The organism is Hydrogenophaga sp. (assembly GCF_030651625.1).
Lineage (GTDB): Bacteria > Pseudomonadota > Gammaproteobacteria > Burkholderiales > Burkholderiaceae_C > Hydrogenophaga.
Genome location: NZ_JAUSCF010000007.1, coordinates 1 through 50,536 on the forward strand (window position 1 = coordinate 1; position 50,536 = coordinate 50,536).

Below are 50,536 nucleotides of genomic sequence, written 5' to 3' on the forward strand. Positions count from 1 at the left end.
TGTGCTATCGCGAGGATTTGCAACGCGGCCATGGGTGTGAAGGCGCGGTTTCATATGCAAGTTATTTGCGGGACAGGACACTAGACGCCTTTGCCTGGGTCGGTCACGGGCGAGCCATCAAGCCTGCGTACAAATCAACGCGGCGGTTTTGCAGTTGAGATGCCAAACCTGTTTCTTCCCTGACCGAGCGTTGCAGTGCGCCGAACAACAAGTCGGCTCCGCGCCCGCCCCGGGTCAGCACATCGCCCCGAGGCGACGCGAGCGTGCTCAGTCCACCATAGACCAGGCCCGACTCTTCACCGCACGCATTGGCATAGGCCACATACATCCGGTTTTCGCAGGCCCTTGCCGGCACCAGCAATTGCGGTACTTCATCAAAGGCGAGCATGTTGGCGGTGGGCACCAGCGCGGCGTCGGCGCCTTGCAGGGCCAGCAGCCGCATGGTTTCGGGGAACTCCACGTCGTAGCAGATCAGCAGGCCGAGGCGCCAGCCGCGCCAGTTGAACACGGCGGGCGGCAGATCGCCCGCACTGAACTGGGTCCGGTCGGTGTGACCGTACAGGTGCGTCTTGCGGTAGTGCGCGAGAGCACGTCCGTCCGGGGCCATGGTCTGCACCGAGTTGAAGGGTTGTTGATTGCCGTTGCGTTCGGGGTAGCCATAGACGATCGTCAGGCCATGGCGCTGGGCGATCTGCCCCACCGCCTGCGCCAGCGGACCATTCGGCGGTTCGGCCAGCGCCCGCACCTTCGCGGGTCCAATGCCGTAGCCCGTGAGCGACATTTCCGGGCAAAGCAGCAGGTCGGCGCCCTGAGCCTGGGCTTCTGCTGCGATCGCGTCCAGCTGCAGCAAGGCTCCAGCAGTGTCGGCCGCATAGGCGCATTGCCAGAGGGCCAGGGTGAGGGTGTCTGTGGGCTCGGCCATCGGGTCAGTCGGGCAGTGCCACAGGGCCGATGTCGTTGAACACGTCGCCCGGCCCGGGGTTGTCGGGGTGGGTACGACCGCCCAGGTGGTGCACGATTCCCCAGACTGCGTTCAGCGCGGTCTGCACCGCACCTTCGACCCAGGCTGGGGTGAACGACACGTCGTCTCCGGCAATGAAGATGCCGCGCTCCGCTTCTGGAAAACCGGCCTGCATGAAATGGCTGTACATGCGGTAGTTGTAACGGTAGTGGCCAGGCAGTGCGCCTTTGAATGCACCCAGAAAATGCGGGTCGGCCTCCCAGGAGATGCTGATCGGATCGCCAATGATGTGGCTGGCGATATCCACGTCGGGGTAGATTTTGCGCAGCGAAGCCAGCGCCAGTTGCACCCGTTTCTCGGTGTCGTAGGGCAGCATCTTGAGCGCATCGCCCATCCACGCGTAGCTCAGGCAGATGACACCGGGCTGGTCGGGGCCGTTGTCGAACAGGTAGGTGCCGCGCGTGAGGCGATCGGTCAATGTCATGCCCATCTGGGGCCAGCCGTTGGCCCTCAGGTCGTTCCAGAACGGCCGGTCCACCATCACGAAGGTCTTGCTTGACTGCATGTAACGCGTGCGGTCCAGCGCCATCCAGTGTCTGTGCGAAAAAAGCGATTCTTCCACTGCGATCTGCGTGGTCAGCAGCCAGCTCTGGCACGTGGTGAGCACGGCGGCGTAAGTGCGTGTGTTGCCCCAGGAGTCGGTGACGGCCAGTTGGCCTTCGGCGGCACGCGAGATCGCCTTGACACCGGCACGGGGCGCGCCAGCGTTCAGCCAGGCCAGCGTGGTGCCGGCTGGCCAATGCCGCAGCCCGTGCTCGGCGGGTGCGTGCCGCCAGAGCCCGAGCGGCACCTGTTGCACACCGCCCACGATGAGGTGCTGGTTGTCGTCGCAGGCCGTCAGCACCACGCGCAGGATCTCCAGCATGGAGTTGGGGAAATCCGAGTCCCAGCCGCCGGTGCCAAAACCCACCTGGCCAAACACCTCCCGATGCCGGAAAGAAAGCGCTGCAAATGCCTCGGACTGCGCCACAAAGTCGTAGAAGGTTCGGTCGTCCCACAAAGGCACCAGCCGATCCCACAAGGCTTTGAGGCGCGGCACATTCCGCTCCCGCAAAGCCTGCTGCAAGCCGCTGAAGCCTGCGCCCTTCTCCAGCGCCTGCGCCCAGGCTTCGGCCACTTCGCGGAAAAGCGGCGGCAGGTCGTCCAGGTGGCGCGCCCAGTGGGTCTGGCCCTCAAGGTCGATCACGGTACAGCCCGCGGCATGCGTCAGCGGGTTGGGAAAGGGGCGTGTCTGAAGGCCCAGTTGCCTCACGTAGTGGAAGAACGCGGTGCCCGATGCCGGGAAGCGCATGCCGCCCAATTCGGCCACCACGCCGCGCCCACCTTCAAAGGCCTGCGAACGCAGGCGCCCACCCATCTGGGAAGCTTCATAGACCACCGGGCGAAGACCCAGTTTCATCAATTCGTAGGCGGCCACCAGACCGGCCATGCCCGCACCCACGATGGCCACCTCGGTGCCCAGCCTCTCGGCCGGCAAATCACCCAAGCCTTTCGGGTGGGTCAACCAGTCGTCAAACGCGAACGGGAAATCCGGTCCGAAAACGGTGACGGGCGCATCAGGGGTGCGAAGGGTGTTCATGGAGGGTGGGACGGAAGGCGACCGTGTTTTTGTTGTCTGCCGGTTGTTCAATGGGTCGATTTGCGCTGCGGCCGCCCTGCAGCTGCCGCGCGAACACCGTATTCAGAACAGGCTCACCATCAGGGCAATGGCGGTGCCCCACATCATGAGCGCAACCATGCCGTCCAGCGCGCGCCACACGTGCAGCGAGTTCAGTCTGCGGCCCAGCCAGAAGGCGGCCGCACCAAGTGCCAGGAACCACACCACCGAGCCGGCGGCAGCGCCCATGCCGAACACCGTGCTGCCCTGTCCATAGGCGAGCGACGCGGTACCGATGAGCACGGCGGTATCGAGCCAGGCGTGCGGGTTCAGCCAGGAAAACGCGAATGCCGACATGAGGGCATGACGGCGCGTCACCGGGGTTGCCGCAGGCTGGCCAGAGGCGGATGTGCCGTCGTCGGCCACGATGGCCAAAACCCTGGGGTGCAGAAAACGCTGGAACGCCTGCCATCCGTACACCGCGAGAAACAGCATGCCAGCTCCCACCAGCGCGCCATGCAGCTTGTCCGACAGGCCACCGAGTTGCGCCAGCCCCAGTACGCCCAGGCCAATGAGCACGATGTCCGCCACCGCGCACACCGCCACGGTGAGCCACAGGTGCTGGCGTTGCAGGCCCATGCGCAGCACGTGTGCATTCTGCGGGCCGATGGCCATGATGAGGGAAATGCTGAGCACCATGCCGGCGGTGAAGGCGGGCGAGAAAAGTGCGGGCAAGGTCAGGGCGGGGAAGGCAGACATGGTGTTTCTCAAGGAGCAGCGCCCGGTGGATTCCGGGCGTCGATGAGATGAGAGTGTGCGCGTCGTTGGAAACTAATTAAATGAAATCAATTTAAAGTAACTTCACTCAAGTAATATTCAAGCAATTTCGCCTGCACGCCACAATCCTGCTTCCCCATGCTCGACGCCCGCCAACTTGAAGCCCTGGCCGCTGTGGTCGAACATGGCGGTTTCGGACCTGCCGCCAAGGCCTTGTCGGTCACGCTGGCGGCGGTGTCGCTGCGAATCAAGTCGCTGGAAGACACGCTGGGCCAGCGCCTGCTGGTTCGTGGCAAGCAGGTGCGGGCCACGCCCGCTGGCCAGGCGCTGCTGGGCCATGTGAAGCAGGTGCGCCTGATGGAGTCGGACCTGCTGGCCGACCTGCAGGGCGGCTCACCCGCGTCAGCAGGTCGTGGGCCGCGCTGGCAGAGCCTGTCGGTGGCCATCAACGCCGATTCGGTGGCCAGCTGGTTCCTGCCGGGCGTGGCGGCGCTGTTGCAGCGCCACCGCCTGCTGCTGGAGATCGTGATCGACGACCAGGACCACACCCACGACGCCCTCAAGAGCGGCGACGTGATGGGCTGCGTGACCACCCTGGCCACCGCCATGCGCGGCTGTGTGGCTGAGCCGTTGGGCGTGATGCGCTACCGCTGTGTGGCCGCACCCGAGGTGGTGCAGCGCTGCCGCACCCCCAGCGGTGCGGTGTCACCGCACAAGCTGCTGTCGCATCCGGCCGTGATCTTCAACCGCAAGGACGCCTTGCAGGACGATTTTCTGGAGCAGCATTTTGGTCTGCACCGACCCAACTACCCCCGGCACTTCGCCCCGGCAGTGGAAGCGTTCGAGACCGCCATCGAGCTGGGCCTTGGCTGGGGCATGGTGCCCGAACAGCACCTCCTTCACCAACCCCTGCTGGAAGAACTGCTGCCCGGGGCTACCGTGGACGTGGTGCTGTACTGGCAGCACTGGGCGCACGAGCCACCCTCGGCCCAGCGGTTGACCGCGGCGGTGAAGGCGGCAGCGCGTCAGCAGCTGCGCCCTCTTGCATGAACCTGGGCGCCTGATGGGCCTGGTGGTTTACCCATGCATGCCTGTCTGGTGTTGCCGTGCGCAGAATGAGGAAAGCCCCCGCGAAGCCGGCTCAAAGGAGCGCTTGCAAAATGACACTTTCGCCGCTTGCATTTGTGACCGCAGAGTGTGACCATTCAAATCACTGTACTTTTTCTCGGGGGGCAGTGATGAACCCTCAAGCGCTCGACCAAAAGCGAGCCCAGAACCCGCGATCCGAACATCCGAACCTTCATGTCCCAGCCGAAAAAACCTGCTCTCTCATCACTCCATCGAAGACGAGGGGCTTTGGCCGTCGGGCTCGTGGCGATTGGTGGTGCCATCGGCGCAGGCGTGTACTGGCGCCGGCAGAGCGATCACGCGGTGTCTGCGTCCGAACCGATGTCGCCCGACATGCAGACCGCCGAGTTGCGTGCCGACATGTGCACATCGGCCAATGCGGTGGGTGTGGGTTTGCGCGGGGAATACTTCCCTGGCGAGATAGGCAAGGGCACACCGCTCCTCGTGAGGATCGACTCCCCCGTGCTTTTCGATGACTCCCTGAACTGGCCGGACAACCTCGGGAAGCGGCCTCGGTCGGTTCGATGGAGCGGCTGGATCAAGGCCCCGTTGACGGGCACTTACCGGTTTCATGCCGATGCCAAGGGCCTGAGCGTCAGCATTGCGCAGCGAGTGGTGGCGGGCGCTGGCGTTTCTCCACCGGTTCCCGTTGACATGTCCGTCGGGCGTTTCTATCCGATCTTGCTTGAACTGAGTGAGGTCGGCCCAGACATGGGAGAAATCCGGCTTGAGTGGACAGCGCCGCATGGTGCTCGCTATCTCGTGCCGCGAAGCTTGCTCTTTCTTCCTTCGGATACCGTCGCGGAAGTGCCTCGCACCCAGTGAGCGCCTGCGCACGTTGCGCGGTTCAGGCTGGACCAGCTCGCCGTTGGCAATCTGCGGACTTGCATACAAAAAAGCTGCTCCTGAAACCAGGAGCAGCTTTTTTGGATTGACGGCCACTGGGGGGTGGCCATTGCATAGGGTTGGCCAGGTCAGTAAATGGCGCGTCCGTCACCCAGCAGATGCGACTTGCAGTCCAGGGCCTGGTTGTTGCAGGTGCGAACGAAGGCTTCCATGGCGTTCTGATCCCAGCCGTTCCACCAGTCGCCGTGTGCCGAGTAACCCGCAGGGCCCGAGTACGTGTCGGACGAGAGCCTCCAGTAGCTGGCCTGGTTCGTAGACGTGACGCGGTAGTGGATGTTGAACGTGATCTCAGGCAGTGCCACCGGATGGGAAGACGGGCAGCCCGGCCGGCTGGGGTTGGAGTAGGCCATGTGGCTCATGTGATCCGGACTGTCAAGATTCACACCGTCCCAGCACTGAGGAAACTGGATCTGCAACACCATTTCATCGCCCACACCGCAGTTCGGGATGCTGGACCCGACACCGTTGCCGGCGTTGTGGCAGTGGTAGCTCCACGCCGATTGCGCGTACTGTGGCGCTGGCTTGGTGTTTTTCGCGTCGCCAGCGATCATGCGCAGGCCTGCAGGGAATGGACGAATATCTGCGGGCCGGACCCCGAGGTAGCCGGTCTTGTAGTAGAAGTTCGAAGCGATGGGCATGACCGCCACGTTGGTGCGCGTGTCCACCATGGCCGGTACCCAGTAGGCCGACCGGTTGAGCGTGCCACCGCGGCAGGATGAGTTGCCTGAGTTGCGAATGCTGTCGGCCGTGGAATTGCCCGTCACACCCGCGTTGCCGAAGAAGGTGTGCAGGTGGGACCTGCCTGGCTGGCCGGGGTAGACGATGGGGTCGTCGTAGGCCATGTGAGTGGGTTCGCACACGGTCCGGAAAGCGCCCACGCCGTCACCCGAACGCTGAGCCACTTCGGAAGTCGGTTGAACACGGGGTGTGGCGCTGCCAAGGGCAAAGCCGGAGGTCAGCGGAACGCCGATACCAGAGACCGTTCCTGGTGCCGGAGCCGGTGCTGGAGCTGGAGCCGGAGCCGGAGCCGGAGCTGGAGCCGGAGCTGGAGCTGGAGCTGGAGCTGGAGCTGGAGCTGGAGCTGGAGCTGGAGCTGGAGCTGGAGCTGGAGCTGGTGCCGGTGCGGAAGTCGACGTGGCCACGAAGCACGACTTGGCGGTGTTGGGTATGGGGTCACCAAAGACGTTGTTGTTGCAGCCGGTCGACGAACTGAAGGTCCGGAGGTTGAACTTGCCGGCGGCGCCATAAGCCACCTCCCGCTGTCCCGAGAAGCTGCAGGTGCCACCTTCCCGTGCGCAGGCGCTGCTGCTGAAGGTTTTGCCATTGATCAACTGGGTTCCCGGAGCTGGAGCTGGAGCTGGAGCTGGAGCTGGAGCTGGAGCTGGAGCTGGAGCTGGAGCTGGAGCTGGAGCTGGAGCTGGAGCCGGAGCTGGAGCTGGAGCCGAGGTGGCCAGGTAGCATGCCTTGACCACACCCATGATGGGGTCGCCGAAGACGTTGTTGTTGCAGCTCGCTGGTCCGGTCAATGTGCGAACGTTGAACTTGCCGGCGGCGCCGTAAGCGACGGAACGCGAACCGGTGAACGAGCAGGTTCTACCCTCTGTGGCGCAAGCTTTGGAGCTGTAGGTGACGCCGCCGATGGTTTGCTGGGCCTGAGCTTCGGTCGCGTACAGGGAAGCGACCAGTACCGATGCCAGCACCAATCCGCTGGCATGCAGCGATTTGGGTTCGAAATGATTGAAGTAGGTCATTGGGTCTCTGTGCTTAAACAATAGTCAAATAAAGTGCAATCAATTGCGTCGAAACATTTCCTGAGTTGCAAACCTTGAGCAGGACTTACACCTATCAATTCCAGAACAAATCAATCCCTTGCAAGATCTGTAGATCTCGCAAAAAAAGTGAAACCGATTCGTGGGGATGTGCCTACGAGCCAGAAGGCGTCACAACCTGATCAGCCTTCGCAGAGCCGTGGAGCCTTGAAGCAAGCGCCGGACCACTGGGGTCGACACCTGCCTGGCAAACCGCACCACCGTTGTCTCCTGGTGTGCCAGCGGCCTCCGAAACCTTCCCACATCCTTGTGATCTTCTGATGGTCTTTGGACGCCACCATCAGCGAATCCACAACTGCAATGTATTCAGCGCATGTCGGGAGTTGGGTTCTTTGCCGCTGAACGGATTATCCGGAAGCATGAGCGGAGCGTGCTGTAAGAGGACGTAAAAAACAGGCTCCGGGCGGCTTGTGAAACCGCAATTGGGATGGCCATTGGAATTGAAACCCAAAGTGTCGTTTTCGCCGGAATGCTTTCGGGAATGCACCACTTCGGGGGGCCGGGAAGGTCGCGCGGTATTCACACAGCCTGAGGCGAATGTGTATCAGCGCACAAAGGGCGCCCGGTCTTTTCCGACCAAAGGTCTGACCTGTGCCGTTCCGAAAGGTCGGCCTGTGTGCCGGGCCAGCACTGGTGGTTGCCCGGACGAACACTGGCTTGCCGGCCACTCGCTGTGCGCCTGGGGCCTGTGTCGGCTCGGCGCCCTAGAATCTCGCCCTATGCTCAAGATCAAACAAGACCTGCTGGCGGGACTGGCAGCCGCACTGGAACAGCGTTCTCCGGGCGCCGGTGAAAAAGCCTCGTTCGAGTCGCCGAAGGTGGCCGCCCATGGCGATTTCGCCTGCACGGCCGCCATGCAACTGGCCAAGCCGCTGAAGCTCAATCCGCGCCAGTTTGCAGAGGTTCTGCGGGCTGACTTGCTCGCACAACCGGTTTACGCACAATGGGTGTCCGATATCGACATCGCGGGTCCCGGCTTCATCAACATCCGGCTCAAGCCCGAAGCCAAGCAGCAGGTCGTGCATGAAGTGCTGGCTGCTGCCGGGCGCTTTGGCGTTGTCGAGCCCAATGGGCAGCGTCTGATGGTCGAGTTTGTGTCTGCCAACCCGACCGGCCCTCTTCACGTTGGCCATGGCCGGCAGGCCGCGTTGGGCGACGCCATCTGCAGCCTTTATGAAACCCAGGGCTGGGACGTGCACCGCGAGTTCTATTACAACGACGCGGGGGTCCAGATCGGCACTTTGGCTGCCTCCACCCAGCTTCGTGCACAAGGTTTCAAGCCGGGCGACCCGAACTGGCCCGAGGCGGCCTACAACGGTGACTACATCGCCGACATCGCTTCAGACTTTCTCGCGAAGAAGACGGTGAAAGCCGACGACCGCGAGTTCACCGCCAGCGGCGACATCGGTGATCTCGATGGCATGCGCCAGTTCGCGGTGGCCTACCTGCGCCACGAGCAGGACCTCGATCTGCAAGCCTTTGCCGTCAAGTTCGACCACTACTACCTCGAATCCAGCCTTTACACCAGCGGCCGCGTCGAGGCCACGGTGCAGAAGCTCATCGACGCCGGCAAGACCTACGAGCAGGACGGCGCGCTGTGGCTCAGGTCCACCGACTACGGCGACGACAAGGACCGCGTGATGCGCAAGTCCGACGGCTCGTTCACCTACTTCGTGCCCGACGTGGCCTACCACATCAGCAAGTGGGAGCGCGGCTTCACCAAGGTCATCAACATCCAGGGCACCGATCATCACGGCACCATTGCCCGTGTTCGCGCCGGCCTGCAGGCGGCCAACGTGGGCATTCCTGCCGGCTATCCCGACTACGTGCTGCACACCATGGTGCGCGTGGTGCGTGGTGGCGAAGAGGTCAAGATCAGCAAACGCGCCGGCAGCTACGTGACGCTGCGCGACCTCATCGAATGGACCAGCAAGGACGCGGTGCGCTTCTTTCTGCTCAGCCGCAAGCCCGACACCGAGTACACGTTTGATGTGGATCTGGCTGTACAGAAGAACAACGACAACCCGGTCTACTACGTCCAGTACGCGCATGCGCGCATCTGTTCGGTGCTGGCCAGTTGGGGCGGCGAGGTGGCCACGCTGAAGCAGGCCAACCTGTCGGCGCTCGACAGCGCACCTGCGCAGGCCCTGATGCTGTTGCTGGCCAAGTACCCGGGCATGTTGAGTGATGCTGCGCGCGACTTCGCGCCGCACGACGTCACTTTCTACCTTCGTGAGCTGGCTGCGAGCTACCACAGCTACTACGACGCCGAACGCATTCTGGTGGACGACGAATCGGTCAAGACCGCCCGACTGGCCCTGGTCGCTGCCACGGCACAGGTGTTGCACAATGGCCTGCATGTGTTGGGTGTGAGTGCACCCCAGAAGATGTGAATTGAATTCAGGCCTATGAAACCCCCATGTAAAACCCTGCGCCTGGAGCAAGGCGGCACCCTGATCGGCTTTGTCGTGGGGCTGCTGGTTGGACTTGGCGCTGCGCTGGCTGTTGCTGTGTACGTCACCAAGGTGCCAATTCCATTTGTGGATCGGGGTGTGTCGCGCAATGCGAACCAGGACCTGATCGAGGCCGAGCGCAACCGGGGCTGGAACCCCAATGCCACGCTCGGTGGCCGAGCCGGTACCCAGCCGGTGGCGCCTGTGGAGGTGCCCCCGGCCGATCCTGCCGGTGCCATCGTGGTGCCGCCTGCCGACGGCCGGGCCCTCCCACCTGCCGGCACGTTGCCTTCGACGGCAAGCGACCCGCTGGGGGATCTGGTCCAATCGCGCCTCGGCCAGCCGACCACAGCGGCACCTTCCGAAACCGCCCCTGCCGGTACCGCAGGCGGCTCAGCCTACTTCGTGCAGGCCGGCGCCTTTCGCAATCCCGACGACGCGCAGGCGCAGCGCGCCCGCCTGGCCATGCTGGGGATCGACTCTGCCGTGACCGAACGCGAACAGTCCGGACGCACGGTCTACCGCGTGCGCGTCGGACCCTTTGCGGATCGTGCGCTGGCGGAGGTCACCCGTGAACAGCTCACGGTCAACGGTGTGGAGGCGGCGCTGGTTCGCATTGATCGCTGAACAGTGGCAACGGGAACTATCGGCCCGGCAAAAAACCCAAGTGCGGTAACCCTCAGGAGTCTGAACATATGCAACGTCGAAACTTTTCCCGGGTCTTGTTGGCCGGTGGTGGATTGGCTGCGGTCGGTACATTGAGCTGGGGCACCGCCCAGGCCCAGATCGCCGGTCTGAAGGAAGGCACCGACTACATGCGCCTTCCACGCCCGGCACCTGTGGACAGCGCCGCTGGCCAGGTGGAGGTTGTTGAATTCTTTGCCTACACCTGCATCCACTGCTACAACTTTGAACCCCATATCACCGAGTGGCTCAAGCAGAAACCGGCCCATGTCACGCTGCGCCGCGTACCGGTGGCGTTCAGCGATGCTTTTCTGCCGTTGCAGCGCCTGTATTTCGCACTCGAAGCCATGGGTCAGGTCGACGCCCTGCATGAAAAGGTGTTCAAGGCCATCCATGTCGACAAGCAGAGACTGACCACGCCCGATGCCATCGCCGCCTGGATTGAGAAACAGGGGGTTGACAAGGGCAAGTTCACCGAGTTTTACAACTCCTTCGCAGTGGCCGGCAAAGCGAGCCGTGCCACCCAGTTGCAGGACGCCTACAAGGTGGAAGGCACGCCGGCACTGGGCGTGGCAGGCCGCTTCTACATTCCCGGGCAGGGGCCGCGCACGCTGGCCGTGGCCAATGCCCTCATTGCAGAGGTGCGCAAGGGCTGAAACTGTCGCCCGCCGGGCATTGCGGCCGGGCGTCAGTACACGCTTCAACCGACCCCGCACAGCGGGGTTTTCTGTTTCTGCGGAGAGCGGGAATCAAGAGTGAAAGTGCCACAGGATTCCCGATTCACGCCGTTACAATGAATGCAAGTTTCGTGCCCCAATACGCCATGCCCTCACCTATGCCGACCCAATCCCTGACCCGATTTGTTTCCGTGCTGGCCGCTGGCCTCTTCTGCGTGGGTGCGGCCCAGGCAGAGGCGGCTGACCGGGACAAGCCCATGAACATCGAAGCGGATGCCCTGCGCTACGACGACGCCAAGCAGACCAGCGTTTTCACCGGCAATGTGGTGCTGACCAAGGGCACCATCATCATGCGCGGCAAACAGATCGAGGTGCAGCAGGACGCACAGGGCAATCAGGTCGGAATACTCACCGGCACCCCTGCGATCCCCGGCTTTTTTCGGCAGAAGCGTGAGGGGCTGGATGAATGGATCGAAGGAGAAGGGGTTCGCATCGATTACGACAGCAAATCGGAGATCGTCCGCTTCACAGGCAATGCGGTGCTGCGACGGTACCGAGGCACCCAGATCAATGACGAAGCGCGGGGAAACCTGATTGTTTACAACAGCGCCACTGAGGTCTTTACCGTCAGGGGCAACGAACCGGGCAATGATGCGGCCAATCCATCGGGCCGGGTGCGTGCCATGCTCACGCCGATCCCGGCAGAAGGCACGGCCGCGCCCGCCCCCACGCCTGCAGCGCCTGCCAACCTGCGCCCGAGCGGCCAAATCAAAGAGAAAAGCCAGTGACGACGGACGCGGCCACCCGGCCGCCAGGGTCGGCTGACCGCAGCACGCTGGAGGCTCGGGGCCTGAAGAAGGCGTACGGCAGCCGCAAGGTGGTCAAAGATGTCTCGCTGGCGGTGAACAAAGGCGAAGTGGTGGGGCTGCTTGGGCCGAACGGTGCTGGCAAGACCACCTCCTTCTACATGATCGTGGGCCTGCTGCGCGTCGATGGCGGGCAGATCCTGCTCGACGGGCAATCCATCGAGCGCATGCCAATACACCGCCGCGCGCGCCTGGGGCTGGGCTACCTGCCGCAGGAAGCGTCGATTTTCCGCAAGCTCAACGTGGCCGACAACGTGCGCGCCGTGCTGGAGCTGCAAACCGACGACGCAGGCAAACCGCTTGCGCAAGCGGAGGTCAGCAGCCGGCTCGATGCCCTTTTGAAAGAGCTGCACGTGGACCATCTGCGGGATTCGCCCGCCCCGGCGCTCTCTGGCGGGGAACGCCGCCGTGTGGAGATCGCGCGGGCGCTGGCCACCAACCCGCGATTCATCCTGCTGGATGAGCCGTTCGCCGGTATCGACCCCATCGCGGTGATCGAGATTCAGCGCATCATCGGCTTCCTCAAGGGGCGTGGTATCGGTGTGCTGATCACCGACCACAACGTGCGCGAAACCCTGGGCATCTGTGATCGCGCTTACATCATCAATGATGGCAACGTGCTGACCAGCGGTACGCCCGCCGAGATCGTGGAAAACGCCGACGTGCGCCGGGTGTACCTCGGTGAGCACTTCAGGATGTGATGTCCAGCATGTTGAACACGTCATGGCGGCCGATTGAAGCCCCTCAGTCCAGGGCGCGCGCAGCGCCTTGGGTGGAGGGCACTTCATGAAGCAAGGCCTTTCCCTGCGTGTTTCACAGCACCTGGCACTCACGCCCCAGTTGCAGCAGTCGATCCGCCTGCTGCAACTCTCCACGCTGGAAATGGCCCAGGAAGTCGAGCAGATGCTCGATGAAAACCCCTTTCTGGAGCGCACCGAAGAAACCGCCGAACGCGAGGCGTTCGGCCTGGACCAGACCGACACGCCGGTCAGCGCGGGCGAGCAGATTGTCGAGGCCTCTCAGCCGGGCGACATGCCCGCAGCGACGGGCCCGACCGAGCCCGAACGCGCCTCCCTCGACCGCGAGAGTGCGCCAAGTGGCGACACCGCCCAGGGTGACGAGGTCGAGAGCCGGATCGACGGCGCTGCTCCGCTTGAAGAAAGCTGGGAAGGTGATGGCTCGGTGGAGATCGCCCCCGATGATGGCGAATGGGGCGGCGAGGCGCCCGCGCGCAACAGCGGGGCATCGGACGGCGACGAGACTGCATCGGCCGCCGATCTGGCGCGCGCCAATGTCAGCCTGCAGGACCACCTGCACGACCAGGCGCGCTGCCTGCGATTGAACGAAGAAGACCGCGCTGCGCTGTATTTTTTGATCGAATCGCTCAGCGACGACGGCTACCTCGAAGAGAGCATTTCCGACCTGGCTGGGGCCTGGCTGCGCATGAGCGTGATTGACGGCGCAGGCGGCGCGACCGGCACCGAGGCGCCGGTCAGCCTGGAAGACCGCGAAGCACTGGAGCAGCGCCTGACCACGGCCTTGCACTGGCTTCAGAACATGGAGCCAGCGGGTGTCGGTGCACGCGACCTGGGCGAATGCCTTCGGTTGCAGATCCTGGAATTGCGCAACACGCCCGAAGCGCGCGCTGCGCTGGCCATCTGCAACCAGCCCCTGGAACTGATCGCCAAGCGCGATGTGAAACGCCTGTGCAGCCTGTGTGGTCTGGATGAAGAAACCGTTCGTGCAGGTATGGCGCTCATTGCCAGGCTGGAACCCAAACCGGGCCGCCAGTTTGTCGACCTGGAACGCAATCTGGTGGTGCCCGATGTGATCGTGACGCGCGCCGGCCGGGGTTTCAAGGTGATCTTGAATCCCGAGGTGATGCCGCGCCTGCGCGTGCACGACGTGTACGCCAACGCCATGCGCCAGAACCGGGGTGGGCGTGACAGCGGTGGCGAAGCCGGCCATGCGGCCATGCAGCAAAGGCTGCAGGAAGCACGCTGGTTCATCAAGAACATCCAGCAGCGCTTCGACACCATCCTGCGGGTCTCGAGCGCCATCGTCGAGCGCCAGCGCAACTTCTTCATGCACGGCGAACTGGCCATGCGCCCGCTGGTGCTGCGCGAAATCGCGGACGAGCTCGGACTGCACGAATCCACCATCAGCCGGGTGACCACCGCCAAGTACATGGCCACGCCTTTTGGCACCTTCGAGCTCAAGTACTTTTTTGGTTCCTCGCTCGGTACAGAAACCGGCGGCAACGCATCGAGCACGGCGGTGCGGGCCCTGCTCAAGCAGTTCATTGCGTCCGAGACGCCTGCCAAACCGCTGTCCGACAACCAGCTGTCCGACCTGCTGCGCGAACAGGGCATTGAATGTGCCCGCCGCACCGTGGCCAAATACCGCGAAGCCTTGCGGATCGCGCCGGCCAACCTGCGCAAGCGCTGATGGCACGCTGTTCCATCGCCTCGCGTTGAGCGCGCGGCGAATAGCCCACTTCTTCACACTTTTCCCTTTCTGCCCTACGCTTTCAATGCAGCGTTAGAAATTGCCATGAACCAGCTCCAGCTCTTCCTCCCCTGTGCCGCCGGCGTGGAGGACATGCTCAGCGCCGAGGTGCAGCGCATCACCGGTGAGGCTGTTCAGCACAAGGCGCGCGGTGGTGTGGGGGTGCAGGCGTCCTGGCGCGATGCCATGCGGCTGAACCTGCACAGCCGGCTCACCCAGCGCGTGCTGGTGCAGCTCTGGCATGGCGAATATCGCAGCGAGCAAGACCTCTACAACGCGGCTGGCGATGTGGCCTGGGAGATCTGGTTCACGCCGGCCCAGACCATCAAGGTCGAGATCACGGCCCAGCACAGCCCGCTGACCAGCCTGAACTTTGCTGCGCTCAAGATCAAGGATGCGATTTGCGACCGTTTTCGCCACAAACGCGGCGAACGCCCCAGCGTGGACACCACCTGGCCAGATGTGCGCATCTACGCCCACCTCACCACCGACGCTCTCTCGCTTTACATCGACACCTCGGGCGAGCCGCTGTTCAAGCGTGGCTGGCGCGAAGACAAAGGCGACGCGCCACTGAAGGAGACGCTGGCCGCCGCCATGATTGCCGCCACTGGCTGGGACGCCTGCGCTGGTCAGCCACTGGACGATGTCGTACCGCTGTACGACCCTTGCTGCGGCAGTGGCACGGTGGTGATCGAGGCCGCGCAGATTGCGCTGCGCATAGCACCCGGACTGCGCCGCCGATTTGCGTTCGAGAAGATGCTGCCGTTTCAGCCTCATGTCTGGCAGGCGATCAAGGACGATGCGGTGCGCGAAGAGCGCGAGTGGCCGGCCGGTCATGCGCCCATCGTGTTCGGCAGCGATGTGTCCTTCCGCATGGTCGACTTTGCCCATCGCAATGCGGAGCGCGCCGGCGTGGCGCACGCTGTGGAGCTGCGCGGCGGCGACGCCTTGCAGCGCCAGCCGCCGACGACCAGACCAGGGGTGCTGCTGCTCAATCCGCCCTATGGCGAACGCATCGCGGCCGCAGGCGTGGCTGGGCAGCGTTCGGAAGACCGCGCCAGTGCCCGGCCCCAGCGCATGGCCCCGCGCGCGCCACGTACGTTCGCCGTGGATCAGGCGCCACCGCCCGCGCCGGGTCTGGGCCGCGAGAACGCTCAGATGGCAGACGGTGGCGATGGGAGCGAGTTTTTCCAGCAACTTGCCTCGCACTGGAAGTCGCATTACGCCGGCTGGAGCGCCTGGCTGCTCACGCCCGACCTGAAGCTGCCAGGCAAGATGCGATTCAAGGAATCGCGACGTGTGCCTTTGTGGAACGGGCCGATCGAATGCCGGTTGTTCCGGTTTGATCTCATGGCAAGACGGTCATGAGCTCCCCCCGCGCCGCCTTCGGCGTCACCCCCCTCCGAGAGGGAGGCACACCCTTGGACCGGCGAATCAGTGAGACTCCCCCCGCGCCGCCTTCGGCGTCACCCCCCTCCGAGAGGGGGGCACACCCTAGGACCGCCAGAGCCGGATCTTCGGGTGTCCTGGACTGGGGACATCTCGCTCCGGAGAGAGCGTCTGACATGAGCGCGGTTGTGATCGACACCAACATCACGCTCGACCTATTTGTTTTTCAGGATCCGGCCATTGCGCCGTTGCGCGAAGCGCTGGAGATCGAATCGCTCGACTGGCTGGCCACGGACGCCATGCGCGAAGAGCTGGTGCGCGTGCTGGGCTATCCGCAGATTGTGCGCAAACTGTTCGCCGTGGCCTTGTCGAAAAGCGACGTTCTTGACGCCTTCGACCGGCATGTGCACCTCGTGCCATCCGCAGCCAAGGCACCCTTCACCTGCAAGGACCCGGACGATCAGAAGTTCATTGATCTGGCAGCTGCCCATGGCGCTTCGCTGGTCAGCAAGGACGCGGCGGTGCTGTGCATGGCACGCAGGCTCGAACGGGTGGGGCTTCGGGTGTGTCGCACCTGGCCGTCGGAATCGGTGCTTGCGGCTTCCCCACTCTGAAGACTGGTCATGCGCTTGTCTGCTCGCATCGCACGCCACATCGCTCTGACGATGGTGTTGCTGGCGGCGAGCACGACTGTCCGCGCCTTACCCCAATGTGAGCTCAGTGGCGAAGCGGTCGATCCCGCCGATGGGCACGGCATGGCTGGCAAGAGTGGTGTGATGCGGTGCACGGATGACACAGGTGCACTGCGTTTGCGTGAGCAGACGGTGCGTGAGGGTCGCTTTGAAGGTCCGGTGCTGCTGGAATTGCACGACGGCACCCGCAAGCAGTACAGCGTCAACGAACGCGGCCACCGCCATGGTGTGGCCCGAGAGTTCGATGCCCGCGGCACCTTGCGCCGGGAAGAACAGTTGGTCGACGGACAGTTGGTGGGCGAGCAGAAACAGTTCGCCGAAGCCGGGTACCTGCAGCGGCTGGACTTTTATGTCGATCGGCGCGCTGCGGTGAGCCTGGTGTTGCTGGCCGACGGATCGCTAAACGAACTGCGTTGTGCCGAACGATCTCTCGTTCCCCATGACCGCACCCCGTGCGGTCATGCGGGACAGGTCAGCGACGTCACGCTGTACCGCGCCCCAGGCAACGCCAGTGGGCGGGTGCGCTACCTGGCGGGCCAGCTGCTGTACAACGCCGTGCTCGACGAACGCGGCCAGCCTGTGCGCACGGAAGAAGTGAAGGAGGGTCGGCGCATCAAGCGCGTCTACTACCGATCTGGTCCATTGCGATCGGAAGCCGACTTCATCGAGCGAGATCCCTCGGATGGTCAGGGGCGCGAAGGTGTGGCGCGGGATTGGGCAGAGAGTGGTCAGCTCACACAGGAAACGTTGTGGGCACGCGGACATGAGCAGACCATCCGGCAGTGGTACCTCAACGGACAGCTGAAGCTGCGGCAAGAGATTCAGCGCGACGGACGCCACCAGCAGCGCCTCACCGAAAGTTACTGGGACAACGGCCAGCCTGCGGCCATCAACGCGGATCGCAATGGCCGTTTGATGGGCTGGCAGAAGTACTTTGACGAAGCGGGCGTGTTGCGGCGCGAAGAGGAACACGGCGATCGCGGCGTGCTGTTGCGACGCAAGCGTTACAGCGCTCAGGGTTCGCTCGAGAACGATGAGCACTTTCTGGCAGGCGGTTCTCGCGTCTGAGGATGAGGCCGGGCTGCCCGAAGTGAAACACAGCGAGCGCCCCATGATCCACCGTCTCGCTGCCGAGCTGGTGCTGCTGATTCATTTCGTTTTTGTGCTGCTCGCGGTGCTGGGCGCGCTGGGCATTCTGATCGCGCCCGGCTGGGTCTGGGTTCACCTGCCCATCGTGATCTGGTCGGCGGTGGTCAATCTGGCCGGGTGGACCTGTCCGCTCACCCCCCTGGAAAACCGGCTCCGGGCCACATCGGGAGGCGTTGCCTACGCTGGGGGGTGCGTCCAACACTACCTGGGTCCGCTGGTGTACCCGATGGGCATGCCCCGGCGCATGGAGCGGATCGCCGGTGTCTCGATCCTGCTGTGGAACGGCTTGCTCTATGGAGGCATGTTCTGGTGGCGCCACCTGGGCACCGCCGGCGCTTGAACCCGAATCCCAGCGCCGCGCAGTTCATTCCAGTCCGAAATGCCCGGCGCTGGATTTGTCCCAGTAGGTGGTGAACACCGCCTGTTGTCCTTCGGCCCCCAGCAGCAGCGAACCCGAAGGCACCTCGGGCAGCAGGTTGGCCAGCAGGCGCACCTCGTTCTGGTTCACGCGGCGCACGATGTGATGGGCGCTGATCTCGCTCGGGTGGTGAAGGCCAGCGGCCTGAACCAGTTCCTTGAGCGCCTCCAGGGTCTGCTGGTGGAAGTTGAAGACGCGGGTGGTCTTGTCGGGCACCACCAGCGCCTGCTGGCGCACCGGGTCCTGGGTCGATACCCCGGTGGGACAGTTGCCGGTGTGGCAGGTCTGGGCCTGGATGCAGCCGAGCGCGAACATGAAGCCGCGTGCGCTGTTGCACCAGTCTGCGCCCACCGCCATGGCTCTGGCGATGTCGAAAGCGCTGACGATCTTGCCGGACGCGCCGATCTTGATGCGGTCGCGCAGGTTCACCCCCACCAGCGTGTTGTGCACCAGCCGCAACCCTTCCTGCAGCGGCGCGCCCACGTGGTCGGTGAATTCCAGCGGCGCGGCGCCGGTGCCACCCTCGGCGCCGTCGACCACGATGAAATCCGGTGTGATGCCGGTTTCCAGCATGGCTTTGACGATGGCGAACCACTCCCAGGGGTGGCCGATGCAGAGTTTGAACCCGGTCGGTTTGCCGCCCGAGAGTTCGCGCAGACGGGCGATGAATTGCAGCAGTTCGATCGGGCTGGCGAAGGCGCTGTGGGCAGCAGGTGACTCACAGTCCTTGCCCACAGCCACGCCGCGTGCGGCAGCAATTTCCAGTGTGACCTTGGGCCCGGGCAGCAGACCGCCATGACCCGGTTTGGCGCCCTGGCTGAGCTTGAGCTCGATCATCCTGACTTGCGGGTCTTGCGCATTGGCCCTGAAGCGGTCTTCGCTGAATCGCCCTTCGTCATCGCGGCAGCCGAAATAGCCCGAGCCGATTTCCCAGATCAGGTCGCCGCCGTGCAGGCGATGCCAGGCAGAGATCGATCCCTCACCCGTGTCGTGGGCGAAGCCGCCGCGCCGCGCACCTGCGTTGAGGGCCTGGATGGCGTTGGCCGAAAGGGCGCCAAAGCTCATGGCGGAGACGTTGAACACGCTGGCGTCGTAAGGTTGGGTGCAGGCCGGTCCGCCCACCAGTGTGCGGAAATCGTGTGAAGGCAGGTGGCTGGGTGCCAGCGAATGGTTGAGCCATTCGTGGCCGTTGGCGGTCTGGTCAACCTGGGTGCCGAAGGGGCGCTTGTCGGTCTCGCCCTTCGCGCGGGCATAGGCCAGACTGCGCTGGCTGCGCGAAAAAGGTGTGGCCTCGTTGTCGGCCTCCAGAAAGTACTGCCGCATTTCGGGCCGGATTTTCTCGAGCATGAAGCGCAGATGACCGATCAGCGGGTAGTTGCGCAGCACCGAACTTCTGGTCTGCCTCAGGTCGCGCAAGCCCAGGATGGAGAGCGGGAGGAGCACCAGCAGATACGCTCCACCCACGCCAAACCCCACCCACGCGAACAGGCTGAGCAATGCACCCACCACACACAGGGCCAGTGCGGTGTAACGAACGGGGTACAGGGCATTCAGACGGTCGAGCATGCGGGCTTTCAGAAAGAGAGAGGGCTACACTGGCGGGCATCATAGAACCCTGCTCCCTGTATCGAGATGAACATCCCTCCCACGCCCGCCGATCTGAACGCGCCCTTGACATCCGACGACTTCGAAGCCCTCGAAGACATACTGGACGATCTGCGCACACGTGGCGAAGATGTGCCGCAATGGGAGTTCTGCGAGGGCGCGATCGCGGCCCTGCTGTGCACGCGGCGGCTGATCATGCCCAGCGAGTACTTCCCCGTGCTGCTGGGTACGGGCGACGATGGCGACAACCAGTTTCAGGACGAAGAACAGTTCACCCGATTCGTGACGCTGTGGACGCGTCGCTGGAACGAAGTGGCACAGGCGCTGGGGTCCGATGTGGAGACGCTGGAAGACGAGCGCACCTACGAACCCGAGGTGATGGACGTGCGCGGCGCGGTGGCCAGCCTGCCCGACGACGCTAGGGCCGAGATCGGAGATCAGGAACTGCCGGCTTTTGCGCAGGTGTGGGCGCTGGGCTTCATGTTCGTGGTGGAGAACTGGCCCGAGGAATGGGCACCTCCGCGAGACAAGGAAGCCGCCACCGTGCTCAACGAGGCGCTTGGCAGCATCGTGTCGCTGACCGAAGACGACACAGCGCCTCCCACGGTTTCCATGCACACCGAAGATGGACCCCCGAGCGTGAGCGATGCGCGACTCAACGACTTTGGCGCCGCCATCTGGGCGGTGTACGACCTGCGCGAGCTGTGGCAGAGCATCGGGCCGCGCGTGGAGACCGTGCGCAAGGCCGAAACACCCGGACGCAACGATCCGTGCTGGTGTGGTAGCGGGAAGAAGTACAAGAAGTGTCACGGTCTGAACTGACCGCGCAACAGTTCGTTGGCATGCGCCATGTGCCGCGCGCCGGCCGGTTTCTTAGCCGCGCTGCAACGTGCGCAGGGTTTCCAGTACGCGGATCCGGCTGCGTTCGAAGTCGGTGTTGAGCAGCGTGCTGGCCAGGTCCATGCGGCCACTGCGTGCATGCAGCAAAGCCTGGCTTGCCAGTTCGTGCAGACGTTCGTGCTCGCGTCGAAGCTCTGCAAACATGTCGTGGTGACCAATGATTTGTTCAGCGGCGCGTGCCAGCCACTGACCCAGGCCGCTTTCATGCGCGTCGGGCAGATGGGCCTCGGTTTCGGTGAGCAGGCTGTTGGCGCGGTGCAGGCGCTCATTGAACACCACACACCATTCCAGATGGTGCACCAGGGCACGCTGAATGTCGAGCTTCGCGATGTCTTGCGCCAGCAGTTCTTCGGGGTCCTGTGCCGACAGCGACGAAGAACGGTCCTGCTCCGAATGGCGCGAGGAGGCCGCACCACTCTGGCCATCGGCGCTGAGACGGTTCGACTTCGGCCTGAGCAGGCGTTTGAACAAGTTCTGGATCTTCATCTCGACAAAGTCCCTGCAGGGGGGCTGCCAAGCGCAGCAGAGCGTTGCAATGCATGGCGCATGACCAATGCGGGTGAGCGTAACAAAAGGAGGTGGCTCTGGAGCCAGCGTTGAGCCAGGGATGGCTCGCGCGTGACCCTGTGCACGCGGGTGACTCCCCCAAATGGGGTAAGAGCCGGCATGGGTTGGTGACAAGCGACAGGTCGGACCGCCTGGACTCACAATGCGAAGGGGCCGCCTTTATCGATGGCGCGCTGGTAGGCCGGGCGGCCATGGATGCGCTTGAGCCACTCCATCAGGCAAGGTCGACTGGTATCCAGGCCTGCCCGTGCGGCGGCGGCTTCGACCGGAAAGCTCATCTGCACGTCGGCCGCGCTGAACCGGTCGCCAGCAAACCAGGGCGATGTTTTCAGTTCACCTTCCAGGAAATTCAGATGCTGTGTGAGGTTGGGCGTGATGAAAGTGCGCTTGACCGTGGCCGAGATCGCCTTGGCCACCGGGCGCACGATCAATGGCGCCTTTTCCACCTTGTCGAACACCAGCTTTAACAGCAGCGGTGGCATGAGTGAGCCTTCGGCGTAGTGCATCCAGTAGCGGTATCGCAGGTGCTCGGGCGTGCCGGGCGCGGGCGAGTAGCGGCCTTCGCCGTAGCGTTCGACCAGGTACTCGAGGATGGCACCCGACTCGGCCAGCGTGGCGATTCCATCGGTCAACACTGGCGACTTGCCCAGGGGATGCACTTTGCGCAGCTCAGCCGGCGCCAGCATGGTTTTGGGGTCCCGCTCGTAGCGCTGGATTTCGTAGGGCACCCCCAGTTCTTCGAGCATCCAGAGCACGCGCTGTGAACGGGAGTTGTTGAGGTGGTGAACGGTGAGCATGGTGACTTTCAGTGGCAGAAAAAACAGACAGGAACAACGAGCAGAAGCGTATTCACCCCAGTTGTTCCAACGCGCAGCGCGCGACCCAAGACGCATGAAACGGTCCCATCCAGAGGCACCGCCGGGACGCCCTTCGACAAGCCCAGGCCGGACGGCCCGTGCCGCCCTCTTGAGGGGGTGACGCGAAGCGGAGCGGGGGTGTTTCGGGTTTCATTGCATGAACGCACGCAGCGCATCGGCGGTGGCCTCTGGCAATTCCTCCGGAATGAAATGACCGGCGGGCAGCGCATGTCCGGTCACGAGAGCGCTGCAGCGAGCCCGCCACAAGGCCAGCGGATCGAAGAGCCGGTGCACCACGCCACGCTCGCCCCACAGTACCAGGGTGTCGCAGGCGATGCTCTCGCCCTGGCTGCGGCTGGCGCGGTCGTGTTCGAGGTCGATGCCGGCGCTGGCGCGGTAGTCCTCGCAGGCGCTGTGGATGGATTCGGCACGGCAGAAGCAGCGCTCGTACTCGGCCAGGGCCTGCGGCTCGATGTGGGGGAGTCGTACCGCCGCGACGCTGTCGGCTGCCGGTGCCGTGCCCCAGCCACCGAGCTTGGTGTAGAGGTAGGCGCGCGCGTTGCCGCCGATCATGAGCTCGGGCAGCGGCGCGGGCTGGATCAGGTGGAACCAGTGGTAGTAGGCGCGGGCGAAGGCCATGTCGGTGCGCTCATACATGTCCAGCGTGGGTGCAATGTCGATCAGGCACAGCTTGCGCACGCGTGTGGGGTGGTCCAGCGCGAGCCGGTGCGCCACGCGGCCGCCCCGGTCGTGGCCGCAGAGAAAAAAGGCGTCAATGCCCAGCGCGTTGGCGACCTCGATCACGTCTTGCGCCATGGCGCGCTTGCTGTAGTTGCTGTGGTCTGGCAGCCCCTTGGCGTGCGAAGAATCACCGTAGCCGCGCAGATCGGGCAGCACCAGCCGGTAATCAGCCGCCAGCAGGCGTGCCACCCGGTGCCACATCACATGGGTCTGCGGGAAACCGTGCAACAGGACCAATGGCGGGCCGTCGATCCGGCCGCCCACCCGCACCGTGGTCTGCTCGCCGGCGGTCAGTACGGTGAGCTGTTCGAATCCATCAAACCAGTCTGTGTCCATGGGGGTTGTGCTCCTGCTGCGCAGAGGGGTGAGGTAGGGGTTTCAGGTCAGCGCCTGTGGCAGGGCCTGGGCCAGGAAGTCCCAGACTTGACGAATGCGCGGGTTGCTTCGAATTTCGCGGTGCACCGCCAGCCACATGGGCAGCGGGGGTATGGACAACAGGGGCAGCAACGGCACCAGGTCCGGATTCAGACGCGCCGCGTAGCGCGGGAGAAAGCCCACCCCCAGACCCGCACCCACGGCGGCATGGTAGGCGTTGAGGTCGTCGGTGCGCACGGCGAAGTCTTCTCGCTTGATCGAAAAACCCATGTCGGCAAAGCCGCGAACGATATCGGTGTTGCGGTCGTTGCCGATCAGGTCGTGTGTCAGCAGATCTGCGGGCGCACGCGGCGTGCCCCGGCGGCGCAGGTAGTCGCGATGGGCATAGGTGCCGATGGCGACCTGGCCGATGCGTTTACACACGAGAGAAGCCTGGTCGGGCCGCACCATGCGCAGTGCAATGTCGGCCTCGCGTTGCAGCAGGTTGCTCACTGCATTGCTGGACACGAGGTCGATCTGGATGTCGGGCAAGGCGAGCCGCATCTGGAGCAGCACGGGCGGCAACAGCACACAGGTCACCGGCTGGCTGGCGCTGATGCGCACCGTCCCGCCCCCGTCATTCTGAGCACCGGAAGCCTGGCGCGCGAGCTGATCGGCGGCGCTCGCCATGGCGCGTGCGGCGTCGGCCAGGCGCTGCGCATGCAGGGTGGGCTCCAGCCCCCGCCCCGTGCGCTCGAACAGCACCACGCCCAGCTGGGATTCCAGCTCGCCGATGTGGCGCCCCACCGTGGGTTGCGTGGTTCCCAGCGAGCGTGCCGCGGCCATCAGACTGCCCCGGTCAAGCGCAGCGAGAAAGGATCGGATGAGCGTCCAGTTGAAATCACTGGTATTCATTCGTGCATGGCTGGTGTTCGAATATGAGCTATTGTGTATGACGCGAGGGCTTTCGACAATGCGTGCCATGGCACCGGTGGTCGGTGCCGAAGGAGTTCACCATGCAACGCAGACAGTTCATTCGCCTCGCCGGCGGAGGCGCCATTGCCGCAGCCACCGCCACCACCCTGGTCGGCTGCAGCAGCGCGCTGCCACCCGAAGCCATCGTCGCCTGGAACGGGCCAGGTATTGAGTCCGACCCGCGCCGCTGGGTGCTTGGCCACGCCATCCTGGCGCCACATTCCCACAACCTGCAGAGCTGGCTGGTGGACCTGTCGGTGCCTGATGTGATCACCCTTTACATTGACCGCACCCGCCTGTTGCCAGAGACCGATCCGTTCTCGCGCCAGATGATGATGAGCCAGGGCACCTTCCTGGAGCTGCTGGACCTGGCCGCACGGGAAAAAGGCCTGCGCGCCGAGATAACGCCATTTCCGCAAGGCGTGTTCGGGCCGACCGCGGTGGACGGACGACCCACGGCACAGATCCGACTGGCACCCGATGCGGGCGTGACGCGAGACCCCTTGTTCCAGCAGGTATTCCACCGACGCACCAACCGCGAAGCTTACGAATCCCGCGAGCCAGCGCCTGAAGCGCTGACGGCCATCGCAGCCAGCACATCTCCGACGCGCATGCGCACCGGCTTCGTGCTGGCGTCGCAGACAGACGCCATCGCCGAGCACCGGCGCATCGCCAAGGAAGCCTGGCGCATCGAGCTGGTGACACCGCGCACGGTGATGGAATCGATCCATGTGTTGCGCGTGGGACCCAAGGAAATCGCACAGCACCGTGACGGCATCTCGCTCAACGAACCGCTGGTTCGTGCACTGGCCGCCGTGGGCCTGTTCGACCGCAGCAAGCCGCCGGGCCCCGACGATTCGGCCACCCGCATGCAGATCGACGATTTCAACCCCAAGATCGACACCACCCCCGCGTTCTACTGGCTGGTGACCGAAGGCAACGACCGCGCCACCCAGATCGAAGCCGGCCGCGCCTGGGCCCGCGCCCAACTCGCTGCCACGGCACAAGGCCTGTCGATGCAGCCGATCTCACAGGCCCTGCAGGAATATCCCGAACAGGCCAGGCTTTATCGTGAAATACATGAACTGGTGGGTGCGCCGCCGCCACGCTTCACGGTGCAGATGTGGGCCCGGTTGGGGCACGCACCAGTGATTGGGCCGTCGCCCCGGCGGGGGGTGGATGCGCATGTCATGCGGGCCTGAACCTCAGTTGTATGTCCTGGAAAAAAGGGAAGTATTTCGGCGCGATGTGTCTGAGTCCAGAGATACCGTGGAACCGGCTTCGCCGGGCCACAGGTATCGCCCCCTTGAGGGGGTGGCGCGAAGCGACGCGGGGGTGCTTCACTGCTTGAATACGTTGAGTTGCAGGCGCTCGCGCTCGATGGCCCGCGCCACCGCAGGCAACGCGGCAAAGCGCTGCACCAGCCCCCAGGTGGCGGGCAAGGTGGTGGGGTCGATGCCGGCGTAGCCCCCCCAGCGCAACAGCGTGAGTGCGTAAGCGTCTAGCGCGCCGGGGCGCTCACCCACCATCCAGGGCGCGGCTTTCTCGGCCATGGCCTCGATTTCTTCCAGCATTTCGCGGTAGCGGAGCACCGCAAACGCGCGAATGGCCTTCTGGGCCTCTGCATCGTCGGTGAACTTCTCCGGCATGAACACGTGGGTGAAGGTGGGGTGCACCGAGTTGTTCATCCACACCAGTTTTTGCAGCGCGCGGGAACGCGCCACGCCGGCCGGCGGCAGGATGCCCGCCAAGGGCATTTTTTCGTCCAGATACAGCAGGATGGCGACGATCTGGGTGATCACCTCGCCGTCGTCCACCAGCACGGGGACCTGACCACGGGGATTCAGGGCAAGGTACTCGGGGTTGCGCTGCTCACCCTTGTGCAGCTTGACCATGGCAGGCTCGAACGCCACGTCCGCCATTTCAAGCATGGCGTGGGGTACGAACGAACAGGCGCCGGGGGCGAAGAACAATTTCAGGCTCATGAGTTTGTCTCCAGAAGTCAGTTCAGATGGGGCGACAGCAAGCCCGCGATTTCAAACATGGTGACCTGTGGCTTGCCGAACACGGCCGCCAGCTTGGCGTCGGCATTGACGCGGCGTTTGTCGGCCGCGTCCTGCAGGCCGTTGGCCTTGATGTAGTCCCACAGCTTTTTCACCACCTCAGGGCGCGAGACGGCACCTTCGCCGATCACGGCGGCCAGCGCAGCGCTGGGTTGTTTGCCGGTGGCGACGGTGGTCTTGCGGGGCGCTTTCGGCGTCTTGGCGACAGCAGTTTTCTTGGCCGCCGGCGCTTTCTTCGCGGCCCCTTTCTTCGCTGGCGCGGCCTTGGCCGGCGCGCCGACTGCGGTCTTGCGCGGGGGGAACTTGGACGGCGCAAATTCGAAGTTCACCTTGCCGGCTTCCTTGTCCCAGGCCAGAAAAGCCTTGAAGGCACGGCGGGTGCGCATGGAGACGAACTTGTCGAGCAGGTCGGTCTTGCCGGTTTCCAGCAGCTTGCTCATCTGCTCCCGCGCCACCGGCTGCTGCAGGATGATTTTGCCGCTCTTGAAATCGCAGCTGGGTGTGGGCTGCTCGGCGGTGGGCACGGCCTTCACACACACGTAGTTGCTGCCATGCTCGTGCACCGCGCCGCCGCACTTGGGGCAGGCGCCCAGTGACTCGCTGCCGGCGAAGTCCACCAGTTCGCCAGTCTCTTCACCCTTCTTGTCGTCGCCGAAGTCGAATTCGAGCTTCCAGTTCTGGTCTTCTTCGTTGAACTTGATCACGATCTCGGCCACGAAGGGCCACCCCGCCTTGGAGCGGAAGCCTTCCAGGGGGCCGATCTTCTTGGAGGCCAGCAACTGTTCGGCTTCCTCGGGTTCAAAGGTGCGCCCGGCCGGCGACTTGCCGAACGAAAAGCCACAGCCTTCGCTGGCGCCATCCTTGCCGGTGCAGGTGTAGCGGCGGTAGTTCTCCTTGACCACGCCACCGCAGTTCGGGCAGGGGGTGGACAGTGTGGCGTAGTTGCCCGGGATGGTATCGCGGTCGTATTCCTTGGCCTTCTTCACCATGCGCTCGGTCATGGCGGCAATCTCGGCCATGAAGGCCGCGCGGCTGAGCTTGCCGTGCTCCATTTGCGAGAGTTTGTACTCCCATTCACCGGTGAGTTCGGCCTTTGACAGTTCTTCCACACCCAGGCCGCGCAGCAGCGTCATGAGCTGGAAAGCCTTGGCCGTGGGGATGATCTCGCGGCCTTCGCGGAACATGTATTTTTCGGTCAGCAGGCCTTCGATGATGGCTGCGCGGGTGGCAGGTGTACCCAGGCCTTTTTCCTGCATGGCCTCGCGCAGTTCGTCGTCATCCACGAGCTTGCCCGCGCCTTCCATGGCGCCCAGCAGCGTGGCTTCGCTGTAGCGGGCAGGTGGCTTGGTTTTCAGGCCCCTGGCTTCCACCGATTCGGTGCGCACGGTCTCGCCTTCGCGCACCGGCACCAGGTTCTGGCCCTTGTCGCCTTCTTTGGCATCGACCACGTCTTCGGCGGCTTCTTTGCCGTACACCGCCATCCAGCCCGGCTTGACCAGCACCTTGCCTTCGGTCTTGAAATGGTGAACAACGCGAGCCCCCACGCTCCCCACTTCGTGTGGTTCGCTGCCGCCCGAGGGAGCGCCTCCTGGCTTGGGGCGGCCCTGCGCTGCGGAGACCGACGTGATGCGGGTCGTGACCATGAACTCGGCCGAGGGAAAAAACACCGCCAGAAAACGTCGCACCACCAGGTCGTACAGCTTCTGCTCTGCTTCGCTCAGGCCGCTGGGCGCCTGCAGCGTGGGGATGATGGCGAAGTGATCCGAGACCTTGCTGTTGTCGAAGATGCGCTTGCTCGGGCGGATGTAGTTGTTGTTGAGGGCGGTCAGTGCATGCGGCGCCAGGTGCTTCATGCCGCTGTTGGCCAGCATCTCGAAGGTTTCCTTCACCGTGGGCAGGTAGTCCTCTGGCAGGGCGCGCGAATCGGTCCGCGGGTAGGTCAGCGCCTTGTGGCGCTCGTACAGGCTTTGCGCCAACTGCAGCGTGGTCTTGGCCGAGAAGCCGAAGCGGCCGTTGGCTTCGCGCTGCAGGCTGGTCAGGTCGTACAGCAGACCGCTGGCCTGCGTGGTCGGTTTGCTTTCTTCCTTGACGCTGGCGGCCTTGCCGCGCACGGCGTCGGCAATGGCCAGGGCATCGCGCTGGCTCCACACGCGGTCGGCGCGCACTTCCAGGTCGGCGTCGTCGCCGGTGGGTTTCTTGAAGGCCGGGTCGAACCACTTGCCTGGATACTCGCCGGCTTCGGCCAGGAAGCTGCCATGGATTTCCCAGTAGTCGCGGCTGCGGTGGGCCCGGATCTTTTCTTCGCGCTCGACCACGATGGACAGCGTGGGAGTCTGCACCCGACCGACCGTGGTGAGGAAGAAGCCACCGTCGCGCGAGTTGAAAGCGGTCATGGCACGCGTGCCGTTGATGCCGACCATCCAGTCGGCTTCGGAACGGCTGCGCGCCGCGTCGGCCAGGCCGCGCATCTGCGCGTCACTGCGCAGGCTCTCGAAGCCGTCGCGAATGGCCGCCGGCGTCATGGATTGCAGCCACAGGCGCTGTACCGGCTTGCCCAGCCCCTGGTAGCCACCGTTCTTGAAGCCACCGGCGTACTGTTCAATCAGTCGGAAGATGAGTTCGCCTTCGCGGCCCGCGTCACAGGCGTTGATGAGCTGTCCCACGTCCTTGCGCTTGGCCAGCCGCACCACGGCCGACAGGCGAGACTTGGTTTTGTCGATCGGCTTGAGCTCGAAGTAGGGCGGTAGCACGGGCAGGTGGGCAAAACTCCACTTGCCACGCTTGACGTCGAATTCTTCGGGCGCGGCGATCTCCACCAGGTGGCCCACGGCCGAGGTGACCACGTAGCGCTCGTTCTCGAAGTGGTCGTCGTGCTTGTCGAATTTGCCCGCCACCGGCGTCAGTGCGCGCACGATGTCCTGGGCCACGGACGGCTTTTCGGCTATGACCAGCGTTTTGGCAGAACCTTCAGTTTTAGCGAAACCTGCAGTTTTCATCTCTACAATCTGCTTTCACGCGCGTGTACACGCGCACATGGGCACGCGCACACTCGCGCGCACCTGCATGAAACAACCTTACCAAAAAATATGGCCGTGACGAAAACCCCTGGTTTCGCCAAGAGCCCCCGCAAACCGCTGCCAGAAGTCGCTGCGGCCCCAGCAGCAAAGGCTTCGGGCTCGCGCCGGATTCAGACGCGGCGTTCCGGCGTGCACGGCAAAGGGGTCTACGCGGTGGTGGATCTGGCCGAAGGCGAGACCCTGATCGAATATGTGGGCGAGATCATTACCTGGGACGAAGCCCTGCGCAGGCACCCACATGACCCGAGCGATCCGAATCACACCTTCTATTTTCATATCGATGAAGATCATGTGATCGACGCGAAGTTCGGTGGCAACTCTTCGCGCTGGATCAACCACAGCTGCGACCCGAATTGCGAAGCCGAGGTGGACGAGGGGCGGGTGTTCATTCGCGCCAGGCGCAACATCCCTGCCGGGCAAGAACTGTTCTACGACTATGGATTGGTGATTGACGAGCCGTACACGGTCCAGCTCAAGGCCCAGTACCCGTGCTGGTGTGGCGCCAAAGTCTGCCGGGGCACGCTGCTGGCGCCGCGCCGGCCAGGCCGATCGTCGAAGCTGGGCTGAAATGGAACACCCCCGCGCCGCTTCGCGTCACCCCCTCAAGGGGGCACACCTTCGGACCGGCAAAGCCGGATCCTGGGTGTCGCTGGATGAGAGGCGCCTCGCTCCGGAAAGATGGCCGGACCCCCGCGCCGCTTCGCGTCACCCCCTCAAAGGGGCACACCTTCGGACCGGCAAAGCCGGATCCTGGGTGTCGCTGGATGAGAGGCACCTCGCTCCGGAAGGATGGCCGGACCCCCGCGCCGCTTCGCGTCACCCTCCCGGGTGCGCTTCCAAAGGCTCAAATAGCAACGTTCGGACTGAACCTGTTGAAGTTCTCTCGCCAATCCAATCTGTTGCTTGGCGCCGAGGCCCTGATATGTCGTCACCCGCCAGGCGCTTGTCCAGACATGGCTGAACTGCTCGCCCACGCCGAGGCCATCTGGGAGGCGGTGGTGCCTTCCACGCCCGGTTTCACAGTGGAGGTGCTGCGCAGCATCGACTCCACCAACAGCGAGCTCATGCGCCGTGCGCGCGACGGCTTGCTGGAGCCGTTGCTGCTGGTGGCCGAGGAGCAGACGGCCGGCCGTGGCCGGCTCGGCCGCAATTGGCACAGCCGGCCCGGCCAGTCGCTGACCTTTTCGCTGGCGATGCCCGTGGCGCCAGTGAACTGGTCTGGGCTTTCACTGGCGGTGGGGGTGAGCCTTGCGAACAGTCTTCATGCCGATGTGCGCCTGAAGTGGCCCAACGATCTCTGGCTGTACGAACGCAAGCTGGGCGGTATTCTGGTGGAAACGGCGGGTTCGGGGACGATCTCCACAGCGTCCGCCCCACAGCCTCGGCTGGTGGTCGTGGGGGTGGGCATCAACATTGCCCGGCCTTTGTCAACAGCGTTGACCTCGCTTTCTCACACCGCCGGAGCACCGCAGCCGATGGAGCCCGCCGGCCTGGCCGAGGTGCTGGTGGGCGTGGACGCGGGTGAAGTGCTGCAGCGGGTGGTTGCCCCGCTGGTACATGATCTGCAAGCCTTTGCATCCAGTGGTTTCACGGCGTTTGAGGAGCGTTTCGCCCAGCGCGACGCGCTGCGCAACCGCGCGGTGCGCCTGTCGGACGGCACCGAGGGCACGGCCCATGGCGTCGATGCCGACGGCGCGTTGATGGTCCTGACCGCACAAGGCATGCGCCACATCACCAGTTCGGAAGTGAGTGTTCGCCCATGCTGAAGTGGGCGATCTGGTTGTTGCTGCTGGGCAATGTGGGTTACTTCATGTGGTCTCAGGGTCACTTCGATTCGGTGGGTCTGGCTCCACGCGTGGAGAATGAACCAGAGCGCCTGGAGACCCAGATTCGACCCGAGCTGCTTCGCCTGCTCAATGGACCACAAGGGGCCGAACCTGCGGTGTCCGCAACGGTACCCGGCGCTCAGGGTTCGCCCGCCGTTGAACGCACAGCACAGAGCCCGCTTCCCGCTGGTGTCCCGCAGGCAGTGGCCGCGCCCGATGCGACCTGCTGGCAGGTGGGTGGTTTCAGCGCCAATCAGGCGGAGGGACTGCGTGCAGCGCTTGGCATGCTGGGCTGGCCCAGCCATGCATGGCAGGTCAACGAGGTGCGCTCAACCGGGCGCTGGGTGGTTTACATGGGTCGCTTCGACAGCGAGCAGATGGCCCGCAAGAAAACCGAACTGCGTGACATCAATGTGGACTTTCGCGAAGTCTCCATCCCTTCGCTGGGTCCAGGTCTCGCGCTGGGCACCTTCTCCAGCGAAGAGGCCGCCGAGCAAGGCATGCAGGACTTGACGCGAAAAGGTGTGCGCACCGCACGGGTGGCACAGGAACGACCAGAAAGCCTCAGCTACAGCCTGCGCTTGCCCGCGGTCACAGCGGCCCAGCGTTCGGCCGTTGAGAGCATCGGAGGGCCTCTGGCGGGCAAGGTTTTGCAGCGGTGTGATTAGGTGACACCCCCCTGCGCCGCTGGATTCGGTACTCCCCCCTGCGCTGCTGCGCAGCTTCCCCCCTCTCTGGCGCCTTCGGCTTGGAGGGGGGACGCACCCTGTGGCCCTGCGAAGCCGGTTCCACGGGTGCCCTGGAACGAGGCATTGCGCGCCGGAAAGACTCGGTACACCCCCTGCGCCGCTGCGCGTATTTCCCCTCTCTTCGCCTTCGGCGGGAGGGGGACGGCACCCGCAGCCCGGCAAAGGTTCTGTGGTGCCCCTGGATGGAGTCATCTCATTCGTCGCATTGCGCGCGCCGGCGGGATGCTCCCCTCAAATGAAAACATCCTTCAGCGCTCATCTGCACGACTGGTTCCCGGTACTGCGCTGGGTGCGGGGTTATGGTGGCGCGCATTTCACGGGGGACCTCACGGCGGCTGCGATCGTCACCCTGCTGCTGATCCCGCAGAGCCTGGCCTATGCGATGCTGGCGGGCATGCCGGCGGTCACGGGGCTGTACGCGAGCATGCTGCCGCTGGTGGTGTACGCCTTCATGGGCAGCAGCCCTGTGCTGGCGGTGGGGCCGGCGGCGTTGCGTTCCATCATGTCGGCCGCTGCGGTGGGTGCCGTGGTGGCCGTGGGTGGGGCCAGCTTCATCGCTGCGAGTGCGGTGCTGGCCTTGCTGGTGGGTACCCTGTTGCTGGTCATGGGTGCGCTGCGCATGGGTTTTGTCTCGGGCTTTCTGAGCCACCCGGTGCTCTCGGGTTTCATCTCGGCTTCGGGCATTCTGATCATCGGCAGCCAGCTGCAGCACTTGTTGGGCCTTCCACTGCGGGGACACGACGTGGTGACACTGGTTGGTCAGGTGGCCAGCCAATGGTCGGCGGTGCACGGATTGACGCTGGGGGTCGGCGTGGTGGCCATCGGCGCGTTGCTGGGTATCCGCTTTCACCTCAAGCGTCTGATGATGACCATGGGCCTGGCCGCAACACCGGCCGACCTGGTCACCAAAGCCGCGCCCCTGCTCCTGCTGGTGCTGAGCATCGTGCTGACCACCTTGCTGGGTTGGGAGCAACAAGGCCTGGCGGTGGTGGGCTTGATCCCCGGCGGGTTGCCCACACTGGACCTGAGCCCCCTGGCGGCCGACTGGTGGCCCTTGGTCAAGGCCCTGTTCCTTCCGGCGTTGTTGATCAGTCTGGTGTCGTTCGTGGAGTCGGTATCAGTAGCGCAAACCTTCGCATCGCGCCGGCGCGAACGCATCGACCCGAACGCCGAGATGCGCGGTCTGGGCGCCGCGAATTTCGCCTCGGGCTTGACCGGCGGGTTCTCCATTGGTGCCAGCTTCTCACGAACGGTGGTGGCTGCGGACGGTGGTGGACGCACGGCAGCGTGGGGCATCTACACCGCCCTGATGCTGGCCGCCACCGCCCTGTTCTTCACGCCCTATCTGCGCAATCTGCCTTTGGCGGTGCTGGCGGCCACCATCGTGGTGGCTGTTTACAGCCTGGTGGACATACCTTCGTTTCGGCGCGTCTGGCGGTATTCCAGGGTCGACTTCGCTGCGCAGGCACTGACCTTTGTCGTCACGCTGCTCATCGATCTGGTGTCAGGCCTGGTGGTGGGTGTGCTGGTTTCGCTGTTGCTGCACCTTTGGCGAAGCAGCAGGCCCCACATCGCCACCGTGGGCCGGGTGCCGGGCACCGAGCACTACCGCAATGTGCACCGCCATGAAGTGGAAACGCACCCGGAAATCCTGGGATTGCGGGTCGACGAAAGCCTGTATTTCGCCAACGCCCGCTTCCTCGAAGACCATGTGGCCGCGCTGGTGGCACTGAACCCCACCGTGAAGCACGTGGTGTTGCAGTGCACCGCCGTGAACGACATCGATGCCAGCGCGCTGGAAAGCCTGGGCACCATCGTGCAACGACTCAGGGATGCCGGTGTGCTGTTGCACCTGAGCGAAGTCAAGGGACCGGTCATGGACCGGCTCAAGCGCAGCGACTTTCTGGACCACCTGACCGGACAGGTGTTCTTCACCCACCACCAGGCGGTGACGGCGTTGACTGCGCCTTCAGAAATGCCGCAGTCCTGAGATCGCAGCCAGCTTCAATCCACCCGCTTGAGCTTGTCGTGGATGCGCCGCGTGGTGCGCCAAACCGCCCACAGCACCAGAGGAATGAGCGCGCCCACCGCCACTTCGGGTTGAATCGGCAGGCCCGCGGCCTTGCCGGCCTTGGCTGCGTACAGGAGCAGGCTGACCACGTAATATGAGATCGCAGCGATGGACAGGCCTTCCACCGTGCTCTGCAGGCGCAACTGCAGTTCCTGCCCGCGTGTGAGTTTTTCCAGCAGTTGCTGGTTCTGCGCTTCGGTGACGATGTCGACCCGGGTGCGCAGCAGGGCGCTGGCGCGTGACACCCTTTCAGACAGCGAAGCCAGGCGCTGCGCGGTGGCCGCCACCGTCGCCATGGCGGGGGACAGCCGGCGTTGCATGAATTCCCCGATGGTCTGTGTGCCGGGAATCGGCTTCTCACGCAGTTCGGCAATGCGCTGGCTCACCAGATCGTCGTAAGCGCGGGTGGCCGAGAAGCGGTACACGTTTTCGGCGGTGGCGCGCTCCACGCGCGCGGCCAACGCCACCAGTTGGTCAAGCAGCTGTTGTTCGGACGTGGATTTGTTCTCCAACTGGGCCGTGATCAGCGACAACTGGGCTTCGGCATCGGCCAGCATGGGCGCCAGCGCCTTGACCACCGGCAGCCCACGCAGCGCCATCAGGCGGTAAGTCTCCACTTCAAACAGGCGCTGCGAAATGCGTCCGGCACGGGTTTCAGTGGTGCCGGGCGGGGTGATGACCAGAATGCGCTCGAAGCCCGAAGCGTTGAGCCGGAAATCGGTCAGCGCCCAGGAATGACCGCCACCCAGCTGCGAGGCAACCACGGTACGACCGCCGAACCACTGCTGGGCCTGCGCCATGAGAACGGCCTGTGCCTGCGGGGTCGGGTCGGGCAGATCGGCCTGCAGCATCACCATCTTGATGGCCGCCACCGTGCGGCCGGGGATGTCGCGCAGCCAGCCCGGCGGGGTGACCAGCGCATCCAGCAACACCGGGTCGCTGGTGCCCAGCCCCACGCCTTCTGGCAGCGGCTGCACGATGGAGTAGCGTGTGAACTCGCTGTGCCGCTCCCACTTCAGCGTGTGGTCGCCGAACCGCAGACGCACGAAATTGCCCTTGAGGCGCTCCAGCGGCAGACCCTCCTGACCCGGCAGGCGACGCAGGTGCTCACACTCCCGTTCGCGGCTCACGCCCTCATTGAGCACCGCAACAAACACGATCAGTACCGGCAACCGGATACGGGCGGAAGGCCGGGCATGCACTTCGTTGTGCAGCTCTTCGCGCAAAGGATCGTCGGGTGGCAAGACGTCGGTGAACCGGGGTTCGGAGACAGAAAGATCGTCGGGTGGGTTCATGGTCAGGACACCAGCAAACAACAACCCGCCGGGCGGGTCAGGAATTGGCCGCGAAGCCATGGGCCGAATGTATGCGAAGCGGGAGCGCCTGCAGCGCCAGGGTCATTGCCTGCTGCGCGCTCGACGCCACACAGGTTGATGGCCAGATGAAAAAAGCCCGGGGCGATGGCACCACGGGCTGTTGTCTGTTGCGTTGAGGCAGCCTGCCGGGACACCGGCTCAGAACGGAATGTCGTCGTCCATGTCGTCGAAGCCGCTGGACTGCCGGGCCGGTGCAGGCGCCGGTGCCTGACGGGGCGCCGCCGGTGCAGCCTGGCGGGGAGCTGCGGCCGGGCGTGAATAACCACCACCGCCCCCCTCTTCGCCCCCGCCGCCGCCCATGCCTTCACGGCCGCCGAGCAACTGCAGTTCGGTGGCAATGATGTCGACGGTGTTCTTTTCCACGCCGGTGGCCTTGTCCACATAGGTACCGTACTTCAGGCGACCTTCCACATAGATGGGACGGCCCTTCTTCACGTATTCACCGGCAATTTCGGCAAGACGGTCGTAGAAGGTGATGCGGTGCCACTGGGTGTCTTCGATCATCTCACCGCTGTTCTTGTCCTTGCGGCGGCTGGAGGTGGCCACGCTGACGTTGGCCACGGCCTGGCCCGAGGGCAGGTAACGGATTTCAGGATCGCGGCCGCAGTTGCCGACGAGGATGACTTTGTTGACGGATGCCATGGTGATGTCCTAAGAGAGAAACCGGTGAGCGGCCGCCTGGGGCACCGCAAACGATCGGTCATTGTGCCGCAAGTCCAACGCTTGCCCGCGTCCGCCGGGCGGTCAAGCCTGTACAGGACCGCGAAGGCCCTACACTGACTGTCCATGAAAGGCGAACCGGATTTCCTGCAGAACCTGCGCGACGAGATGGGCGGGGGTCGCCAATGGCTGGACCGGGTCATCGTCATCACCTACGCCGTTTTTGCCGGTCTGGCCGTGGTGGGCTTCACCCTGCTGGCCGATGCCGCCATCGGTCTTTACCACAGCCTGCGCAGCAGCGCCTGGTGGGCGCCCCTGATCTGGACGCCCGCGGTCACCGCCCTGGTGGTCTGGCTGGTGCGCCGCTGGGCACCCGGGGCTGCCGGCTCGGGCGTTCCCCAATTGCTCACGGCGCTGGCGCCTGAGACGCCCATCAGCGAACGATCGCGTTTCATTTCGCTCAAGCTGAGCGCGGCCAAGGTGCTCGCGGTCTCTGGTGGTTTGCTGGCGGGCCTGTCGATCGGCCGTCAAGGCCCGTCGGTGCAGGTGGCGGCCGGGGTCATGCTGCACGCGCGGCGCTGGCTGTCGCCACGGTCGGGCATCAGCGACCGCGAATTGCTGGTGGCCGGTGGCGCGGCCGGCATCGCGGCCGCCTTCAACACACCGCTGGGCGGCATCGTGTTCGCCATTGAAGAACTCTCGCGCCGGCTGCAGGAGCGCAGCAGCGGCCTGATGCTGGCCGCCATCGTGGTCGCTGGTCTGGTCGCCGTGTCGGCATTTGGCAACCTGTCGTACTTCGGGCGCGTGCGGGCCGAGGGCGTGTCGTGGTGGAACCTGCTGGCACCCGGCGCGGTGGTCGCCCTCGGCTGCGGCCTGCTGGGCGGCCTGCTCTCGCGCCTCATGCTGGCCTCGTTCACCGGATTGCCCGACCGCTTTTGCGCCTACCGCCGCAAGCGCCCGGTCACGTTCGCGGCGATCTGCGGCTTCGCGGTGGCGGTGATCGCCGTGGTCAGTGGCGGGGCGGCCGTGGGCGTGGGCCATGAACACACGCGCGACCTGCTGGAACTGGCCACTGCCGGCAGCGCCGCGCAGGCACAGCAGCCGCTGCTGTTCACCGCACTGAAGTTCATCGCATCGTGGCTGTCGGCCTGGGCGGGCGTGCCTGGTGGCATCTTCGGCCCCAGCCTGTCGCTGGGCGCCGGGCTGGGGGCCGACGTGGCCTGGCTGCTCAATTCCCCCCACGGCCCCGCCCTGATCGCCCTGGGCATGTGCGGTTTTCTGGCGGCAGTGACGCAGACCCCCATCACCGCCATGATCATCGTGATGGAAATGACCGATGGCCACAGCATGGTGCTCAGCCTGATGGCGTGCGCGCTGGTGGCCAGCCTGGTCTCGCGCATGATCAGCCGGCCGTTGTACAGCACGATGTCGGTGCTGATGATGCGTTCCCTGGCCCCGAAGCCAACAAGCCCTCAGGCCTGAGGCAGCCTGATTTGTCCCCTGGGTGCGGCATCCGGAGTGAAATGCCCGGGTCCAGAAAACACCGCGGAATTGGCCATGCCAGGCCGCTGGTGTTGCCCCATTGAGGGGGTGACTCGCCGACAGCGCAGCGCAGGGGTGGGCTATTTCTTCATCGGCCAGGCCAGCACCAGCCAGACGAGCATCAGCACCGCGCTGGCCGTGAAGATGCCGGCGCTGCCCGCCAGTTTCACCACCACTCCGCCCAGCACCCCGCCGGCGAAGATGCCCAGCGACATCAGGGTGTTGTAAACCCCCAGCGCCGCGCCGCGCTGGTGTGGCTTGGCCAGCCGGGAGGCCAGGCTGGGCTGGCTGGCTTCCTGGGTGTTGAAGCCGACGAAGTACAGCGTGAGCAAGGCCGCCACTGCCCAGAGCGACGGCGCCTGCAGGCTCAGCAGAAAGCCCAGCTGCACCATCACGATGATGGCGATCGAACCCAGGTACACCGCGCGGAAGTACCCTTTGCGCTCCAGCCGGAACAGCAGGCCGCCCATGACCAGCAGCGAACCCAGCACGGCCGGCAGGTACACCTTCCAATGCTCGGCGGTGGACACACCGGCCTCGATCAGCAGCGCTGGCACAGAAAGCCACATGGCGATCTGGACCGCATGCAGCACGAACACGCCCAGGTCCACCCGAAGCAGTTCGGCATCGGCCAGCACCTCGCGCAGACCACCGCGCGACTGCAGCACATGCTGCACCGGCTCGGGCGGCACCACCCAGGCCACCACGCCCATGCCGATGGCGGCCATGGCAGCGGTCATGAAAAACAGGCCCGACAAGCCGATGTGCGGCACCAGCACAGGCGCCAGCACCAGCGAAAGCGCGAACATCAGCGCGATGCTGATACCCACCAGCGCCATCGACTTGGTGCGCACCTCGTCGCGGGTGAGGTCGGCCAGCAAGGCGGTCACAGCCGCCGAGATGGCGCCTGCGCCCTGCAAGGCCCGCCCGGCCACCAGCCAGGGCAGGCTGGGCGCCCAGGCCGCCAGCAGGCTGCCCAGCACAAACAGCAGCAGACCAAAAAGAATCACCGGCTTGCGCCCCAGCCGGTCCGACGCGATGCCCATGGGCACCTGCAGCATGGCCTGCGTGAGTCCATAAATGCCCATGGCCAGACCCACCAGCATCGGGTTGTCGCCTCCAGGATAGTGGCGGGCTTCCAGCGCGAACACAGGAAGCACCAGAAACAGCCCGAGCATGCGCAGGGCGTAGATGGAAGCCAGCGAACCGCTGGCGCGGCGCTCGGTCGGCGTCATGGGGACACCGCCGAGGGTCTGTTTGCCGGATGCGGCGGTGGTGGAAATCGACACGAACGGGGCGGGCAGGAAGGGAGAAAGCGGAAAAATCCAGGCGAGAACGGCCATTCGGCGCGCGGTCGTGATCGAGGCTGCACCGGGGTCGAACCTGCCGTGCGACCGACAGGTCGGAGCCCTCGCTCGAGAGGTATTGTGCGTCAAAGACCTTGCTCGCCAACCTGCGCGGGTTCCCCGGCAGCGGCAGCGACCCCAAGCGCGTGCCCAGCTGTCAGACCGCAGCAGCTGGCGGAAATCAGTCCCGGGCAGCCAATGCCAACCCGGAACGCACCCCATCGGCAATGTCGTGTCCGGTCGGCTCCTGGAACAGGCGCAGACCAAATTCCGGCAGGATCGCCAGCAGGTGGTCAAAGATGTCGCTCTGCACGCCTTCGTGCACGACCCAGGCGGTGCTGGCCGTGAAGCAGTAGATCTGCATGGGTACCCCTTGCGGCGAGGGCTCCATGGCCCGCACCATGAGCGTCATGTCCTGGTGAATGCCCGGGTGCTGGCGCAGGTAGGCGTCGATGTAGGCACGCAAGGTGCCCAGGTTGGTGAGGCGGCGCTGGTTGGCGGGGTCCTTGGCCAGGTCGCCCAGTTTGCGCCCCAGCTCCGCGTTGGTACCCTGCACCTCCTGCAGCTTGCGCTCCAGGTAGGGCCGGAGGATGGCAATGTGCCTGAGCCGGTCGATGTCCTTGGGCTCCAGAAAATGCACCGAGGCAGCGTCGAGGCGAATGGTGCGCATGATGCGGCGCCCGCCCGCTTCCGACATGCCACGCCAGTTGCGGAAACTCTCCGACATCAGGCGCCAGGTGGGAATGGTGGTGATGGTCTTGTCCCAGTTCTGCACCTTCACGGTGTGCAGGGCGATGTCGATCACGTCGCCGTCGGCCCCCAGTTGTGGCATCTCGATCCAGTCGCCCACGCGCAGCATGTCGTTCGACGCCAGCTGCAGCCCCGCCGTGAACGACAGCAAGGTGTCCTTGAACACCAGCAACAACACGGCCGACATGGCGCCCAGACCAGAGAGCAGGATCAGCGGCGAGCGGTCGATCAGCGCGGCGATGATGACCAGGCTGCCGATGAGCATCAGCACCAGCTTGCCGAGCTGGATGTGGCTTTTGATCGAGCGCGCGGGGGCAGTGACGGCTTCACCTGCGCGTTCGTGGTCTTCCTGCACGGCATCGAGCAGCGCCATCAGGATGCGCACCACGTGCAGCACCGTCACGGCCACCGCCACATTTCGGATGATGCTCACCGCCGCACCGGGCAAGTGGGGAACAAGCCCCACCGTGGTCTGTATCACCAGCGAGGGGACGATCTGCGACAGACGTCGCAGCACGGTACGGTGCAGCATCACCCGGGCCCATCGCCCCTGCAGGCCTTGAGCCCAACGCCCGAAGCCCTGCTGCAGCAACAGGTGCACCAATGCTCGCGCCACATAGGCCAGCGCGCACATGGCCACCACGCCCGCCAGGGCCTGAACACCGGGATCCTGTTCGAACAACCAGGGAATGTCGAAATTCATGTCGAATCAACAAAGAAGGAATGTGCGTCGTGCCTGCCGATCCCCCGGGTCTGTGTGGCTCGGCAACAAACACGCCGGGGTACAAAGCCGCCTTCCAACCGGGAGATCACCCGCACGGGCCGGGCCGCGCGTGGCCGTCGGCCATCAGCGGCTCATGGGTTGAACGGACAGTGCGCTCTGATCATAGGCGCTGAGGGCGAACTGAGCCGGCTCGCAGGGACACGCGCGGGAGCGCGCCAGGACTTGGTCCGGTGCCGGGGAGAACCCATGAACCCGCAAGGTTCCACAAAAACCGCCCCGGATTTATCATGTCGGGTTGCCTTCCGGTCTACCTATGCCTGGCCCGCCTTGAACCATCCGCTCCCGCCTCTCCCCCCATCCGCCCTCCATCCGCTGTCGGCCCCGCAACGACCGGCGGTGCTGTCGGTGCGCGGTGCGCGCACGCACAACCTCAAGAACATCGACCTTGACATCCCCAAGCACGCGCTGGTGGTGATCACCGGGCTGTCGGGCTCAGGCAAGAGCAGTCTGGCGTTTGACACGCTCTACGCCGAAGGCCAGCGCCGCTATGTGGAGAGCCTGTCGGCGTATGCGCGCCAGTTCCTGCAGCTCATGGACAAGCCCGATGTGGACCTGATCGAAGGACTGTCACCCGCCATTGCCATCGAGCAGAAAGCCACCAGCCACAACCCGCGCTCCACCGTGGGCACGGTCACCGAAATCCACGACTACCTGCGCCTGCTCTACGCTCGCGCAGGTACACCCCATTGCCCCGACCACGACCTGCCTCTGGCGTCACAAAGTGTGGCGCAGATGGTGGACGCGGTGCTGGCTCTGCAGGAAGGCACACGGCTGATGATCGTGGCGCCGGTGGCGCGCGAAAAAAAGGGAGAGTTTGTCGACCTGTTCGCCGACATGCAGGCCCAGGGCTATGTGCGCTTCCGCGTCAATGGCGAGGTGCTGGAATTCGATGCATTGCCCGCGCTGAAGAAGACCGAGAAGCACAACATCGACGTGGTGATCGATCGCGTCAAGGTGCGCGCGGAGGCGGAGGAAGACACCGTGAATCCGTTGCGTCAACGTCTCGCCGAGAGTTTCGAGGCCGCTTTGCGCCTGGCCGATGGCAAGGCGTTGGCGGTGGACATGGACACGAACGTCGAACATGGCTTCTCGGCCAAATTCGCCTGCCCGGTGTGCAGCTACACCGTGGGCGAACTGGAGCCGCGCCTGTTTTCGTTCAACTCGCCCATGGGCGCCTGCCCCACCTGCGACGGCCTGGGGCACACGGATTTTTTCGACCCGGCGCGTGTGGTGGCCTTTCCCACACTGAGCCTGGCCAGCGGCGCGATCAAGGGCTGGGACCGCCGCAACGGCTACTACTTCGCCTTGATCGAAAGCCTGGCTGCGCACTACAACTTCGATACCGAATCCCCCTGGGACAGCCTGGGTGAGGCGGTGCAGCAGGCCGTGCTTTTTGGCTCCGGGGAAGAAGAAGTCAAGTTCAGCTACGCGCTGGAGTCGGGCGCCAAGGCCGGCAGGCGCATCACCAAAAAGCACCCCTTCGAAGGCATCATCCACAACTTCGAGCGTCGCTACCGCGAAACCGACAGTGCGGCTGTGCGCGAGGAGCTGTCGCGCTACCGCGCCGTGCAGCCCTGCCCCGACTGCGGCGGCTCGCGCCTGCGCAGGGAAGCGCGCCATGTGTTCGTGGGTGAGGGCGAACACAAGCAGCCCATCTACAAGATCAGCCATGTCACGCTGGGCGAATCGCTCGCCTATTTTCAGCGGCTCGAACTGCAAGGCGCCAAAGGCGACATCGCCGCGCGCGTGATCAACGAGATCCGCCAGCGCCTGAAATTCCTGAACGACGTGGGACTGAACTACCTCAGCCTGGACCGCAGCGCCGACACCCTCAGCGGCGGCGAGGCTCAGCGCATCCGCCTGGCGAGCCAGATCGGCAGTGGCCTGACCGGTGTGATGTATGTGCTGGATGAACCCAGCATCGGCCTGCACCAGCGCGACAACGATCGGCTGATCGCCACGCTGCAGCACCTGCGCGACCTCGGCAACACGGTGCTGGTGGTCGAGCACGACGAGGACATGATCCGCACCGCCGACCATGTGATCGACATGGGCCCTGGCGCGGGCGTGCACGGTGGGCGCGTGATGGCGCAGGGCAGTTGCGAACAGGTGATGTCCACCCCGGATTCGCTCACGGGCCAGTACCTCAGTGGCACGCGCTCCATTGCCGTGCCCACGCACCGCACCCCCTGGCTGCCGGTGAACAAGGCTGCCGCCGAGGCCAGGGCAGCACCGATCAAATCGCGCTTCCCCCAGAGCCCGGCGGCCGAGCGGCGCAGCGCCCGCGAAGCGGCCCACGTGGCCACCCTGGGTGATTTGCAGGAAATTCGCGTCGTCAACGCCAGCGGTCACAACCTCCAGGGCGTGAGCGTGGCCTTCCCGGTGGGCCTGCTCACCTGCGTGACCGGCGTGTCCGGTTCCGGCAAGTCCACCCTGGTGAACGACACACTGTACGCCGCGGTTTCACGCACGCTGTACCGCTCGCACGAAGAGCCGGCAGAACACGATGCCATAGAAGGTATCGAACATTTCGACAAGGTCATCAACGTCGACCAGTCGCCCATCGGCCGCACGCCGCGCAGCAACCCGGCCACCTACACCGGCCTGTTCACCGGCATCCGCGAACTCATGGCCGAAATGCCCACGGCGCGGGAACGCGGCTACGGACCGGGCCGCTTCAGCTTCAACGTGGCCGGCGGACGCTGTGAGGCCTGCCAGGGCGACGGCGTGGTCAAGGTGGAAATGCATTTCCTTCCTGATGTGTACGTCCCCTGCGAGGTCTGCAATGGCCAACGCTACAACCGCGAAACGCTGGATGTGCAATACAAGGGGAAAAACATCGCGCAGATTCTGGACATGACGGTCGAGCAGGCCCACGCCTACTTTGGCGCCGTGCCCACCCTTCACCGCAAGCTGCAGACGCTGCTGGACGTGGGACTGAGCTACATCCAGCTCGGCCAGAGCGCCACCACGCTCTCCGGCGGCGAAGCCCAGCGCGTCAAGCTGGCGCTGGAACTGAGCAAACGCGACACCGGCCGCACCCTCTACATCCTGGACGAACCCACCACCGGCTTGCACTTCGCCGACATCGAGTTGCTGCTCAAGGTGCTTCACCAACTGCGCGACGCCGGCAACACCATCGTGGTGATCGAACACAACCTGGACGTCATCAAGACCGCTGACTGGGTGATCGACATGGGCCCGGAAGGTGGTGCGGGGGGTGGGATGGTGGTGGCCACCGGCACCCCCGAAGACGTGGCAGCCGAGCCCGCCAGCCACACGGGCCGCTACCTGCAGCGCCTACTGAAACGCTGAGGAAAAGGCCCAAAAGTCCACGAAGGGCATTCGGCAGTCGGCTTTTCGGGCGTCACAGCAAACTGGCTCGGCGCGCCCGTGCTCAGAGGCGGCTCAGATCTTCGATCGCATCGATCACCATGCTGGTGCCGACCGCGATAAGCAGGATGTCGGCCGCCACTCGCACGTACTTGTGTCCCGCCGGTGGCGTGCCCAGGCGGATCACAACTTCATTGGGTACCGGGTAAAAAACCACATCCGAGGGCAGGCTTTCGCCCTTGCGCCATTTCTTGGCCTGGCCAGGGGGCATGCACCCGTTGTTCTTCTTGGCCAGACCGGGCGGGCAGTTGCCAGCGCGAAAGCGCGGCTCGTAGTACTCGCGCGCGGCCACGCGCTGGCGATCGTGAAAATAGCCGCCGATGGTGATCTGTGCGGCGACCTTGCTCGAGGAACGATCGCCCGTGCCTTGCGGGCTGTTGCGGGACGGGCCGCTGCGGTCCACCTTGCCGCCCTGGCCTCCTTTGCTGCCTTGGTCCGATTTTTCCAGTTTGTCGGGCTTGCCGCCACCCGCATGGGCCGGCTTTTCGGCCATGGCAGGCGCCAGACACAGGCCCAGGGTCAGGCTCAGCGCGGCTGCGCGGGCGCTCAGTTTCAAGAGGTGTTTCACTGGATGATCCTTGGGTCGTTGTAGAAAATACGGGTCTCCGCGGGCCATTGTGCGCCCCCACTGCGGCACCAATGTCCGCGCCTTTGTGACGGTCGGCGCAATCCGGCGTATGAACGGTTTTCCGCGAGAAGAACTGCGGCCAGACCTGGCGCAAAGCGCTGCGGGCGAGGGGTCTCGGGCGACGCTGATCAAGTCCCCGTGGATGCGCGAGCCCGGTTTCGGGATGGAAAGCAAGGCGCCAACCACAGCGATACCGGGCGGAGTCGCGAGGATTTGCAACGCCGCAGGCAGCCCGCAACTGGCATGCGCACGCCGCCAAGGACTTGTTCTGCGTTGTCCTAATCCCTGCGGTTGCGGTAAGCCAGCCCCAGGTTGAAGGCGTGCGTGATCGGACGCCCTACCAGGGGGCTGCGCGCCGCATCACCCTGCAGCCGCGACAGATCCACCCCCCCAAACACCACCCAGCGCTGGCTCAACGCGGTGGTGAACTTGACCCCGGCTTGTATGCCTTCCCAGCCGCTGCCCAGGTGGTAGGGTGCACGTCCGACCCGCTGGGCAGCTTCTGGCGTGATGCCGAACTGGGTCTTCATGTACCGCGCATCTGCCCAGCCGGCCGAAAGACCAAAGTCCAGATGGGTGGCGTCCGACACCGGGTAACGGTAGTTCACCCCACCCCCGGCCCGCAGACCGCCGCCCTTGCCGAGGATGTCCTGGTCCATGCTGGCGTACCAGGACCAACGTTCACCGACCGGTCGGCGGGCCGAAACCCGCGCCCTCAGCGTGGCGGGAATGTCCGGCAAACCGACGAACAGAGGGTCGTTGTCGAAAGTGCGTCCGTTGTTCACCCGCAGCGACAGGCCGATGTTCCAGTCCTGTGCGGCCAGCAACTCTGTGCTCAGGCCGGTTTCGCCCGAGCGCCGCCCGGCACCCAGCAGGGTACTGCCCTGGGATCGCGAAACCCGCACCGGACCAAGCTGGAAGTACCAGACCGGCTTGAGACTGGTCTTGCGCTCACCGGTGCCGATGTGGGCCGTGGAGGACACCAGCGAGGCGCCGACCAGATAGTCCTTCGCGTGAACTTCCTGTTTCTCTGAAGTCTCTGCAAAAGCCCAGAGGGGTGTGACCAGCACCAGGGCCGACAGAAAGGATCGGGTCGATTGAGAAAACAGCATGGGTTCGTATCTTATCGGGCGCACCAGGCCCTCTTGTACACGATTGCGTCGTCTGGGCATCGAAGCGGGATGCCAGATGTTCCACGGTAGATGAATCCTTCCAACACTGTCAGACTGCTTCATTCAGACACCACCCACTGCCCCATGTCACTGGAAATCGAACTCAAGCTTTCCCTGAGGGCCAGCGATGTGCCCAGGTTGATGGCTCACCCCCTGCTGGCAGGTCAGATGCCCCGCCGGGAACGGCTTCTCAACACCTACTTCGACACATCCACCCTCACCCTCATGGCCCAGCGCATCGCGGTGCGGGAGCGTCAGGTGGGCCGACGCACCCTGCTCACGGTCAAGACCGCTGGCAGTTCGGTCGGTGGGCTGAGCCAGCGCCAGGAATGGGAGGCTCCCACCCAGCCCGGCCAGTTTGACTTCGCGGCGCTGATCGATGACGACACCCTCGCTTCGTCGCTGTCTGCGCTGGCCTGGCAGCTGGTCCCGGTTTTTCGCACCGACTTCGTGCGCCACACCTGGCAACTGCGTCAGGGCAACACGCATGTCGAGGTGGCACTCGATCAGGGCTGGATCACCACTGGGGATGGGCAGGGCCCACACTGCGAACCCCTGCTGGAGCTGGAACTGGAACTCAAAACCGGTCCAGCCGATGCCCTGCTGGACCTTGCCCACACGCTCGCACTAGGCCCCCACGGCGACGCTGCCAGCGGCCTGTGGCTGCACCCCGTGGACCGCAGCAAAGCCGAGCGGGGCCTGGCGCTGTTCCTCGGTCAGAAGCAGCAGCCGACACCCGCACAAACGCTCACCCTCACCCCCGACATGGCTGCCGTGAGTGCATTCCGATGTGCCGCGATGAACTGCATGAGCCATTTGCAGGCCAACGCGGCTGGCCTGATGCAGACCCGACCCGACCACCTGCCAGACCCGGAGTTCGTTCACCAGTGCCGTGTGGCACTGAGGCGGCTGCGCACCGGTCTGCGCCTGTTTGCGCCTTTTCTGCCCCGCCGGTTCACATCACACTGGCAAGACCAGTGGCGCCAGACAGCGCAGACGCTGGGTGAGGCTCGCAACTGGGACGTGCTGGCCACCGAAGCTCTGCCGGCCTTGCTTGAGGGCATCACTGGCGCAATACCTGTCGAAGAACTGCAAGCATGGGTCGATGCCCAGAGACGCACAGCCAACCAGCTGGCATTGGCCCTGCTGACCCACCCCTCCCACACATCGAACCTGCTGGCCTTCACCCGCGCCGTGCTGGCCCTCCCCGCAGAAAGTCGGTCCACTGAATCCCTTGCCGACTGGGCAGTCAAACAGCTCCGGGTGCGTCACCAGCGGCTGCGGCGCGAGGTCCGGCGCGCGCTGCACGCCGGACCCGAAGGGCGGCACGAACTGCGCATCGAGTTGAAGAAGCTCCGCTATGCCCAGTCGTTCCTGTCCAGCCTGCTGCGTCCCAAGCATGTGGCCCGCAGCACAGCGACACTGGCCCGGATACAAGACCTGCTGGGTCACCTCAACGACCTGAGCACGGCGCAGGCCTTGCTCGAGCGTTGCCCCTTGCCAGAAGCACAGATGCTGCATGCGCGCGCCGAAGCGCGGATTCAAGATGGACTGGAGGGACTGCCCCGCATCGAACGTGCTCTTTTGAAAGCCCACACTTTGTGGGGATGAACGACCCACACCCTTGACCGGGGCTTGGCAAAAGTCCCCATGCCAGACCACAATGGCATTCATCCGTGCATTTCAAGGGAGCTTTCATGGCGTCCATCACCCTCAGGTTTCTCGTCGAGCCGGGCTCGGCCGGCCCCAGCGGCCTGGTGCATGGTGGCACCGTGATGAAGTGGCTCGATGACGCAGGTCATGCCTGCGCAACCACCTGGGCTCGAAGCGCTTGCCGAACCGTGTACGTCAGCAGCATCCGGTTTCACCGCTCGGTCAAGGTGGGCGAACTGGTGGAGGTCCGGGCGCGCATGGCTTTCACTGGCGAGACCAACATGAACATCACGGTGGATCTGCACAGTGGCGATCTGAAGGACGGCCGCCTGGACAAGACCGCTGAATGTCTGGTGGTGCTTGTTGCGGTGGACGCAAACGGAAACCCCATGCCGGTGGATCGCTGGACGCCCGAAACCCCGGGTGAAATGGCACTGGCCAGCAGCGCCCGCGCCCAGTTCGACAGCACACGGCCAGCTCCATTGGAATAACCCACCGAGGCGCCGGAGGCGGCGCGGGGGGGGTGTCAAGCGCGGCTGCTTGGGCGTTCGGCCACCCGGTCGCGCCAGGTCTGCAGCGCGTGCAAGCCCGCGTCAGCGGGTTTGAAGCGCATCAGACGGGCGAATTCGATGGTGCAGAAGGCCGTGATGTCGGCAATGGTGAAGCGCTCGCCCGCCACCCAGGGCTGGCGCTGCAGCTCGCTATCGAGCCAGGCAGCCGACTCCATAAACTTGCTGATCTGCGACTGACCGAAGTCTGGAAACTGCGGCTGCTCCAGCACCGCCAGACCCGGGTGCGTATGGCGGATGCAGTTGGCGGCCGGCAGCATGAGGTGGAATTCCATCCGTCGGTCGGCCATTTCGATGAATGCGCGCTCCTCCGCATCCACTCCCATCAGGTTGGGTGCGGGGTGCAGTGATTCCATGTAGGTGCAGATGGCCCGCGATTCGGTGAGCACACGGCCGTCGTCCAGCTCCAGTGCCGGCACCTTCGAGAGCGGGCTCTTGGCCCGGTAGGTCTCGGTTTTGTGTTCCTGCACATTCAGGTCGACCTGCACCAGATCCAGACCGTTGATGTTCTTCTCCACCAGAAACATGAGCACACGGCGCGGATTGGGCGCGCGCGAAGCCACAAATAGCTTCATGTCGCTTCGCCTCCCGCAGCCTGGCGTGAACGGTAGCGCTCGAAGGTGGTCTGCAGATACCGGCCTTGATCGCCTTGAGGCAAGACCGGTCTGGCACCAGAGATACAAGATGAATCGGTCATGAGGCAAGGCACCGCGAAAGGAACATCGCGCATCGTACCCAGACCGGAACGGTCTGTGGGAAAACCGGTGTCGCGCGTGCGAACGCCTTACCCCTTCGCAGCCTCCAGCAGCTCGCGGGTGCGCAGGGCTTCTCGGCGGGCGGCTTCGGCAAAGTCGTCGCCGGCCGAGGCATAGAGGATGGCGCGAGATGAATTGACGATGATGGCGCCGGTGGTCTCGCCACCTTGCACGCGCAGCCCGGCCCGCACCGTGGCCACGGCGTCGCCACCCTGCGCGCCCACACCCGGAATCAGCAGCGGCAGCGTGGGAGCAAGCTCCCGCACGCGCTCGATCTCGGCCGGGTAGGTGGCGCCCACCACCAGACCCAGTTGGCCATTGAGGTTCCAAGGGCCTTGCGCCAAGCGCGCCACATGCTCGTACAGCAAGGGTTGCCCCTCCACGGAAGCCAGCCGCTGGTTCTGCAGGTCGTCGCCGCCGGGGTTGGAAGTGCGACACAGCAGAAAGGCGCCTTTGCCGTGGTGCTTCAGGTAGGGCTGAACCGAGTCAAAACCCATGAAGGGCGAGAGCGTCACAGCGTCTGCGCCATAGCGTTCAAACGCCTCGATGGCGTACTGCTCGGCGGTGCTGCCGATGTCGCCGCGCTTGGCATCCAGGATCACCGGGACCTGGGGCGCGATGGCACGCATGTGGGCCATCAGCCGTTCCAGCTGGTCTTCGGCGCGGTGCGCGGCGAAGTACGCAATCTGCGGTTTGAAGGCGATGGCGGTGTCGGCGGTGGCTTCGACAATGGCGGCGCAGAAGTCGTAGATGCGGCTGGCGTCGTCCTTGAGGCGCGCGGGAAATCTGGACGGGTCGGGGTCCAGGCCCACGCAAAGCAGGGAACGGTTCAGGCGCTCGGCGCCACGCAGCATGTCGAGGAAAGTCATGCGTCGATTTTACGAGGGGGTGCCCCCTGTCGCATGCGTTGCCTGCCTGCCCAGGCGAATGCTTCAGATCCCCTACCATCGCCGCATGCACAAGCTTTCCCGCCAGCAACTCACGCTGCTCGTTCTCCTCACGCTGGTCTGGGGCATCAACTGGCCCATCATGAAGCTGGGCGTGACGGGTTTCCCACCGCTCACGTTTCGCGGCCTGAGCATGTGGATCGGTCTGCCGGTGCTGGCGGCGGTGCTGGTGTGGCGGCGGGTGCCGTTTCGCATCGAACGCGCGCACTGGCGAGAACTCGCGGTGCTCACGGTGTTCAACATGCTGGTGTGGCACACGCTGGCCATTCTGGCGATCCAGACACTGTCCAGCGGCCGCGCGGCCATTCTGGGCTACACCATGCCGGTGTTCTCTGCCGTGATCGGCGTCTGGTGGTTTGGCCAGCGCCTGAGCGGCCGGGCCTGGGGTGGCGTGGGCGCCGCCGCGCTGGGTGTGGTCCTGCTGCTGTGGCACGAGATGACACAACTCACAGGAAAACCTGCTGGCGTGCTCATGATGCTGGTGGCCGCCGCCGCCTGGGCGGTGGGCACCCAGCTGATGCGCCGCACGAAGATTCCGCACCCCACACTGGCGCTGTCGTTCTGGATGACCCTGTTCACCGCCTTGTGGACCACCGCGCTGGCGGTGATTTTCGAGCGTGAAGCCTGGGCGATGCCGACACCCGCCGTCTGGTCGGCCATTGTGTACAACGCACTGGGCGTGTTCGCCTTTGCACAGGTCGCGTGGCTGATGATGGCGCGCGACCTGCCCCCCATCGCCTCCACCCTGTCGGTGATGTTCATTCCCGTGCTGGGCGTGTTCAGTGGCGCCTGGTGGCTGGGGGAGGTGTTGCATTGGCAGGACTGGGCTGCCGTAGCGCTCGTGATGGTGGCGATTGCCAGTGTTCTTTTACCGCAAAGGCACCCCCCCGCGCCGCCTTCGGCGTCACCCCCCTGAGGGGGGCGCACCCAGTGGCCCGGCGAAGGTTCTATGGTTTTCGTCAAGCGCGCAGGGCTACCCGCTGCGGGTCAAACGGTGTGCCACTGTGCCAGACGGCAAACGCAATGCGCAGCAGCTTGCGAGCCAGGACCACCAGCGCCTCGGTGGTCTTCAGGCCCCGCTG

At 64.6% G+C, this 50,536-nt stretch carries 42 protein-coding genes; 23 read left to right on the top strand and 19 right to left on the bottom strand.

Annotated features, from left to right (window positions below):
* Nucleotides 1-103 precede the first annotated feature (103 nt).
* The 3 genes from Q7V46_RS03050 to Q7V46_RS03060 form a co-directional block, all read right to left on the bottom strand.
* On the bottom strand, nt 104-922 hold the full coding sequence (locus Q7V46_RS03050) for a carbon-nitrogen hydrolase family protein (protein WP_304912036.1): 819 nt from the start codon (nt 920-922) through the stop codon (nt 104-106).
* A 4-nt stretch (nt 923-926) separates the two neighbouring features.
* Nucleotides 927-2,600, bottom strand: a complete 1,674-nt coding sequence (locus Q7V46_RS03055; RefSeq protein WP_304912037.1) for an NAD(P)/FAD-dependent oxidoreductase — start codon at nt 2,598-2,600, stop codon at nt 927-929.
* Between the two features lie 102 nt (nt 2,601-2,702).
* On the bottom strand, nt 2,703-3,377 hold the full coding sequence (locus tag Q7V46_RS03060) for a LysE/ArgO family amino acid transporter (RefSeq protein WP_304912038.1): 675 nt from the start codon (nt 3,375-3,377) through the stop codon (nt 2,703-2,705).
* A 156-nt stretch (nt 3,378-3,533) separates the two neighbouring features.
* On the opposite strand from Q7V46_RS03060, the gene Q7V46_RS03065 reads away from it, so the two are divergent.
* Entirely contained in the window at nt 3,534-4,445 is a 912-nt protein-coding gene (locus Q7V46_RS03065) for an HTH-type transcriptional regulator ArgP (RefSeq protein WP_304912039.1), read from the top strand.
* 306 nt (nt 4,446-4,751) lie between these two features.
* The gene (locus Q7V46_RS03070; protein WP_304912040.1) at nt 4,752-5,348 is read left to right on the top strand and encodes a hypothetical protein; all 597 of its coding nucleotides are present in this window, start codon (nt 4,752-4,754) and stop codon (nt 5,346-5,348) included.
* Nucleotides 5,349-5,497: 149 nt separating this feature from the next.
* Here the strand turns inward: Q7V46_RS03070 and Q7V46_RS03075 are convergent, their stop codons facing one another.
* Nucleotides 5,498-7,180: a DUF1996 domain-containing protein gene (locus Q7V46_RS03075; RefSeq protein WP_304912041.1), complete on the bottom strand. Its 1,683-nt coding sequence runs from the start codon at nt 7,178-7,180 to the stop codon at nt 5,498-5,500.
* A gap of 797 nt (nt 7,181-7,977) precedes the next feature.
* Between Q7V46_RS03075 and argS the strand changes: the two genes are divergently transcribed.
* The 10 genes from argS (at nt 7,978) to Q7V46_RS03125 (ending at nt 18,016) form a co-directional block, all read left to right on the top strand.
* Entirely contained in the window at nt 7,978-9,651 is a 1,674-nt protein-coding gene (argS, locus tag Q7V46_RS03080) for an arginine--tRNA ligase (protein ID WP_304912042.1), read from the top strand.
* Between the two features lie 15 nt (nt 9,652-9,666).
* Nucleotides 9,667-10,338, top strand: a complete 672-nt coding sequence (locus Q7V46_RS03085) for an SPOR domain-containing protein (RefSeq protein WP_304912043.1) — start codon at nt 9,667-9,669, stop codon at nt 10,336-10,338.
* A gap of 68 nt (nt 10,339-10,406) precedes the next feature.
* Nucleotides 10,407-11,051 (top strand): thiol:disulfide interchange protein DsbA/DsbL, encoded by a 645-nt coding sequence (locus tag Q7V46_RS03090; RefSeq protein ID WP_304912044.1) that lies wholly within the window; start codon nt 10,407-10,409, stop codon nt 11,049-11,051.
* 179 nt (nt 11,052-11,230) lie between these two features.
* Nucleotides 11,231-11,860, top strand: a complete 630-nt coding sequence (gene lptA, locus Q7V46_RS03095) for a lipopolysaccharide transport periplasmic protein LptA (protein ID WP_304912045.1) — start codon at nt 11,231-11,233, stop codon at nt 11,858-11,860.
* Nucleotides 11,857-12,639, top strand: a complete 783-nt coding sequence (gene lptB / locus Q7V46_RS03100; RefSeq protein WP_304912046.1) for an LPS export ABC transporter ATP-binding protein — start codon at nt 11,857-11,859, stop codon at nt 12,637-12,639. The genes lptA and lptB overlap by 4 nt, the downstream gene beginning before the upstream one ends.
* Nucleotides 12,640-12,724: 85 nt before the next feature.
* Nucleotides 12,725-14,386 (top strand): RNA polymerase factor sigma-54, encoded by a 1,662-nt coding sequence (rpoN, locus tag Q7V46_RS03105; protein WP_304912047.1) that lies wholly within the window; start codon nt 12,725-12,727, stop codon nt 14,384-14,386.
* 105 nt (nt 14,387-14,491) lie between these two features.
* Nucleotides 14,492-15,814 carry a class I SAM-dependent RNA methyltransferase gene (locus Q7V46_RS03110; protein ID WP_304912048.1) on the top strand — a complete coding sequence of 441 codons (1,323 nt, stop codon included), beginning with the start codon at nt 14,492-14,494 and terminating at the stop codon, nt 15,812-15,814.
* A gap of 197 nt (nt 15,815-16,011) precedes the next feature.
* On the top strand, nt 16,012-16,449 hold the full coding sequence (locus tag Q7V46_RS03115) for a putative toxin-antitoxin system toxin component, PIN family (RefSeq protein WP_304912049.1): 438 nt from the start codon (nt 16,012-16,014) through the stop codon (nt 16,447-16,449).
* Nucleotides 16,450-16,458: 9 nt separating this feature from the next.
* The gene (locus tag Q7V46_RS03120) at nt 16,459-17,595 is read left to right on the top strand and encodes a toxin-antitoxin system YwqK family antitoxin (RefSeq protein ID WP_304912050.1); all 1,137 of its coding nucleotides are present in this window, start codon (nt 16,459-16,461) and stop codon (nt 17,593-17,595) included.
* 43 nt (nt 17,596-17,638) lie between these two features.
* On the top strand, nt 17,639-18,016 hold the full coding sequence (locus tag Q7V46_RS03125; protein ID WP_304912051.1) for a DUF2784 domain-containing protein: 378 nt from the start codon (nt 17,639-17,641) through the stop codon (nt 18,014-18,016).
* A gap of 24 nt (nt 18,017-18,040) precedes the next feature.
* Here the strand turns inward: Q7V46_RS03125 and Q7V46_RS03130 are convergent, their stop codons facing one another.
* A complete protein-coding gene (locus Q7V46_RS03130; protein WP_304912052.1) occupies nt 18,041-19,660 on the bottom strand; it encodes an FMN-binding glutamate synthase family protein in 1,620 nt (539 codons plus the stop codon).
* A 66-nt stretch (nt 19,661-19,726) separates the two neighbouring features.
* On the opposite strand from Q7V46_RS03130, the gene Q7V46_RS03135 reads away from it, so the two are divergent.
* A complete protein-coding gene (locus Q7V46_RS03135) occupies nt 19,727-20,521 on the top strand; it encodes a UPF0149 family protein (RefSeq protein ID WP_304912053.1) in 795 nt (264 codons plus the stop codon).
* Between the two features lie 51 nt (nt 20,522-20,572).
* Here the strand turns inward: Q7V46_RS03135 and Q7V46_RS03140 are convergent, their stop codons facing one another.
* From Q7V46_RS03140 to Q7V46_RS03155, 4 genes are all read right to left on the bottom strand, one after another.
* Nucleotides 20,573-21,085: a CZB domain-containing protein gene (locus Q7V46_RS03140; RefSeq protein ID WP_304912054.1), complete on the bottom strand. Its 513-nt coding sequence runs from the start codon at nt 21,083-21,085 to the stop codon at nt 20,573-20,575.
* A gap of 218 nt (nt 21,086-21,303) precedes the next feature.
* Nucleotides 21,304-21,963: a glutathione S-transferase gene (locus tag Q7V46_RS03145; RefSeq protein ID WP_304912055.1), complete on the bottom strand. Its 660-nt coding sequence runs from the start codon at nt 21,961-21,963 to the stop codon at nt 21,304-21,306.
* Between the two features lie 210 nt (nt 21,964-22,173).
* Complete coding sequence (locus tag Q7V46_RS03150; RefSeq protein WP_304912056.1) at nt 22,174-23,100, bottom strand: alpha/beta fold hydrolase; 927 nt, start codon at nt 23,098-23,100, stop codon at nt 22,174-22,176.
* A 42-nt stretch (nt 23,101-23,142) separates the two neighbouring features.
* Nucleotides 23,143-24,033 carry a LysR family transcriptional regulator gene (locus tag Q7V46_RS03155; protein WP_304912057.1) on the bottom strand — a complete coding sequence of 297 codons (891 nt, stop codon included), beginning with the start codon at nt 24,031-24,033 and terminating at the stop codon, nt 23,143-23,145.
* Nucleotides 24,034-24,134: 101 nt separating this feature from the next.
* Between Q7V46_RS03155 and Q7V46_RS03160 the strand changes: the two genes are divergently transcribed.
* Complete coding sequence (locus Q7V46_RS03160) at nt 24,135-25,295, top strand: nitroreductase family protein (RefSeq protein ID WP_304912058.1); 1,161 nt, start codon at nt 24,135-24,137, stop codon at nt 25,293-25,295.
* Nucleotides 25,296-25,433: 138 nt separating this feature from the next.
* On the opposite strand, the gene Q7V46_RS03165 is transcribed toward Q7V46_RS03160, so the two are convergent.
* Nucleotides 25,434-26,078: a glutathione S-transferase family protein gene (locus Q7V46_RS03165; RefSeq protein ID WP_304912059.1), complete on the bottom strand. Its 645-nt coding sequence runs from the start codon at nt 26,076-26,078 to the stop codon at nt 25,434-25,436.
* A 17-nt stretch (nt 26,079-26,095) separates the two neighbouring features.
* Nucleotides 26,096-29,152: a DNA topoisomerase III gene (locus Q7V46_RS03170; protein ID WP_304912060.1), complete on the bottom strand. Its 3,057-nt coding sequence runs from the start codon at nt 29,150-29,152 to the stop codon at nt 26,096-26,098.
* Nucleotides 29,153-29,242: 90 nt separating this feature from the next.
* On the opposite strand from Q7V46_RS03170, the gene Q7V46_RS03175 reads away from it, so the two are divergent.
* The 4 genes from Q7V46_RS03175 (at nt 29,243) to Q7V46_RS03190 (ending at nt 33,798) form a co-directional block, all read left to right on the top strand.
* On the top strand, nt 29,243-29,800 hold the full coding sequence (locus tag Q7V46_RS03175; protein WP_304912061.1) for an SET domain-containing protein: 558 nt from the start codon (nt 29,243-29,245) through the stop codon (nt 29,798-29,800).
* Between the two features lie 386 nt (nt 29,801-30,186).
* On the top strand, nt 30,187-30,999 hold the full coding sequence (locus tag Q7V46_RS03180; protein ID WP_304912062.1) for a biotin--[acetyl-CoA-carboxylase] ligase: 813 nt from the start codon (nt 30,187-30,189) through the stop codon (nt 30,997-30,999).
* Complete coding sequence (locus tag Q7V46_RS03185) at nt 30,993-31,727, top strand: SPOR domain-containing protein (protein WP_304912063.1); 735 nt, start codon at nt 30,993-30,995, stop codon at nt 31,725-31,727. Before Q7V46_RS03180 ends, Q7V46_RS03185 begins: the two co-directional genes overlap by 7 nt.
* 316 nt (nt 31,728-32,043) lie before the next feature.
* Nucleotides 32,044-33,798, top strand: a complete 1,755-nt coding sequence (locus Q7V46_RS03190; RefSeq protein ID WP_304912064.1) for a SulP family inorganic anion transporter — start codon at nt 32,044-32,046, stop codon at nt 33,796-33,798.
* 14 nt (nt 33,799-33,812) lie between these two features.
* Here Q7V46_RS03190 and Q7V46_RS03195 read toward each other — a convergent pair whose 3' ends face one another.
* The gene (locus Q7V46_RS03195; RefSeq protein ID WP_304912065.1) at nt 33,813-35,174 is read right to left on the bottom strand and encodes a DUF3422 family protein; all 1,362 of its coding nucleotides are present in this window, start codon (nt 35,172-35,174) and stop codon (nt 33,813-33,815) included.
* Nucleotides 35,175-35,393: 219 nt separating this feature from the next.
* Complete coding sequence (ssb, locus tag Q7V46_RS03200; protein WP_304912066.1) at nt 35,394-35,897, bottom strand: single-stranded DNA-binding protein; 504 nt, start codon at nt 35,895-35,897, stop codon at nt 35,394-35,396.
* 144 nt (nt 35,898-36,041) lie between these two features.
* Between ssb and Q7V46_RS03205 the strand changes: the two genes are divergently transcribed.
* Nucleotides 36,042-37,397 carry a chloride channel protein gene (locus Q7V46_RS03205; protein WP_304912067.1) on the top strand — a complete coding sequence of 452 codons (1,356 nt, stop codon included), beginning with the start codon at nt 36,042-36,044 and terminating at the stop codon, nt 37,395-37,397.
* Between the two features lie 140 nt (nt 37,398-37,537).
* Here Q7V46_RS03205 and Q7V46_RS03210 read toward each other — a convergent pair whose 3' ends face one another.
* Both Q7V46_RS03210 and Q7V46_RS03215 read right to left on the bottom strand, forming a co-directional pair.
* A complete protein-coding gene (locus Q7V46_RS03210) occupies nt 37,538-38,692 on the bottom strand; it encodes an MFS transporter (RefSeq protein WP_304912076.1) in 1,155 nt (384 codons plus the stop codon).
* Between the two features lie 292 nt (nt 38,693-38,984).
* Entirely contained in the window at nt 38,985-40,256 is a 1,272-nt protein-coding gene (locus tag Q7V46_RS03215; protein ID WP_304912068.1) for a mechanosensitive ion channel family protein, read from the bottom strand.
* Nucleotides 40,257-40,523: 267 nt separating this feature from the next.
* On the opposite strand from Q7V46_RS03215, the gene uvrA reads away from it, so the two are divergent.
* Nucleotides 40,524-43,652, top strand: a complete 3,129-nt coding sequence (gene uvrA, locus Q7V46_RS03220; RefSeq protein WP_370690270.1) for an excinuclease ABC subunit UvrA — start codon at nt 40,524-40,526, stop codon at nt 43,650-43,652.
* An 82-nt stretch (nt 43,653-43,734) separates the two neighbouring features.
* On the opposite strand, the gene Q7V46_RS03225 is transcribed toward uvrA, so the two are convergent.
* Together Q7V46_RS03225 and Q7V46_RS03230 are read right to left on the bottom strand one after the other, a co-directional pair.
* Complete coding sequence (locus tag Q7V46_RS03225) at nt 43,735-44,298, bottom strand: hypothetical protein (RefSeq protein WP_304912069.1); 564 nt, start codon at nt 44,296-44,298, stop codon at nt 43,735-43,737.
* A gap of 338 nt (nt 44,299-44,636) precedes the next feature.
* On the bottom strand, nt 44,637-45,470 hold the full coding sequence (locus tag Q7V46_RS03230) for a MipA/OmpV family protein (protein WP_304912070.1): 834 nt from the start codon (nt 45,468-45,470) through the stop codon (nt 44,637-44,639).
* A 144-nt stretch (nt 45,471-45,614) separates the two neighbouring features.
* On the opposite strand from Q7V46_RS03230, the gene Q7V46_RS03235 reads away from it, so the two are divergent.
* Together Q7V46_RS03235 and Q7V46_RS03240 are read left to right on the top strand one after the other, a co-directional pair.
* Nucleotides 45,615-47,141, top strand: a complete 1,527-nt coding sequence (locus Q7V46_RS03235; protein ID WP_304912071.1) for a CYTH and CHAD domain-containing protein — start codon at nt 45,615-45,617, stop codon at nt 47,139-47,141.
* Between the two features lie 86 nt (nt 47,142-47,227).
* Nucleotides 47,228-47,674, top strand: a complete 447-nt coding sequence (locus Q7V46_RS03240) for an acyl-CoA thioesterase (protein ID WP_304912072.1) — start codon at nt 47,228-47,230, stop codon at nt 47,672-47,674.
* Nucleotides 47,675-47,709: 35 nt separating this feature from the next.
* Here the strand turns inward: Q7V46_RS03240 and Q7V46_RS03245 are convergent, their stop codons facing one another.
* Both Q7V46_RS03245 and pyrF read right to left on the bottom strand, forming a co-directional pair.
* The gene (locus tag Q7V46_RS03245; RefSeq protein ID WP_304912073.1) at nt 47,710-48,327 is read right to left on the bottom strand and encodes a glutathione S-transferase family protein; all 618 of its coding nucleotides are present in this window, start codon (nt 48,325-48,327) and stop codon (nt 47,710-47,712) included.
* A gap of 209 nt (nt 48,328-48,536) precedes the next feature.
* The gene (pyrF, locus tag Q7V46_RS03250; RefSeq protein ID WP_304912074.1) at nt 48,537-49,376 is read right to left on the bottom strand and encodes an orotidine-5'-phosphate decarboxylase; all 840 of its coding nucleotides are present in this window, start codon (nt 49,374-49,376) and stop codon (nt 48,537-48,539) included.
* An 85-nt stretch (nt 49,377-49,461) separates the two neighbouring features.
* Between pyrF and Q7V46_RS03255 the strand changes: the two genes are divergently transcribed.
* On the top strand, nt 49,462-50,370 hold the full coding sequence (locus tag Q7V46_RS03255; protein ID WP_304912075.1) for a DMT family transporter: 909 nt from the start codon (nt 49,462-49,464) through the stop codon (nt 50,368-50,370).
* The last annotated feature ends 166 nt before the right edge of the window (nt 50,371-50,536 follow it).

What these genes read in the sequence shown, in the direction of transcription:
- rpoN (WP_304912047.1), top strand. Translation starts at nt 12,725, where the DNA reads ATGAAGCAAGGCCTTTCCCTGCGTGTTTCACAGCACCTGGCACTCACG.
- Q7V46_RS03125 (WP_304912051.1), top strand. Translation starts at nt 17,639, where the DNA reads ATGATCCACCGTCTCGCTGCCGAGCTGGTGCTGCTGATTCATTTCGTT.
- Q7V46_RS03190 (WP_304912064.1), top strand. Translation starts at nt 32,044, where the DNA reads ATGAAAACATCCTTCAGCGCTCATCTGCACGACTGGTTCCCGGTACTG.
- Q7V46_RS03145 (WP_304912055.1), bottom strand. Translation starts at nt 21,963, where the DNA reads ATGCTCACCGTTCACCACCTCAACAACTCCCGTTCACAGCGCGTGCTC.
- Q7V46_RS03235 (WP_304912071.1), top strand. Translation starts at nt 45,615, where the DNA reads ATGTCACTGGAAATCGAACTCAAGCTTTCCCTGAGGGCCAGCGATGTG.
- uvrA (WP_370690270.1), top strand. Translation starts at nt 40,524, where the DNA reads ATGAACCCGCAAGGTTCCACAAAAACCGCCCCGGATTTATCATGTCGG.
- ssb (WP_304912066.1), bottom strand. Translation starts at nt 35,897, where the DNA reads ATGGCATCCGTCAACAAAGTCATCCTCGTCGGCAACTGCGGCCGCGAT.
- Q7V46_RS03050 (WP_304912036.1), bottom strand. Translation starts at nt 922, where the DNA reads ATGGCCGAGCCCACAGACACCCTCACCCTGGCCCTCTGGCAATGCGCC.
- Q7V46_RS03180 (WP_304912062.1), top strand. Translation starts at nt 30,187, where the DNA reads ATGGCTGAACTGCTCGCCCACGCCGAGGCCATCTGGGAGGCGGTGGTG.
- Q7V46_RS03165 (WP_304912059.1), bottom strand. Translation starts at nt 26,078, where the DNA reads ATGAGCCTGAAATTGTTCTTCGCCCCCGGCGCCTGTTCGTTCGTACCC.
- Q7V46_RS03110 (WP_304912048.1), top strand. Translation starts at nt 14,492, where the DNA reads ATGAACCAGCTCCAGCTCTTCCTCCCCTGTGCCGCCGGCGTGGAGGAC.
- lptA (WP_304912045.1), top strand. Translation starts at nt 11,231, where the DNA reads ATGCCGACCCAATCCCTGACCCGATTTGTTTCCGTGCTGGCCGCTGGC.
- Q7V46_RS03240 (WP_304912072.1), top strand. Translation starts at nt 47,228, where the DNA reads ATGGCGTCCATCACCCTCAGGTTTCTCGTCGAGCCGGGCTCGGCCGGC.
- Q7V46_RS03230 (WP_304912070.1), bottom strand. Translation starts at nt 45,470, where the DNA reads ATGCTGTTTTCTCAATCGACCCGATCCTTTCTGTCGGCCCTGGTGCTG.
- Q7V46_RS03085 (WP_304912043.1), top strand. Translation starts at nt 9,667, where the DNA reads ATGAAACCCCCATGTAAAACCCTGCGCCTGGAGCAAGGCGGCACCCTG.
- Q7V46_RS03130 (WP_304912052.1), bottom strand. Translation starts at nt 19,660, where the DNA reads ATGCTCGACCGTCTGAATGCCCTGTACCCCGTTCGTTACACCGCACTG.
- Q7V46_RS03090 (WP_304912044.1), top strand. Translation starts at nt 10,407, where the DNA reads ATGCAACGTCGAAACTTTTCCCGGGTCTTGTTGGCCGGTGGTGGATTG.
- Q7V46_RS03075 (WP_304912041.1), bottom strand. Translation starts at nt 7,180, where the DNA reads ATGACCTACTTCAATCATTTCGAACCCAAATCGCTGCATGCCAGCGGA.
- pyrF (WP_304912074.1), bottom strand. Translation starts at nt 49,376, where the DNA reads ATGACTTTCCTCGACATGCTGCGTGGCGCCGAGCGCCTGAACCGTTCC.
- Q7V46_RS03155 (WP_304912057.1), bottom strand. Translation starts at nt 24,033, where the DNA reads ATGAATACCAGTGATTTCAACTGGACGCTCATCCGATCCTTTCTCGCT.
- Q7V46_RS03135 (WP_304912053.1), top strand. Translation starts at nt 19,727, where the DNA reads ATGAACATCCCTCCCACGCCCGCCGATCTGAACGCGCCCTTGACATCC.
- Q7V46_RS03245 (WP_304912073.1), bottom strand. Translation starts at nt 48,327, where the DNA reads ATGAAGCTATTTGTGGCTTCGCGCGCGCCCAATCCGCGCCGTGTGCTC.
- Q7V46_RS03185 (WP_304912063.1), top strand. Translation starts at nt 30,993, where the DNA reads ATGCTGAAGTGGGCGATCTGGTTGTTGCTGCTGGGCAATGTGGGTTAC.
- Q7V46_RS03175 (WP_304912061.1), top strand. Translation starts at nt 29,243, where the DNA reads ATGGCCGTGACGAAAACCCCTGGTTTCGCCAAGAGCCCCCGCAAACCG.
- Q7V46_RS03120 (WP_304912050.1), top strand. Translation starts at nt 16,459, where the DNA reads ATGCGCTTGTCTGCTCGCATCGCACGCCACATCGCTCTGACGATGGTG.
- Q7V46_RS03205 (WP_304912067.1), top strand. Translation starts at nt 36,042, where the DNA reads ATGAAAGGCGAACCGGATTTCCTGCAGAACCTGCGCGACGAGATGGGC.
- Q7V46_RS03170 (WP_304912060.1), bottom strand. Translation starts at nt 29,152, where the DNA reads ATGAAAACTGCAGGTTTCGCTAAAACTGAAGGTTCTGCCAAAACGCTG.
- Q7V46_RS03060 (WP_304912038.1), bottom strand. Translation starts at nt 3,377, where the DNA reads ATGTCTGCCTTCCCCGCCCTGACCTTGCCCGCACTTTTCTCGCCCGCC.
- Q7V46_RS03065 (WP_304912039.1), top strand. Translation starts at nt 3,534, where the DNA reads ATGCTCGACGCCCGCCAACTTGAAGCCCTGGCCGCTGTGGTCGAACAT.
- Q7V46_RS03055 (WP_304912037.1), bottom strand. Translation starts at nt 2,600, where the DNA reads ATGAACACCCTTCGCACCCCTGATGCGCCCGTCACCGTTTTCGGACCG.
- Q7V46_RS03255 (WP_304912075.1), top strand. Translation starts at nt 49,462, where the DNA reads ATGCACAAGCTTTCCCGCCAGCAACTCACGCTGCTCGTTCTCCTCACG.
- argS (WP_304912042.1), top strand. Translation starts at nt 7,978, where the DNA reads ATGCTCAAGATCAAACAAGACCTGCTGGCGGGACTGGCAGCCGCACTG.
- Q7V46_RS03115 (WP_304912049.1), top strand. Translation starts at nt 16,012, where the DNA reads ATGAGCGCGGTTGTGATCGACACCAACATCACGCTCGACCTATTTGTT.
- Q7V46_RS03160 (WP_304912058.1), top strand. Translation starts at nt 24,135, where the DNA reads ATGCAACGCAGACAGTTCATTCGCCTCGCCGGCGGAGGCGCCATTGCC.
- Q7V46_RS03150 (WP_304912056.1), bottom strand. Translation starts at nt 23,100, where the DNA reads ATGGACACAGACTGGTTTGATGGATTCGAACAGCTCACCGTACTGACC.
- Q7V46_RS03210 (WP_304912076.1), bottom strand. Translation starts at nt 38,692, where the DNA reads ATGACGCCGACCGAGCGCCGCGCCAGCGGTTCGCTGGCTTCCATCTAC.
- Q7V46_RS03140 (WP_304912054.1), bottom strand. Translation starts at nt 21,085, where the DNA reads ATGAAGATCCAGAACTTGTTCAAACGCCTGCTCAGGCCGAAGTCGAAC.
- Q7V46_RS03195 (WP_304912065.1), bottom strand. Translation starts at nt 35,174, where the DNA reads ATGAACCCACCCGACGATCTTTCTGTCTCCGAACCCCGGTTCACCGAC.
- Q7V46_RS03215 (WP_304912068.1), bottom strand. Translation starts at nt 40,256, where the DNA reads ATGAATTTCGACATTCCCTGGTTGTTCGAACAGGATCCCGGTGTTCAG.